The following is a 57,671-nucleotide window of genomic DNA, read 5'->3' as shown; positions in this document are numbered from 1 at the left end:
ATAAATCTTCATACTTGCCCCCGCACCAACAGCTGCACTATAGATAATTTTCACACCATAATATGGTTGCGGTCCTTTGCTATTAGATGGAACAAAAGTGTATTCATATACGTTATCTGCACTTAGAAGTTTTAATAGACCTCCTCCAACAGATTTAATAACACCAATATCTTTTCCTTTTTTATCTAAACCTACTACAGTAATACCATCTCCAACAGCTAGTAAAGAGTATTCATTTCCAAGTTTTACACTAACAGGCGTACCTGCTGGAATCTCATTACCGTCGAAGTAAATATTCTGCCAAGTAGTACCTAGACCTAAAACACTTAATCCTAAAGTAATAGTAGAGTGTGTTGTAGGATTAGCATCTGTTGCATTCTCCTTATTACTTACTCCTCCTAATAAAGTAGTATACCATGTTGTCTTCCAGTCACCTGTGCCTTGTGCATATACACGTTGCGTAGTTGGAGGACATCCAGTATTGTCAAATACTGTTACAATAATAGTCTCTGATGCAGCACATCCGTCTTTTTCTACAATTGCTGTAAATGGATAAACTCCTGGTGCATCAAAACTTGTCGGTAAAGTAGTTATAAGGTGTCCTTGTGGATCAAACCATACGATATTTCCATCTGTACTAGACACTTTAGGGTATGTTACAGTCTCCCCTATCTTTACCATAAATTCTGCCTCACCTTCGATAGTAATAACAGGTAATGGTTTAGTAATTACTTCAAATACATCTGAAACTTTAGAAATCACGCCATCTTTAATGATAACAGCTGTATATTCACCAGGTATATCTGTTACAAGAGTCTGCTCTTTACCATAATCCACATTAGTAGATGCTCCACTATTATCAATAGCACTACCATTAAAATACCATTGGTAAGTGTTAGCTTCTTCTTTAACTTTAAGTGTAATAAAAGTACCCACACATATTTTGTTGTTTGTACTCTCAACACCATTCTCATCTACAGAAACAATAGTTGGTTTATCGATAGTATTGTCTCCTACTACCTTAATTACTGTACCTGGTGATTTTGTTCCATCAGGTTGAGTTGGATTAGTATTATCTATAGGCGGGAAAGAAGGATAGAATATTTCTTTTCCTAATTCTTGCCCTGCTTCACCTGCATAAGCAATATTCTTAATCTCGACAAGTCCAGTTAAATCCTTATCTACATCAACTGTAAATACAAAAGACGTACTTGCCCCTGGCGCTAAAGTAGCGCTGTGTTTAAATACAACTTCATCATCATTTATTACTCCTGCTACACTTGATTTATACTTAACTCCTTTAGGCATTTTATCTTTTACAATAAAATCAGCTATAGGAGTAGTCCCTTCATTACGTACATGAATAGTATACTCTACTTCTTCACCACCTTTTACAGTTTTGATAGTCGCATCATTATTTACTTTATAAGATTTCCAAGCGACTAATGTTTGGTTTGGGTTAACGGTTTTACAGATTCTAGCAACATCATATAAATGCAAACTAGCTCCTACGCTTACTCCTACTAACTCTTTTAAACCTACTGATATTCTATCATAAGCAGCTTTAGGTTTAAAAGGAAGCTCTACTATCTGATCTTTGGTTAATAAATCAAGAACATTGATACCATTAATTAATCCTTTGTCATCTCCACTGATAGCGTCTACTTCTTTATCTCCTTTATAAGCCTTAATTTCAATAGCCCCAATAAGCCCAACATTAACTTGACCTCCTTGTGTTCTAAATTTGATAGACACTTCTTCACCAGCCTTTGCATCACTATTAAAATAGATGAACTGCTTAACTGAGCCACCTATTTTTAATGTTCCTGAAGAGATCTCTGAGTAATTAGTTGTATTGTCATCGATAGCACGTTCAGGATATTTCACACCTGCACCTGATAAATCTTTAACATCAAGGGCTAAACCACTATATTCATAAGATGTAGCAAATGAAGGAACACAAGAGTTAGTATCACTTTCATAACACATACTATACACATTCATAGTATTTGGTTTAGCTAATACGCCTAGTGCACTATTAGTCTTATCTGTGATTTTGATTGATTTATAAGCTTCTGTAGGTGTAATAGCTAAATAAGTACGTCCTAGTTTATCTGTTACCACTCTAATAGTACCTGCACCTTTAGCAGTATTACTATTTACATTACTTTTTCCGTCAAGAATTACTTTATTTCCTGCATTTTTAACTTCAACTTCGAAGAAGTGATTTCCTAAAATAAGTTCATTTACTAAACCATTTACTACATTACCTAAGCTTCCACCTAATAATGCATTTAATAGTTTCTCATCAAAGTCAATACGTACATAAGATGTAGTATTAGCAGATACCTCCTTATCATATCCTAACTCGATATGACCAGAATATTTATCTCCTAAACCTAATAAAAACCCTGCTCCAGAATTCAATGTAGCATAAGCATCAAAATTATCACTGAAGATATTATCAATATCATCTACATTAGATGCACTAATTATTGTAGTAGCACATACTGGTTTTATAAATGGAGATACTGTTGTTTTCTCAGGACATGTTTTACTTATACGTTTGATATCATATAAACGGATTGATGGAGTAACCGAAACATTAAGTACAGTAACTACTCTGATATCAACTCTATCAAATACTTTTTTCGTATCAAATGACAATGTCTGTACACCACCAGACTTAAATAAATCTAATAAATTAAGACTATTAATCAATCCTTGTTGTAATGTGAAAGACTCTTGTTCTTCACCTCCTAATGAAGTAACTATTTTATATCCTCCTAATAAATCTAAAGAAAGAAGAGAGCTAGGATCTAACTGTAATCTTACTTTTAACTCATCTCCTAATTGAGAAGGTTGATTAAAATAAACAGTTTGTTTAACTAAACCTCCTACAGATAATAGACCATTACTTATTTCTGAATAATTAGATGAATTTCCACTAATAGCATGATATGGATTCTTAACCCCTGCCTTACCTAAATCAGATACACTTAAAGAAATACCTTTTTGATCATAAGAAGTAAACTGAGCTGGATAACATAAATCTGTTCCTATATCAGTACACATATTATACACTTTAAGTGTACGATTCTCTCCTGTAGGCAACAAACTACTTACACTATTTGATACAACAATGCTTTGATATGATTGACTAGGTGTTACTGCAAGATAATATCTACCTATATTATCTTGTACTAATTTAACTGCTCCATTTGCAGTTCCTTCAAATTGATTAGAACTTGAGCTTTTTAAAATTTGAGTACCTGCAGTGTTATATGCTTCTATTGTAAAAATATGATTCCCTAATATAAGACCCCCCAAATCAGCAACTAACTTACCTAAAGTCCCTCCTAAAAGAGCATTAAGCATATCTTTATCTGCATCAATACGGATATAAGATGTTTTATTAGCTGGTAATGCTGTATCATATTTCATATGAATACTACCACTTTGAGGACCTGATACTAATAGATTACCATTAAAAGCAGTTAATGTAGTGTAAGTCTCATTATTACCATCTACGGCATTAAATGGAAAATCTACATTCTTAAAGTCTTCTAATTTCGTAGCACAAGAAGCTACATCAAATGGTTGTTCTGTAGCAGGTGGAATATTGATTGAAGGATTCTTACATGTAACCCCATCAAAACGTTCTACATCATAAATACGTACAGAACTTCCTAAAACATCAAGACCAACAGGAGCTTTCATTCGCACCTCTAAGCGGTCAAATGCTTTACCTGGAGCTACCGTGATATCAACAGCCTTACCATCCTTAATTAAGTTTAAAAGATTTAAGTCTGTAATTAAACCACCTGATAAAGATTTTTGATAAACTGGTGCTGTACTTTTACCATAATAAGCTAATACCTCTACACCTCCAAGAAGATTTAAATCTAACACACCTGAGCTTCCTACAGCCAATCGAATATTAACAGAGGACTTCTCATCTGATATAGTTGGGAAATAAAATTTCTGTGACATAGAACCACCAACCTTAACACTCAATAAACTTCCTTTATTTAATGTAGAGTAAGTACTCTTATCATTATCAATAGCATAATTTAGCATTGGATCTTGAGCTGCTAAAACATCTAAATTAAGACCTGAACCGTCAAAAGATGTAAAGCTAGGTTTACCACAATCTGCTCCCTTTTCATCATATGCAAATGCATGAAACACATCTAGGTTTTTAATAACACCAAGACCTACTGCCCCTCCGGTTTTATTACGAAGTTTTATACGGTCATATTTCTTAGTTGGTGTTATAGCTAAGTAATAATAGTTATCCTTGTCTTTAACAACGTTAATAGTTCCTGTATCTGTTTTAAAAGCAAATGTACTACTACCAAATAAAACTGATTGTTGTCCCAAGCCTACAGTTATATCAAACTCTTGGTTACCTGTTAATACAGCACCTAAAACTCCTGATAAAAGCTCTCCTAAGCTTCCTCCTAATAACCCTTCTAATAATTTACCATCTGGCTGAAGTCTTACATAAGAAGTTTGATTTGCTTCTAAAGTCTTCGTAAAGACTAATTCTATATATGATGTATATGATCCTAAACCTACAGCTAGTCCAGGCGATGCTTCTAGACGAGCGTAGTTATTATCAAATTGATTTACATTCTCAGGATTGATTACTACAGGTTTTGAGCCTCCTAATAAGCCTCCATGATCTGTCTTATCATAAAGTCCTAATTTAGCGTCTACACGAGCTTGTCCAAAGGACTGCGCTAAAGGAACGAACAGGACGAGCAAAAGCAGTAACCTCTTCCATAGAGAAAAAGTAGTTTTTTGTTTCATTTGTTGTTTGTTAATTGTGTTTTTAAAATGTTCTAGTGAATAGACTCTGATTGTGAGTTTAGAGTACTAATCACATTAATTACTTTAGACAGTATAGAATTGTTATCTTAAAGAGCATCTTTTGAACAATAACAGCGGGTGTGAGTTATGCTGTTACATACTTCAAAACATCAGAAGAACCTGATGTAACACATTTAAACGATTGAATTGACTTGTGAGAGAAAACACTACCGAATAAAAGGTTCTAAACTCTTTAATCTATTACCCTAACACCATCTTGTGGCGAAGTTTTCAAAACCTAGTTTTCAAAACCTTTTATTACTATGTCTTTTTTATTCCCATACTTCCTTTTTTCATAATTGATAAAGATTAACTAACAGAGAAATTCCATAAGTAGGTATCTCTCCTTTTTTGACATTAATTGAACTACAACTTCTTGATTGGGCTAAATCTTGACTTTGTATATCAAAAGTGTATTTAGACACTGTTGAGAATATGTAGTACCCATCGACAACACAACCTTATATTCTCAAGAATACAAAGCCAAGTAATTGGCGATATCTACATATTTCAACTAACACCGTTGGTTTAAATAGCTTTTCGTTAATAAACTTTTCTACTCACTTTTAGTTCCCTTTTATGGAACTAGTGCGAGCTTATAATAATCGTTAGTAAGGGAATTTGTTTAGAGATTTACCACCAAGTCTGACTCGTTTATTTTAAAATAACTCTCCCAACACTCAACCTAACAAAGTATCGCTGGGAGAGCGTAACAGTTCTTATATTGTCCCCACAAAATTTGAAACTGTTAGTACTTATTATTCACATAAATCAGAACTATATCTCTTCACAAATTCAAAGACAAAAGTATGAAGTCACTTAAGTGTGAGGCCTATACTTAAGCATAGTTTAATTCATAAATAGATACCTAGTACTACTATTAACACTGTTAAATTGAAACAAAAAGAAGAGTTTAAAATATAGTTTCAATAAATTAAAAACATTAATTATCAATACTTTAAAATATTAAAAAAGGACTAGTCCTATATAATAATCAGCAACTATAAAATAAGAGTAAACTGTTATAAAGTTGAAGAGGTTAATGCTACTTTTTAAGCTAATACATAACAAAAGTATGCGAAACAACTCTTGCTAAAAAATGACAAAAAGTATAGGAATCACTATACACAACTTCACAAAATAAGCAAAAAAGTCTACTAAACCTCTATGTTTTGTAGGCGATAAAGTTTACAAGATTCTTTATAATATCTACATGGAAAATAAGGCAGAACAGGTTATAGATGCACTTACTAAGGTATTCTATGCTATATGAATTACTAATATCTACTTTGTAATACTTTATTAATATTTTACTAGCCTAGTCTAAACCCTATTACTACAAGAATCTAGTTTTGTAAGTCACATTTGTTAAAGAGAACTAATATGCTTATCACATTCTTTAATAATCACAATATGAGTAGTAATAAAAACATTAACTACCCTAATTTTTAACAAAGAACTATACTTTGTAATAGTACATAGTACAGCTTTTACTTCTATCTTGCTTTAACAAAGCAAAACAACAACAAAAATGAATACAGCCACACACAGAGCTCTATACCAAAGCTTTATCGCCAAAAAGCTTAACTATAGAAGTGAAATTTCACATCCTCCCAAAAGCTTAACTAGAAGCCTAACTTCTAAAATATTTAACATTTTAATAAAAGAGGATCAAGAATTTAATCTATCATTTAAACAATAAAATTGCTTTTCGTAAATAACAAAGTGTAGTATCGAATAACAATAATGACTAACTCACATCTATCATTATATTATACAAATTATACTTTGCTGTGAGCTCACATAAACTGAGTTTTCAAAATTAGTAGGTACATATTATAGTACATAAGTACAATGTTTAGGGCTAAATAACATTGACTATCCCCATATACTATAATAACAGTACTCGTTATTTATATAAAAATTACAATGGATTCGAAAAAAAAACAACAATACCTTATAATGGGTACAATACCTATTATGATTATACTTAGCTATATACCTATATATAGTTTTATAAATGCAATCTCTTTTATAAAGAATTTCTCTATCATACATACTACTACTAAGTTGTGCAGTATGACACCTGAAATAATTCATAGTATACTTATAGGAAATGCTAGTATAACAAATATTCTAAGTAGCCAACCTTCGTTAAATCTAAGTAGTATACCAGTACATCATGATATGTCTAACTATATAGAGTTATCATTTAATTCTTTTGTATCTGGGATTTTTTATGGAATGTCCTTTTTAGGTTTTGGAGCTTCTTTAGTTGTATATCAAATATTTAAAGAAAAAAAGTGGTTAAGCTATTTAGCGATACAATCATTAATATTAATCTGCTTTATATATAGTGATGTTCTAAACTTATTACATGTTGACTTAACTATAGTAGAAAGTTTTTTTAGAACAACTATTCTAGCTGGTGGTTTAATTCACATAGGTATGCTACTATCTACATACTATTCTTTTGGCGCTAAGAGATTTATGTATAAAAATGAACTAAAGATATATTCTCTTACATCTATAATCGCTATAGTTTTATACTTTTCTAGTTACTTCTATGGACAAGGACATATCTTATTCTTAGACCTTATAGTATTAGCTTTATTCATTTCTAGTCTTGCTATTAGTAAAGTTCTAAAGCGTGGAAGTAAGTACTACTTATATATACTTCTACTATTATGTCAATGTGTTTTGTATGGAATTTGTTTCACTAATATGGAAACAACCCCAACCTTAATTGAATATAAACAAGGTATGAATCACTTAAAATTATTTATAATTCTAATTATTATATTTAGCATTGTAAATAACTATATACTAATACGTAAGAACCAAAAACACAACGTTAGAAATCGTGTATTTATGTTCCAGTATGTGCTAATGCTAAAGAATTATCACAAGCTATTAGTTGATGAGAAGAATGCTCAAATAGGAAAGCAAAATGAAGTTGTTTCATTAAAAGATCACCAAGGAGACTTATCTTATTATCTAAAAAACAACTATAAGCTAACTGAACGTGAAGTAGATGTATTATACCAAATTTGGGATGGTTTGACAAATAAAGAGATTGCTCACGAGCTTAGTATTACCATAAGTACAACTAAGTACCACATTAGCAATATCTATCTAAAACTTAACGTAAGCTCTAGAGCACAAGTATTTGCCTTAAAAGATTGGTAATATCTAATTTTAATTCAATACTATTTGTTTAAAATCGGAATCATCCACTACAAACAACGGATAACAATAAGACCTGCATCACAAGTGCAGGTCCTTCTTTATTCTAAGGCATAGAGCTCAAAATTCGCATATTTTAGAATTTATTTTTTCTAAAGGAGAATATCCAAATTTTGAAGCAAAGCTATATCTCATCATGTATTTGGGTATTTATTTAAGGTGACGTTCTTTTAGTACAGCTTCTATATCACTCAATACAAAACCTTTAGCCTTCAAAAGGATTAAATAGTGATATAGTAAATCTGCTGCTTCATTTTTAAACAGTTCATCGTTATCATCTTTTGCTTCGATAACCACCTCAACTGCCTCTTCTCCTACTTTTTGAGCAACTTTATTAATTCCTCTTTTATAAAGTTGATTAGTATAAGATGATTCTATATTGTTATCTATTCGATCACTAATGATTTGTTCTAATGTATAAACAAAGCCCTTATCATCAATCTCCCCAAAACAAGAAGTAGTACCTGTATGACAAGTAGCTCCTATAGCCTCTACTGTAATTAACAGACAGTCCTTATCACAGTCTATTTTAATCTCTTTTACAAGTAGATAATTACCTGAAGTCTCCCCTTTAGTCCATAGCCTGTTCTTAGTGCGGCTGTAGAAAGTAACCTTGCCTTCTGCGATGGTTTGTTGGTATGCTTCTTCATTCATATACCCCTGCATCAATACTTGCATAGAGTCTTTATCTTGGATGATAACAGGTACCACCCCATTACCTTTATTAAAATTAATATCTAGTTTCATCTTACACTTATATTTTTGTTTCTTAGTTCTTGCTTTAATTGAGGAATACTGATTTCTCCATAGTGAAAAATACTAGCTGCTAATGCCCCTGTAGCCTTCGTCTTGGTAAATACATCAGCGAAGTGCTCTATATTCCCAGCTCCCCCAGAAGCAATCACAGGTATGTTCACTGCACTAGCTACCTCAGCAGTAATATCAAGTGCAAAGCCAGCTTTAGTACCGTCATTATTCATAGAGGTCAATAGTATCTCCCCTGCTCCTAGATTAGCTACTTGCTTTGCCCACTCTACAGTCTTTAATGCTGTCTTGATACGTCCACCTGCACTATACACCCACCATTCATCATCCTCATACTTCGTATCTATAGCTACTACAGCACACTGACTGCCTAATACTTCTGCTATCTCGCTTACTAGTTCTGGATGTTTAATAGCTGCAGAGTTTACACTCACCTTATCTGCACCTGCTCTTACTAAATCTATTGCTTGTTCTTGAGTACTAATACCCCCACCTACAGTAAAGGGAATATTAATCTGACTCGCTATCTCACTTACTAATCCTATCAGTGTCTTTCTATTTTCAACAGTTGCAGTAATATCTAAAAAGACTAACTCATCAGCTGCTTCATCTACATAACGCTTAGCTAAAGCGATAGGGTCACCCGCTCGCTGTATATCTACAAAGTTGATTCCCTTGACCACTTCTCCATTCTGTATATCCATACAGGCTATCACTCTCTTTTTCAGCATAATTCACTCAACTCTTTTAAGGTTATCTTTCCTTCATATATAGCCTTTCCAATAATCACTCCTTCACAGCCTATTTCTCTTAGCTTATACAGCTCCTCTACAGTGGTCAATCCTCCACTAGCAATAAGCTTCACTGTACTATTTACTATAATCTCTTTATACAATTCTATAGCAGGACCACTTAACATACCGTCTTTCTCAATATCCGTCACTATCGAATACTGCACCCCTTTTTGCTCATACGATTGAATAAATTCTAAGACATCTGTGTCTGCTGAGTCTAACCATCCTTGCGTCATAATCTTGCGTTGTTTACAGTCCGCTCCTAAGATTACTTTATCACTGCCATAAATCTCTAACCACTCTAAAAACAACGTTGGTTCAGTAGCAGCAATACTCCCTACAGTTACTTGCTTAGCTCCACTATTAAATGCAGTCGTAATATCAGCTGCAGTCTTTATTCCTCCACCGAAATCTATCTTTAGATTAGTCTGTGTAGCGATTTGTTCTAATGTCTTAGCATTGACGATTTGCTTTGACTTAGCTCCATCTAGATCTACTACGTGCAAATACTTTATTCCTGCATCTTCAAACTGCTTAGCTACTTCTACAGGATTAGTATTATATACTTTAGAAGTATTATAATCTCCTTTTGACAGACGTACACACTGCCCATTTATTATATCTATTGCTGGTATGATTCTCATAATTCTAAAAAGTTCTTTAATAATAATTCTCCTACTCTGCCTGATTTCTCAGGGTGAAACTGCACAGCATAGAAATTACCTTTCTGTAATGCTGCCGAAAAGGGTACTATATAGTTGTTAATCGCTATGGTACTTTCATTCAAAGTTGCATAATAACTGTGTACAAAGTAAAAGTCATCAGTCACTTTTATTTCTTTAAACAACGCTCCTTCTAGTTTACTAAAGTCATTCCATCCCATGTGTGGTACAATATCATCCGAAGGAAATAACTTAACTTCATTATCAAAGATGCCTAATCCCTCTGCATTCCCCTCTTCACTAGATGTGCAGAGTAACTGCATTCCTAGACATATTCCTAATACTGGTTGAGTAAGATCTCGAATTACCTTGTCTAATCCACGTTCAACTAAATAGGCCATCGCAGATGAAGCTTCACCTACACCAGGAAAAATCACTTTATCAGCAGATTTTAGTACTTCTACATTATCTGTGACTACAGTATCATATCCTAACCGCTGGATGGCATTCCCTACAGATTGTACATTACCCGCGTTATATTTAAGTATCGCTATCATAGTATTCCCTTTGTACTAGGTATGTTATAATTCTCTGTTTTACTCACCGCCATCTTAATCGCCTTGGCAAAGGCTTTAAAAATAGACTCTATCTTGTGGTGTTCATTATCGCCCTCTACTTTGATATTTAGATTACAACTAGCCGCATCTGAGAAAGATTTAAAGAAGTGAAAGAACATCTCAGTAGGCATATCTCCTACTTTTTCTCTTTTAAACTCGGCATCCCATACTATCCAAGCTCTACCACCAAAGTCGATAGCTACCTGAGCTAAACACTCATCCATTGGCAATAAAAAACCATATCTCTCTATTGACTTCTTACTTCCTAACGCTTTTTTAAATGCAGTACCCAAAGCGATAGCTGTATCCTCTATCGTGTGGTGCTCATCTACCTGTAAGTCACCATTCACTTCTATCTTTAATCCGATATTACCGTGTCTGTTCACTTGCTCTAACATGTGATCAAAGAAGGCCAATCCTGTGTTAATACTACACTCTTTAGCGCTATCAAGATTTACCTCTATATCTATAGTTGTCTCATTCGTTGTTCTAAACTCTCTGCCTATTCGAGGTTGTTGTTTTAAGAACTGATAGATTTCTTCCCAATCCATAGTGGATAAAGCTGCTCTATCATCTTTTTCTTCATTAATATAAATAGCCTGACTACCTAAGTTCTCAGCTAACTGTATATCTGTCTGACGATCACCTAATACATAAGAGTTAGCCAAATCATATTCTCCATAAACATACTTACCAAGCATACCTAAACCTGGCTTACGCGTTGGTTTATTCTCATACTCAAAGGAATCATCTACATAAATATCTGTAAATACTACTCCTTCATCTGCTAGTGTATTCAAGATAAAGTTCTGTACTGGCCAGAACGTCTCTTCTGGAAAAGAATTCGTACCTAACCCATCTTGATTACTGACTAATACTAATGTATAATCTAACTCTCTAGCAATCTTAGATAAACTAGAGATAGCCTTAGGTAGAAACACTAATTTCTCAAAACTGTCTATCTGAAAATCTTCAGGTTCTCTGATGATTGTTCCGTCTCTATCTATAAATAATACTTTCCTTTTCATGTTATAATGCTTTTAGTGCAGCTAATAATAGGTTATTCTCTTCAGGTAATCCTATGGATATACGCAAGGTATTAGGTACTACTTTACTTCTATTTCTAACAATGATCTGTCTACTGATTAACTCTTCGTATATCTGATTTGCATTGTCAAATTCCACTAATAGATAATTCGCTTCTGACGGGTAAATCACCTTTACTATAGAGAGATTCTTTAACTCTTTAGTTACTCTGTCTTTCTCACTTAGCAATAGTTCTATTCTTTGTTTAACCCCTTCCGTATCTCTTAAGACTTCAATAGCTTGCTGTTGATTAATAACACTCAAATTATAAGGAGACTTTACTTTGTTGAAATAATAGAGTAACTCTTCACTCATCCAAGCCATTCCTATGCGCAATCCTGCCATTCCCCATCCTTTAGATAAAGTCTGTAAGATGATTAAATTATTATACTGTGATAACTGCTCTAACCAAGAAGCCTCTGTACTAAAATCAATATATGCCTCATCTAGAATAATTATTCCTTTAAATTGTTCTAACAACTGAACAATAGTTTGTCGATCCATCAAATTACCCGTAGGATTATTAGGCGAACAGATAAACATTAGCTTAACAGATTCATCACTTAAATAAGATTCTACTAAGGTTGTATCAATCTGAAATAAGCTATCTAAAGGCAATGTGATTAACTCTACAGCATTAATATTAGCATAGACTTCATACATACCATAAGTCGGTGTAAAGACAATTGCCTTATCTCTATTGGGTTCACAGAATATGCGATATGCTAAGTCAATAGCCTCATCACTACCATTGCCTAAAAACAATTGCTCCGTACTTCCGCCTTTAATCTCACTGATTACTTGTTTTAATTCTTTTTGATAAGGATCAGGATAGCGATTAACTCTTCCAAAGGGGTTTTCATTAGCATCTAAAAATACTCCTTCATTACCTTTATACTCATCTCTAGCACTAGTATAAGGAGATAACTTAGCAATATTAGGTCTAACTAGTGCACTGATATTTGTGTTACCTCTACTCATCACTTAGCTTTTTAAGTCGAATACTAACCGCATTTTTGTGAGCAATTAACTGTTCTGCCTCTGCCATTACTTCTATCGTTTTACCTATATTCTTTAACCCTTGTTTTGTTAGTTTTTGGAACGTTATCTTCTTTACAAAACTGTCTACTGATACTCCGCTATAACTTTTAGCATACCCATTAGTAGGTAAGGTGTGATTAGTCCCACTAGCATAATCACCTGCACTCTCACAAGAATAAGCACCTAAAAACACTGAACCAGCATTCACTACTAAGTCAATATATTGTTCCGCATTATCTATATTTAAGATTAAGTGTTCAGGAGCATACTCATTGCTAAATGCAATACACTCTTCTAAAGTAGATAGCTCAATCATTAAACTATTGGTTAATGTTTGTTTGGCTAACTCCTTACGAGGCAATTGTTCTACTTGAGTTTCTAAAGCTTCTGTTACTTCTGCTATCTTCTGTTTACTTGTTGTTACAAATACAACTTGACTATCTGTACCGTGTTCTGCTTGAGACAATAAGTCTGCAGCTATATAATCCGCATCGGCCTGCTCATCTGCTATCACTAATACTTCACTAGGTCCTGCTGGCATATCTATAGCTACTCCTTGTGTTTGTACTAATTCTTTAGCTTTAGTCACATACTGGTTACCTGGTCCGAATATCTTATACACCTGTGGTACAGCCTCTGTTCCATAAGCCATCGCAGCTATGGCCTGAGCTCCACCTATCTTAAATATGGTATTTATTCCTAGATATTGAGCTGCATATAATACTACCTCATTCACCTTTCCTTGCTTATTACATGGTGTACATAGTACAATTTCTTTACACCCTGCTAATTGTGCAGGTATAGTTAGCATCAGTAAAGTAGAGAACAAAGGAGCTGTTCCTCCTGGAATGTACAGACCTACCTTCTCTATCCCTACACTCTTTCTCCAACACATAACTCCTTCTGTTGTTTCTACTCTAGCCTCTGTTGTTATTTGAGATTGGTGAAACTTCTTAATATTACTTGCAGCTACTGTTATCGCTTGTTTGATTTCTTCACTTACTTGTTTAGAAGCCTCCTGTATCTCTTCTTTACTTACGCGGAAATCTTCTAATTGCACGCCATCAAACAAAGAGGCGTAGTTCTGTATAGCTTGATCACCGCGTTCTTTTACTTGTTTTAGCACAGTACTTACACTTTCATTCAGACTCTCTGTTGTGATAGTAGGACGACTAGTTAATGCTGCCCATTCTTTTGGTGTAGGATTATATATTGTTTTCATCGTAATTTGCTTTTTAATAAATCATTTTCTCAATTGGAGCGACTAAGATTCCCTCTGCTCCTAGTGCTTTTAATTCATCTATTATTTCCCAGAACTGGTCTTCTTGGATAACAGAGTGAAGACTACTCCACCCCTGATCTGCTAAGGGTAAAATAGTTGGGCTCTTCATACCTGGTAAGATTGAAATGATTTGCTCTAGTTTGTCATTAGGCGCGTTAAGTAAAATGTATTTGCGCTCTTTAGCATTGAGTACTGACTTGATACGGAACAAAAGCTTTTCTAATAGCAATTGTTTCTCTTTGTCTAATGCCTTATTACTAATTAAGATAGCCTGACTATCTAATACTTTCTCTACTTCTTTTAAACCATTAGACATTAGTGTAGATCCACTGCTAACGATATCACATACTCCATTAGCTAAGCCAATACTAGGAGCTATCTCTACACTACCAGAAATAAACTCTATAGATGCTTTTACTCCTTTTTCTTTTAGATATTTTTCTAAGACAAATGGATATGAAGTAGCTATCTTTTTACCTTCAAAGTATTCTATTCCTTGGTAATCTACTTCTTTAGAAACTGCAAGGCTCAATCGACAACTTCCGAAACCTAAATACTCAAGTACATTCACCTCCAGATTAGCTTCTAGATAAACATTCTCTCCGATGATACCGATATCTGCTACTTGTTGTTCAACATATTTAGTCACATCATCGTCACGCAAGAACAATACTTCGATAGGAAAGTTCTTACTCTCTGCGATAAGTTTACCTCCACCATTGGGAAACTTAATGCCACATTCTTTTAATAATTCTAAGGATTTTTCGCTAAGACGTCCGCTTTTTTGGATTGCGATTTTTAATTTACTCATGATATTTTTTGATTAAAATGTTCGAGTAAATCGATAGGAAGTATCAAATAGCAATACGCATAAAAACAAAAAATCCCGTCTGATTTACTCAAACGGGATAATTAGATATTTTGGATTCAAATACACCATATCATTATCAGCTCGTAAGAGTACAAGTATAATGATGACGATGATGTAATTGACTTAAGTACATGTCTTTTTTTGTTTATTTGATAGGTCAAATGTATGTATTATTTTTATACAACAGACCAACTTTTTTAATTTATTTATTACACTTTTCAAATATCAACTTTGTAAAACCATTCACAAACCCAATGATATCAAGTGTTTTAGCTTTTTATTTTTACAAATAAAAATTAGCCATTTTTGCCATTGTTAAACTAAAATGAGCATCTACTTCCTCTGCATTTTTTATAGTTTGAGGAAAAGGAACCATATGACTATATGGGAAAGGATAGTCTAAAATATCCACTCCAATAGGCACATCTCGATAAGGCCCCTTTAGCATATTTAATGCTTCTACTGCTGGTGCTACCTCATCATTTTTAAGGTTAATAGAATAGATTTGACTCTCTAATTCTTTTAGACGTGCTTCTCTCTCTTCTTGATGATGATTATACCTCAACATGGTCTTAAACCAACTCTCTCCTGGATGCAAATCTTTATCTTGATAATGATTTAATCTAGGCTCAGCAATAAACTTGGTAGTCAACAATTGTGCAAAGACTTTCTGCATCATAATAGTTGCCTTACCATCCATAATATACTTAGATACAGGGAACATACGATCTATAGTCATTCCTCCACAGAAACACACCAATTTAGCATTATCTAATATTCCATTAGGGTTAGCCATCATCAAAATAATAGATAAAAATGAACCGATAGAGTAACCGAATAAATCAATTGAAGTCTCTTTAGATAAACTCGAAAACTTACCTTCTCTTAACTGTTTCTCCCATTGGATAAAGTCATAATACGTCTGTAAACCAGACCAAAACATACGCTGTGGATTAGCCTCCATACGCGTACTTAAAGCAGCATTGACATAACTCGTATCTGAATTCTCTTCCCAATGTGATGCTCTCTTTTGAGCTACCTCAAACATCAGTTTTCTATCTGACCACTCAAGAGGAGCTCTATCCATATGAAAACTAATAGGAAACAAAACTACAGCCTTTTTAGTGCGTTTAGCCAACTCATAAGCCCAAGGTAAATACTTATCCCACTTCTTCTCGTTAAGTCCGTGAAACATCACTATAGTGCCTGTAGAAGCTTCTTCTTCTGTAGTCTTTAATACCACAATCTTAAACCGCTTATTTTCTTCTACACTATAATCAGAGATATCTAGTAAGTGATCTGTATCTGTAACAAGTTTACAAAACTTATCTTCAAAGCTCTCATTGTGTTCATCGCAATGAAGTGTCTCCGATCCACACAATACATTAGCTGCTTGTGTAGATTCAAAGTCATACTTAAAAAACTCTATATCTAATTCTTCGCTTTTGATATAATCCTCTTCGGTATTAAAAAGCTTTTTGAGCTGATCGTGTAGTTGGTAGTAATGCATTGTCTAGTAATTGGTGGTTTAAAAATACTATGTATGCATAGTAAACGCAAAACCTCTTACTATTATTACTCAAAATATGAATTATTATTAAAAACTTTTCGTCTACACAGCCTTTGTCAATATCAGAATATCAGATTCTATACCTATATCTTATAAATAATATAATGCTACTTATTTATAAGACAATCCTGCTATACTACTAGCACTTCTAGGATCATATACAGACCACAATGTTCCCCAATCAAAGACTGCGTTCCACTGTGGATAAGGATCCTTCTTCTTATTGCCTTTCTCCCCTGAAAGTTTACGCATAAATGAGTTATTGCGTTCAAAGATTGCCATCTCTTTCTTTTCTGTCCAATCATCCCAGGTCTTAGCATCAGTATCCTCCCAAGTATTGATATGAAAGTGCTCTAATGTATCGCCATAAAAACAGATACTAATGTGTATCTGATATCCCTCCCATGAGAAAGCATCAAAACCATACCAAAAATATCCTGTCTGAACATCTCTAAAACTATTAAACTTAGCCTTGTAGTAATCTGTATTCTTTAACTCTGCTAACTGCATTCCTTTATACAACTTAGAGTTAAACTCTTCTATCACAATATTTCCATTAGTTATATCTAACATATTTGTCTCTTAGTAAGTAAAAGGCCGATAAGTTAATTACTACTTATCGGCCTAAATATTAAATAAAAAAAGCTTCTTAATTATTTGCTTTATAGTCTTCTATTTCCGCAACAGTTCTAATTAACTCTGGTCCTAAGTACTGATATCCATTTTCTTTAATCAAGAAGTTATCTTCAATACGAATACCTCCGAAATGAGCAAACTGTTTTACTTTGTCATAATTGATAAACTCAGCGTATTTCTTCTCTGCTTCCCACATCTCAATTAGTTCTGGAATAAAGTAAATACCAGGCTCTACAGTCAATACATGTCCTGCCTTTAGTTCTTTACCTAAACGAAGAGACTTAATACCAAACTGTTTGGTATTTTTAGGATCTTCAGCTGTATACCCTACATATTGTTCTCCTAAATCTTCCATATCGTGTACGTCTAATCCCATCATGTGACCAAGACCACATTGAAAGAACATTGTATGTGCATGATTAGCCACTGCATCTTGTGCGTTACCTTTCATAAAGCCAAGATCAATTAGTCCTTCAGCTAATATTTCGCATGCTTTAAGGTGAACATTTTTATACTTCACTCCTGCTTTTAATTCTGCTTTAGCTCCTTCAAAAGAGTTTAATACTACATTGTATAAATCGCGTTGTTCAGGTGTAAATGTCTTGTCTACAGGATATGTACGCGTTAAGTCAGAAGCATATCCCATAGGAGTCTCACATCCAGAGTCATTTAACAACAACTTACCAGACTGTAACGTATTCATTTTATAGTGATTGTGTAAGATACCACCGTTAATTGTAACAATAGAATTATAAGCCAACTCACAGTTATGACTTCCTGCAACATTCTGTATTGCACTTACTATCTCGTATTCTTTCACACCAGGTTTAGCCATACGCATAGCTAATAAGTGCATCTGATTAGACACCTTTAAAGCCTCTTCTATCTGTAAGATCTCTTGAGCTTCTTTAATCTCTCTCTGAGCAACGATTGCTTGAATCATTGGTACAGATGGTTTGAAGTCAACAATAGAAATATGTAATAGTTCGCTTAATAAAATCTTATTGAATGATTGGTATGGAGGTAGATAATGAATATTTCTCTTCACACTCATCGCTGTAGCAAGGTAGATAGCTAAGTCTGCATAAGCGCGAGTCTCTACTACTCCTGCTTTCTCACATTTTTCTTTTAATGTTTCTTGACGTCCCATCCATACGATAGCATCCATAGACATCTCATCTCCAAAAACGATAGTCTTGTTTTCATCTAAATCAATGATAGCTGCTAAGTGCGGTTGTTGTATCCCGAAATAGTACAAGAATGTACTATCTTGTCTAAAATGTGAAGCATTATCTGCAAAGTTAATTGGGTTTTCAATGTTTCCTAAAAACAATAAAATCCCTTTTGCTTGAATATTTTGTTGAAGAACTTCCCTTCTTCTTTTGTAAGTATCTGTACTAAACATGGCATTGTTGGTTTGATTCACCCAAGGTAACAACTTTGCCTGACATATTCTCACAAAATGAGTAGTTTTTAATTCTTGTAAATATCTATTGTAAAGAAGTCCTGTACCTTATCATAGACTTCTTGATCTAATGCTACTTCCTTTAGAAATAACACATAATTAAAGTCTAAGTGTTGACGCTTAATAGGCATTGATAACAAATGAACTACTAGTTCTTCTGCAATATATTTCTTCTGAACTTTTGTAGCTGTTTTATAAACTTCTTTTACTAATAAATCGTGATAAGTTCTACACTCAGCCTTTTTGTTGGTTATGTGTTCGAAGGTTCTATAAACAATATTCTTTATCACCTCTTCCCATACTGATTTCACTTGTACATTATTCATTGTTAACGCTAACCAATGAATATACTCATCATAAAACAAGTCAATCTTCTTACTATATGTTCTGATGCGATTCTGAAACTCTGCCATTGTCTCTAATACAGTACCATAAATCTCTAGTGCTATCGGCTTATTAATACTAACTGTCACATAGTGATTTACTGGTTCTAGAGCTATTGCCATAAGATCCATTAACTTCTTCACATTTGCTCCTTCTAAAGTCTTTCTACGACCAGCTACAGACTTAATAGTCTGTTCCATAATCTCTTTTACCTGCTCTGTGGTATACTGTTTCTCCTCTGTAGAAAAGGTAAGTAAAAACAGTTGCTCTAAAGGTTTATTCTTTTTAAACACCTCAGATAGCCATCCTGTAATAGCTTCTTTATCTATGCGAAGCATCACCTCTTCTGTTTCTGTCAACTTCTTCTTCTTTCCTTTAGAAGTGGTTTTGGCAGTCCCTTTATTCTCTTGCATAGCCAGTAATACAGCTACTTTGTGTAAACACAGTGTCTCGCCATTAGCACAATCACAAGTAAGCGCACTGATCTTAGATGCTTGAATAGATACTTGTACATCGTAGCTCTGTTCTCCATCATCTACAAAAGCAACATAATGCCCTTTGCTCTCCTGCTCTAATTCACGAACAGGTAATTGCACAGCTTTATTCTTATCTTTTGTATTTACTGATTTGATTACGTCTACTACTTTCATATTGTACTACTTTATATCAAGTACAAAGTAACTGAAAAAACCTACTAAAACTATCTATTAACAATCAATACTTTTTACCACTAAATTATATGCAACAAAAAAACAATATTCATAAATACTTCTTCACATTACACCCCTAATAAGGTACAAAAAAACAAATAAATCCCCATTTATGAAAAAATTCGTATATTACACATAACCAAAAATACTTAATTATGAACAACTTATGGAAAACTCATGAAGTCAACAATCAATTTGATGAGTTAACAGATTACAATCTATTCGCTACTGATACAGTAATGAATGAGTACCTAAAACAATACAATCTAGAAAACTATATTTCTATATTACAAAACACAGGAGCTAAACTAGGTACTAAAGAGTCATTTGAAAAAAGTACACGTTGTAATTTATTGGGACCTACATTAAAAGCTTTTGATAGAAGAGGTAATCGCATAGATCAAATAGAATTTCACACAGACTGGCACTACTTTATGTCTGAAGCAAAAAAAACAGGACTTATTTCTTTTCCTTATGAGAATAATCAAAAAGGTAGATGGGTATTTGCTGTTATGAACTTTATCCTTCAATCTCAAGTTGAGCCAGGTGCTTTGTGTCCTGCGACTATGACACAAGCTTCTATCCCTCTTATCCAAAAAGAAGAAAGATTATGGGATGAATTAAAATCCAAACTTTTAAGCAGAGAATACGATGAAAGAGATGTGCCTGTAAAAGATAAGAGATCTATCTGGATTGGCATGGGAATGACTGAAAAACAAGGAGGGTCTGACGTAAGATCTAATACTACTATTGCCAAACGCAATAATACTCTTAATACAGGTTATAAGGAATTCCTATTAACTGGTCATAAATGGTTTTTTTCAGCTCCTATGTGTGATGCTCATCTAGTTGTAGCTCAAATAGAAGACAATGGTCAACTCGCTTGTTTTTACGTTCCTCGATGGAAACCTAATGGTGATAAAAACCCAATTGAAATACAACGATTAAAAGAAAAGATTGGAAATAACAGTAACTCTAGCAGCGAAGTTGAATTCAAAGATGCTTGGGGTATTCTTATTGGTGAAGAAGGTAGAGGTATTCCTACTATTATCGAAATGGCTACTTTCACCCGTTTAAATTGTGTTTTAGGAGCTACAGCAATTATTCGACAAGCAACAATTCAAGCTTATAGTTATGCTTTAAAGAGAATGGTTTTTGGCAAAAAACTAATTGATCAACCTCTTATGAAGTCAGTACTAACAGAACTAGCATTAGAAAATGAAGCTGCTTCAATAACTTCATTGTTTCTAGCTGATAATTTTGAGAATAGTGATTCTTCAGAAACGGCTAAAGCATTTAGAAGGACTATTACTCCTGCAGCTAAATATTGGATTTGTAAAAAAAGTATAGAAGTAAGTGCTGAAGCAATGGAGGTATTCGGAGGAAATGGATATGTAAATGATGGCATTATGGCTCGTCTGTTTAAAGAAGCTCCTGTAAACTCAATCTGGGAAGGTTCAGGAAATGTGATGTGTCTAGATGTACTTCGTTCTATTAAAAAAGATCCTAATGATTTAAAATTGGTATTTGATTACTTATTAGGAATAGCTCAAAAAGATTCTGATTTAACAAATCAAATTAAAGCTCTAAAACAATGGTTACAAGACAATATTGAGACAAACTTTGAAGCAAAAGCTCGTTTATTTACAGAACAATTAATCTTAATAGTTCAAACTTGCTTATTACTTAAACATTCTCCCAAAGAAGTTTTTCAAGCTTTCTACGATACACGACTAAATAATACTAAGCAAGGTCACTTCTTAGGCTCTAATGTATTAACTCCAGAAGTAACTACTATTATTCTTAGTAGAATTATTAACCATTAATTTATAAAAATGAATCTATTAACCACCTTAAAGGTAAACGTAGGGAAATTCCCTACTAAACCTTTCCTTATATATCAAGATAAAACTTATACCTATGAAGATACATATCAAAAGATAAAACAAGTAAGCTCATTATTTTCAAAACTAGGATTAAAAAAAGGAGATACTGTTGCGGCTATGTGTTTTAATACACCAGCCTTTGTATTTACTATGTTTGCTTCTTGGGAGCTAGGTCTTATTTTTGTTCCTATTAACCATAAGCTTAAAAGTAAAGCTCTTGAATTTATATTAGAAGACAGTAAGACTAAATTATTGTTATTTGATGCTCAATTAATTGAAACCATTAATGAATTGAACTACCAATCATTAAGAATATCAACAGAAGGTGTTGTATCTGAGTATGATTGTTTTGAAGATTTATATAATGAAAATAACACAGATTTCCATCCTCAAGATTTAGAGTATAATGATATCGCACAGATTCTATATACATCAGGTACTACAGGAATGCCTAAAGGATGTATAATGCACCATGACAGTATAACTTTTGCTGCTACAATGGCTGCATTAGGGCTTAGTTTTGTACCGAGTGATATATTCTTAATGGCAATGCCTATATGGCACTCCTCTCCTTTAAATAATTGGTTTGGAGCAACATTAATAGTCGGAGGTACAATTGTATTACAACGAGAATATCATCCATTACAACTACTTGAGAATATTCAAAAAGAAAAGGTAACTACATATTTTGGTGCTCCGATTTCATTAATTATGCCTACTAAGGTACCTAGCTTTAAACAGTATGATTTATCATCTATGAGGGCTTGGATATATGGTGGCGGTCCTATTAGCCCTACTACAGCAAAAGATCTGATGGAATTATATCAGAACAATAACTTTTATCAAGTATTTGGTATGACTGAAGCTGGCCCTCTAGGAATGACTTTATATCCTAAAGAACAACTAGCTAAAGCTGGTTCATTAGGAAAAACAAGTATGCCTGGTGTTGAGATGAAACTAATTAACGAAGATGGACAAATTGCTAAAAAAGGTGAGGTTGCAGAAATCTACTTCAAAACGCCAAGTCTTATGGCTGGGTATCTTCATAAAGAAATAGAAACAAAAGAAGCATTTACAGAAGATGGTTTTTATAAAACAGGTGACTTGGTAAAAATTGATGAAGATGGTTACTTATTTATAGTGGATAGAAAAAAAGATATGATAATCACAGGAGGCGAAAATGTATTTTCTAAAGAAGTAGAAGATTGCTTGTTAGAATGTAAAGCAATTAGTGAAGTAGCTGTTATCGGACTACCTCATGAAGAATGGGGTGAAACTGTGACTGCTTTTATTATTCTAAAAGAAGGTAAAGAAGTAAATGAAAATGATTTAAGAGAACATATATCTACAAAACTAGCTAGGTTTAAAGCTCCAAAAAAATACTTTTTTGTAAAAGATTTTCCAAGAACTCCTACAGGGAAAACACAAAAGTTTATGCTTAAACAACAGTACCAAAACATAAGTTTATAATCATCATTATAAAAATAAAAGGCTTAGAGAATTACCTCTAAGCCTTTGTTTTTATATCTTTTCAATAATTTACCCATTCATGGCTACGTGATTTTCAAACTCTCCATCAATCATCTCGATAGATAGAATATGATCTCCGAAGTATTCTCCTCCTTCATAATTAAACTCTACTTCAGCATCTCCAGTAAAATACAAAGACAATAAGTTTAACTCTTCTCTAAACTGCTCCTCTGATAAACCTTCATTCTCATCGCTATAGGCATCGTATAACTCGTCTACAATAATGTCTTTTCCTTCTGCATTGTATTTCTCTAACTGAGCAACTACATTATTCACATCTTTTAGAATTTCTTCCAACTCATCATTACCATTATAGATAGAAAGATTGATTACTTCTTCTCCTAATGTGTAATCCATCTCTAATGTTTCGTCATCATACTCTGATGCCTTAAAGTCTTGTGCTGTTAATTTCATCTTTCTACTATTTATTTAATGCTTTATCTACTATACTAATTAGCTCTTCTGGAGTCATAAACTGTTGCATAAACTCCTCTAAGCTTCCCTCATTTGTGATTTCACTGAAGAACTCTTCGTGATCTGTCCCAAACACAGTAGGATTATCTTGTTTAGGATCTTCTAAGCAAATATAATAATGATCGGGAAAACCATAACTATAAAACAGCTGTATCATCGTAGGTTGTTTGGTTCCTACTACCTTTTCGATCTCACTTAAATTGACAAAGTCCTCGTCAGTAAAATCACCATTCCACTCCTCATAATCTGCAGTTCCCTCCTGATAAGGTGTAAAAGGCATTGCCGTCCAAAACATCTGCCCTCTTCCTTCTTCTGTATCTACATAATAGTATGTAATCATCTTGTCATAGAACGCTTGTCTATCTGTGTTAATCAAGTCCTGATGAGCATCTACATACTCTCCTAAACCGTAAATAGGTTCTTGATCTTCTTCATCTGCCCAAGGAGTGTCTTCTGGCTTTGGGTATAATACTGTTTTAAAACTAATAGCTGTGATATCTTCTTGTAGAGAACTTCCCTTTACACCACTTATATCTCCTCCTAAAGCATGTATTCTATCTAATATTGTCTGTTTCATCTTTTCTGATTTGCAATAATTGCCTGTTTTATATACAAATTCATACTATTTCGTGGAGCACTATATTTCATTAACTTATTTAGAATCTCACCACTTGTATAATTATCCAAAATAAACATTAATAAATCTGTCGAAAGCAGCGCCTCAGAAGGTATGCTATTTACACTTTGTCCCCCCATCATAATCCTGTCTAACAAGGTTTTTGCATCTGCTTTGTACAATTTTTTACTATATTTATTAATTAGAGCAAAGCTTGGAGTTACTTTTAATTTGTTTAGCATTTCTACATAGTCTTTTTCATAATCAAGTATCTCAAAATACTTTGCTAATTCTCTTAAATACAAAGTTGCTTTAGATAGTTTACTTTTTATATCTGTTTTAAAGGCTTCAGCTTCCTTCTTGTTTTTAAAGCTCTTTATAATAAACTTATAATCATCAATATTCAAACTCTCAGCAAACCTCTTTTTTCGCATTTCAAGCACATCCTCATTCTTACCTAACTTTTGTTTTATTTCTGTCAATATATCCTCAACACCATCATTTCTAAACATGTGTAAGTGCTTATCTATAATCAATTGACACAACTGCTCTGCATGTGGTAAATCAATATCAATAACTAATTTGATCAAGAATAGATTAAACTCTTCATCATATTGAACAGGACGAAATGCTTTATAATATTGCTTAAACACATTATTTTTATTGACTACGTTTAGTAAAAAACGACTTATTCCCTGAATAGAATCATATTCTTCTTCTTCACCTTCAGCAAATTTTTTAAGTTCTATAATCTCCAAAATATACTTATGAAGTAGTTCTTCAGGTATTGCATCACTTATTAATTTAAACAAATACCAATATGTTTCATATTCTAATCTTCCTTCTTGATACTGAAGATTCATTCTTAGCAGTGTCAATTGTTTCTCTATAGCAGCCTTATCTTTTACATTAAATAATGTATATAAGAATCGTTCAGTAAATTTCTTAGCAAACGTATTGACACGAGTACTGGTATGGTAAACAGTATGATTGAAACTAAATAATCGAAATACTACTCTTAAATAAATATCTAATGCTATAGGTTGGGTAATATTAATCGTTAAAAAGTCTTCCACAGGTGCCAAAGCTATTGTAAACAAATCAATCAATGTCTTAACCTGTTTAGCATTTGCTTCTTGTCTCTTCCTTCCCATGGTAGCTACAAGAATATCTTTCAATATTTTGTCAACCTCTTCTACTGTATAATTATTAGCTTTACTCTTACCAAATTTCAGTAAAAACTCCGTTTCTACTTCTTTGTTCTTTTTGAACAATTCTTCTAGCCACCCATATACGTCTATCTGATTAACATCATGAAGTAATGCCACGCTCTCACTCATCTTCTTTTTAGACATTGTTTTTTTTGCTACGGGCTTATCTACAACCTTCTTACCTTTTAGTTTATCTTCTAAAGTAAGAAGCATTTTTGTCTTATGAGCACATAGTTGATCTACTTGCACACCGCAGTCACAGGAAACAAAATCAACTTGCTTGCCTACTAACTTAACATGTACATCATGACTTTCATTTCCCTCATCTACATAGGCTACCCAATGTGCTTTCTTCTCTTCTTCTAACTCACGTATTACTAATTTAGAAGCAGTTGCTAAACTTGCTTTGTCAAATTGTTTTAATATCTGTGCGATTGTCATCGTTAATTTATTTATTTTCTGCTAATTCTACAATCAATTTATTTAAGCATGAACTGCTGTAACTCTTATAATCTTTATACACTTTAAAAATAGCATCCTTTGAATATTTACTTGCGATATAGTTTGCTAAATCTATATTATCCTCCTCGTCATAATGTGAGTATTGCCCAAGTCTAAATACTTTAATAAGAAACTCCGCAGGATTATAATTATATAAAATTTCTTTATATTGACATACAATAACTTGATAAGTAGAAACTATATATTCAAGCATCTTTTTAATGTTATTTTCATGACACATAATCTGATAAAATACAGTGTGTGTGTATTTTTTATATTTCATTTTATCATAAGCTTTATATCTAAATTTATTCCACTCTGTCTTTTCATGTGTGTTTTCTAAAATGTATATATAATCATCATATTTAAAATCAACCAAGAAAGACTCTTTCTTCAGTTTAACTAATTTCTCTACATCATTACGTTCTTCATAAATACTAATCAGTATTTTTCTATATTCTTGAGTACTCTCTAATTTATTATTCGTATTAATCAATAATTCACATTTATCAATAACAAAAGTAACATCTATAGGCACTAATTCCTTTAGTAAAGTAATTGTAGTTTCATTATCAAAACTATGACATATAAAATCATTGTAACACTGGTTAAACACTTTATTCTCAAGAACAACATTTAATAAAAATAAAATAACACTATAGAATGGTCCTCTATGCTTATCAAGTTTTTTAACTAATAGTATAGATTCTTCAGCACAATAATATTTTATATCGCTATCAGATAGTTTATAAATAGATTGAAGTATTAACAACAAAAAACCACATCTTTCATAGTTATTTTCATCTTTAATTTTTTTAAACAATGATGAAATACTTCTATTTACAGCATCTTTATCATTAACATTTAACAACGATAACGCATATTTTTCAATCAATTTTTCTACAAAAGTATTTAGTCGAGTACTTGTCGTTTTCACCCCTCTTTTAAGAGTTAAAACTTCTTCAATAATGCACAAATAAATATCTAAGGCTAATGGTTTAGTGATGTTAAACACTGTGAATTTTTCTATAGGTTCTATTGCTAAATTCAATAATCTAATAAATTCTTTTACTGTATTTGCATCTGCGTTTCGCTTAACTTTAAAAGAGGATGAAGCGATAGTTTTCACAATACTTACTACATCGTTTACTGTATATTCTTTACATTCAGGTGCACTAAAACTTAATATAAAATCTTGCTCTAAAACCTTATTTGACGCAAACGTTTTGATCAACCACTCATAAACAATCTCCTGATCACTTGCTCTAAGCAATATCTCACTCTCACTCACCTTCTTTTTAGACAATGTCTTTTTTGCTACGGGCTTATCTACAACCTTTTTACCTTTTAGTTTATCATCTAACATCAGAAGCATTTTTGTCTTATGAGCACATAGCTGATCTTCTTGCACACCACAGTCACAAGAAGTAAAATCAACTTGTTTGCCTAAAAACTTAACATGTACATCATAACTTTCATTACCCTCATCTACATAAGCTACCCAATGCCCCTTCTTTTCCTCTTCTAATTCACGTATTGTTAATTTGGATATAGTTGTTAAACTTGCTTTGTCAAATTGTTTTAATATCTGTGTGATTGTCATTGTTATTATTTTTCTTCTTACAAATATACTTTTATTCCCACACTCTCCACTCTGCAGAACAATATCCTGTTATCATATCTAACACCTCATCAGCTCTATCTTTGCAAATAGAAATAGACTCGTATTGCTTAGCTATACTACTAACTATTTCTTCTGCTCTATCTTGTTTTCCTCCTTTAGCTTTATACAATTTCAGGTATTCTAAAACTTCCTTCGTGAAGGTAGCTTGTTCATTGATTAAAAGAGAAAGAACATACTCCCTAAGCTCCACATCCAGCTTGACTTGCTGTATTACACTACTGAATTGTTCACTTAAATCTTTAGTATCTCGATCTAACACGTGATAATCAGCCATACCAGACATTGTAGTAGAATGCGATACCTCCAATCTGCGTATATATATCACTGGTTTTCCCTGTGCCTTCGCATAGCCAGCCTCTATACCAATTCCGATTCCTTTATCAGTCGTCTCTGCCAACAGACAACAACTCTTATCTATATCAAGTAGAGCACGCTGCATCATTTCTCTCTCCTTTGTTATATCAAAAGTGTACTGTTCAATAAACACAAAAGGAATATAATCAACTGCTTCTACTGCTTTCTTTATTGTATCAATAGCTTCTTTCAGTTCCTTTTGCATTGAGAAACTACACGAAATATATACTTGTTTCATTCTTATTCTATTTGACTTAAAATACCCGTATCTTTTATATTACCATCTCTCGCTAAAATCAATGCTTTAGATACTATCTCAGTTGTTTTTGGTTCATCGTCTGCAAATGGTAAGAACAGTGTACCTCTATCCTGTGTTAGTACAGGTTCTATATATAAATGCTTGCCAGGCATTAAATGAATCACTCCACTACCTAAGTGCAAACTATACGTTCCTTTAGTCCCTGTAATAACCACATGGCGTTCTTTATACTCAATATTACTTAGTTTTAATAGTCTTGCTGTCTCACGTACTATAGCCATGCGCATTTGTACAGTTGACATACTTGTCTCTGGATCAACCTCTCCTACATAAGCCACACTAACCACTAAATCAAGGTCTCGCATTACCTCGCTAAAAATAATAGGATTAATCTCTTTTAGAGCAAGAGCCTCCTGTGTAGATGCTTTATAAAACATGATGTGTTCTAAGGAAATATAGTCTCCATAATACCCATTAGTTCCACCTGAATAATCGATATAAAGCTCTACCTGTATATCCTGATCAAAGTACAACTTACTAAAATTAGCATAGTACTCATGCTGCCAATTTCGCGTTTTGAACAAACCTAATGTCTGTCCTTGTTTTACCTGATAACCTGCATAGCGATTAGAGCTACCATACTCAGCCTCTTCTGCTACATTAAACAAATAAAGCTCTCTAAACACCTGCTTAAAAGGCTGCTCTATTTGCTTGTCAAATAGATAAGATTGTATAGCTACCCATCGCTCACTTTGGTATAAATCATAACAGTGTGCAATACTAAACTCATCACTCGCAGCAGTATCTACTACTTCTCCATCTATAGTAGTAAACACTCTATCGATAAAGAAACCAAAAATGCCATTACACTTAAAAACTAATTTAGTCAAATGATGCTTAATAATCGGATGCTCCAATAGCTTTTGTAACTCTACGATATTAAACACATCTTGTCTAAGCATTGCTTGTTCTAAGTTCAGACGAGAGCGACTGTACTGCTCTTTTAATGCTTTCTGACGTTCTACAAGATCAACTATTAGTTCATTTTTCTTTATTTTAGCAGGAATAGCTTTAAGCTCTTTACCCACTTTGTTTAAAACTGTCAAAACTACCTTACCATTCTCTTCTACTGTCAATGAGAAATTATATTCATCTAAATTAACTTCCTTATAATCAGTCAATATAGATTGTACTTGCACACTCTCCATCGACCACTGAAAACGAATAGGGTCTTTATATCCAGCAGCTCTAGCGATATTCTCCATCGCTACATTATAAATCTTTAGATCATTCTCCTGGCGCATTGTCCCATACTTCTTAGAACCTTTTTTAAACTGCTCTAAGAGTTCATATCTATCCATTAAGTCTTCTTCTCTATTGGTCTCTGATAATGGAAATAACCCACATGCACGCACATAGTTTCTATCTCGTTTAGTGATAATCTTTGTTTTCAAATCTTTCATCGACACGCGACCTAATAGTACATCTGCATACAGATTTACACGAGTATGCCCATCTACAGCCATAAACTTAGTAGCTCCATACACTACCTGCCAACGTTCTTCTCCTAAAGTATTATAGCAGCTAAAGAACCAATCTATATCTACCACACCCTGCTCGAATTGTTCTATCTCAATATCAGTATAGCGTTGTATAGCTTTACCTAAGAACTCTTTTTCTTTTTCCTTTTGATTTTCTGCCAAATGAGCAAATAACCACCATATCGCTGATTCTAAACCATTCCAATCTAAATATTGTGCGATATACTTAATCCACTGTGGACACGCCAGTGCTATCTCTATCCACTGTCCATCAGTAAACCCTACATCTTTTGCCTTTCTATTAAACTCCTCCTGTGTATCAGTTGTTAATGGAACTGTTCTGCGAATTAACTTACTGTAAACCTGTCCAAATTCATTAAAGGAAATCTGCATACCTGGATAATAATATATACTATCTCTTGCTATTCCAGTTGTTTTAACTTTTTCCAATAAACCAAAGAAATAAGCTGCTCCATATATGACTTTAAAATCAAATACAACAGCAAAAACAGTTTGTGAAGGATTACTCCTCTCTATTACTTTATGCAAATAATATGACCTAAACTCCTCTAAAACTCCTCCTACCTTTTCAGTAATAAAACGCTTGGTAAAAGGTTCTATTTGTTTACTAAAATAAGTCTGTCTATTAGATAATTGAACTAAAAATAGTATAAACTCATCTTTAGTAATAACCTCTTGTTCATAAACATAAGCCATTAATTCAAAAGGCAACGAATAAGACGAATCATCTGATTTATTACAATTTAATTGACGCCATCGCAATAATTTAAAGTAATCCAAATACTGCTCTTCTTCTAAAAACTCTAAACTTAAAAATTCTCCATACCAAGACAGATCCGTATAATCTACCCAAGTAAAAGAATACTCTTCTCCATAAATAATAGTTTGAACTTCTAAGTCTAATACCTCTGGTGTAATGCTATTATATATTGTCTTTAAGCCTTCTAAACAGTATATTGTTTTTTCTTCAAAAGGATATTTATACAGAAGACATGTAAATATCGCTCCCATAGCATACCAATAGTTGCTATATTTCTCTACAAGTTCGTTGTAGAAATAAGGTATCTTATCTACCAATAAAGCACTTATTATATCAGGTACATCAGTTTCTGATGTCGCACAATTCAATAAAAAAAGATCAATAGGATCTAATCCACTATCTATATACCACTGCTCCCATACAGCATACAGTGGATAATCTTGGAAGTGTTGTATATCTGTCCAACCTTCCTCACTATAGCTATGCATCTTAGAGAAATGAGTACCTAAAAGCACTTTTTGCTCTTGTCCATAGTTAAAATGAGTGTATTCATATCCTTCATTTTCATGTAATAAGTGCTCTAATACATCCAGATCTTTTAGTATCAACTGTAAAGATTTAGACAATCCACAATTATTCTGAATACGCTGACTAAACAGAGAGTCTTTATTAGCAATAGGCAGCTCTACTTGAGTGATTATCTCTGCACTATATAATTCTTCATCAGTATCTGCCCCTTCCTGATCTTGACGAGCATAATCGCGAAGTAGTATTAAATACTCCTCTTCGCTTTTAGAAAAAATAGTATGTAATTTATCTAACTGAGTTAACCAATTACTTAACTGATAATGTGTTTGTTCATTCTGAGATAAAGCCAACAAACCTTCTAAAGCAGCTAATCGCTGATCTATATTTCCTTCAAACAATAACTTCTCTAAGATAGTATCGATAACTTTATCTTGTCTACGCACTAATAAACGTATAAAGTGCTGTTGTGACTTTTTAAACTTGTTCTTAAAATAAGCGATAATCTCTTGTATCTCTTCTTCTGATAAAGTCGCTACAGCTAGAAAGCGCATACAGCCAAAGGCAATAACTTCTTTTCGTTCTTTTAAATAAGCAAATGCTAACTGATTCTGTTGAGGGAAAGTATCGCGTACCTGTCCAGTGAAGTCATATCCATATCCCTGTAATCCATAATGCTCTCCATCAAATAATAACGTGTTTAGGAGTACTTCTTTAAACTCATTGCTAAAAGAAGTACGCTTATCTATAAATAGTAGTACTTTATCTGACGAAGACAACGTTAAAGACAACAAAATAGAAGCAAGTCTCTCTGAGTTTAATATATAATCTCTATAATAATCAGGGCGTACAGCACTCTTTACTACAACCTCTTTCCCTTTTAATTCTTGATATAATGTAAAGAAGCTCTGATACATCTGTTCATAATTATCAAGGTCAATAAAGTGTCTTGAAGCTCTATTATAAGAAAAATATTCATCTAATCGGCCAATGATAATAGCTATCAATTCGAGGTCTTTAGATTCTAATACTCGATTAAAAAGTATGGTTTCTACCTCATACTCATTAAAGTTACGTACAAACTCTAAAATTAACTGTTGATAATTTCTATCTGCTACCTTATACGTTACATCTACAAAACGAAAAGCCATCTCTTTATGTATCCAAAAATAACATGAAAGTAAAGCATAAAACTCCTTAGATGATAGCCTAAATAACTCTTCATCTTCTATAGTGTCATAATGACTTATAGCAAATAACATCAGTTCGCACTGACGCTTTGCCTTATCTTGTTTATTCCCTTCAAGATAGTCTCCTATCTGATAGATTAAACCTTCACTAACAGCTTCGTATCTCGTCAAATTATGCTCTAAAATAACTTGTAAGAAGTACTTTAGATTCTCTATCTGAATATGAGGTAATAGTCCTATAATATCTTCTCTAAGCCCTTCTTCTCTACCTGCATCCAATAAAATATCTCTTGCCTTCTCCCAATACTTTGATTGTTTTGACGCCATTAGCATCAATAAAAATGATGGAGTAAATCGTCCATGTTCACTATTGCCTTTACATATTTCTTCGACTACTTCTTCAATTGCTTTTTCTTCTTTATCTAAAACAACTGCCCATATATAAGGCAAGTATTTAGAATGAGAAAGATGCATATCATACACTATCTGCTCTTTGATAGATAGTTCTACAGTCATTGTCTCATAACTATAAGCATCATATACATAAACCCCTTCTATCAAACCTGATATGACATTACACTGTTTTAAGAATGTAGACTCGACATTTTTCCAAGTAGCATTCTTATCTTCATATTGTTGTCCTAATAGATAATCATCTATATGTTCTAACAGTTCACGCACCCAATATGCTGTGTATTCTCCAAAAAAATAAACCAATAAAGAATAATATTCCTTATCTCTCCACACACTTATTATATTATGCTTTAATAGCTCAGCGAAATAAGCATCGTACTTAGTAAACACTTTAGCACTATATACAGCTTTATCTGGATCATTAACTTCTCCTGTAAAATATAATCCAAACAAAGCTATATGGGGTGCTAATACACCTTCTTTATCACTATAAGCCATAGCATACAACTCTCTGTGCATTGCATCATAACTGCGATTAGGCACTTGATAATTTCTTAGAATTGAGGTAACATCTTTCATCAAAGGGGATTTTTAAAAAGTAGATTTAAGAAAGTTAAGTGGAATAAACACAAAGGAGTCATTATCATTAAGCACTATCTCTTGACTCAATGCAATAAACTCCTGCTCTCCGTAAAAAAATAGAAACAATTGGTCTTCAAAAGCTTGTAACACGCGTTGTTGTTCTTGGGCTACATCAATATCTTTATACTTCACAGGAGAACTAAAACGCAACTTTCCTGTAAAAAGGATAGTTCCTAACGCTTCCTCTATCTGTGTTAATTTATCCTCTCTACTCTGTTCCTTAAACCTCTGTAAGTATTGTTCCACTTGTTGTAACACTACAGCTTTTAGAAACTCAGCGACAGTCAATAGTTCACTATCAATTACAATTGGCAAGCTTACTGATTCAACCTCAGTACTTATTTTACTCAATTGTTTGACCTGTATATTTACTTGCTTTACAGACATAAGCTCTTTCTTTTTCAAAGAGGAAAGATAAGGTTTTTAACAAGAATAGATATAGCTCTAATCAGCTATATTCTATCGCAAAATAGTTCTTATCAAAGAAAACACTATTGCCCTTATCGGCAAAAAACAATCTAGAAAATATTTATTACCTAACTTTTTGCCGATATCGGCAAAAACAAACAATACATATTCTTTTTTATACTATTTTTGCCGATAACGGCAAGTATTAAAATATCTACTATGAACTATATATCAGTAAAAGAATTCGCGATTAAATGGAATATATCTGAAAGAACAGTACGTAACTACTGTGCTACAGAGAGAATTAATGGTGCTTTTTTAACTGGTAAGACATGGAATATACCTGCCGATGCTACTATACCTCTAAAGAATAAAAGCACTTCTACAACTAACAATCCTCTTTTGAGCATTCTCAAAGAGCAAAAAGAGATGAAGTTAAAAGGAGGGATTTATCACCGCACACAGATAGACCTTACTTATAACTCTAATAGAATTGAAGGAAGCAAGCTAACACATGATCAAACGCGATATATCTTTGAGACAAATACTATAGGAGCTACAAAAGATAGTGTCAATATTGACGATATTATAGAAACTACTAACCACTTTGGTTGTGTAGATTACATCATTGATAAAGCTAAATCTAAACTTACAGAATCTCTTATCAAAGAGCTTCACTATATGCTAAAATCAGGAACATCAGATAGTCGAAAAGATTGGTTTAATGTAGGAGAATACAAAAAACTCCCTAATGAAGTAGGGGGAAATGATACATGCCCTCCTAAAAAAGTACCTGAAAAAATGAAAGAATTACTCTTACAATACAACAATATAGAGGCTAAGACCTTTGAAGATATTATTAACTTTCATTATAACTTTGAAATTATACATCCATTTCAAGATGGTAATGGACGTGTAGGAAGACTTATCATATTCAAAGAATGTTTAGCTAACAATATTGTGCCCTTTATCATTGAGGACGATATAAAGATGTTTTATTATCGTGGTTTACAGGAATGGCCTACTATAAAGGAGTACTTATTAGATACCTGCCTTTCTGCACAAGACAATTATAAGGCATTACTTAACTATTTTGAAATACCTTTTGTACAATAAAAAAACAGACCGCAAATAGCATAGAACTACTTGCGGTCTTATAATGTATAATAAAAACTTACTTTTAAGCTTTATCAATTTTCGTTTAAAATTCGTAGATATCTAACTTCTGTGCTTCATCAAAGATAACCACAGCGTGACCACTTGGACTATCTTGTTTAGACTTTTCTACAACAGAAGGGTTAGATGGGTAGGTACCATCGGCATATACTAGAGATTTCCACTCTCCTTCAGACTTAACCATCAATACTTTCCAGTCATTCTCTGTTTTAGGTTCTACAAAAATAGATCCTTGCATCACTGTAAACTTAGTAATTAACTTATAGTTAGAGTCCAATAATAACATTGTACAACCACCAGATCCACAGAAATAAGATCCAACTAAACTTACGAATATTTCATTCTTCCCATCTCCATTTAGATCAGTAGCATATAGCTTAAACTGTCGATCTAAAGAAGGAATTACCTTTAAATCAGCCTCTGTCAAAAAAGAGTTTTTAATATAATTACTTACTCCTAAGACTACTTCTGAAGCTATAGTTTCTGTCTTAGGTTCATAGAACTCTATTACTTCTTCTACTGGTTCTATTTCTTGTATTTTCTTTTTTTCTTTACAAGAAACAAAAGCTACCGCTAATAATGCTACAATAGCAATACTTACTTTTCTCATCCTTTTTCAATTCATTTTGAACATATACAAAGGTGGTTATTTTAATCAACTTAAAAGGTTTTTTAACAACAATTTGTTGCTCTTCTCTAAATAAAAAATTGACTACATTTTTTTATTTTTTACCTCTAATACCTGTTTAAAACAAGCCTAAAATTAAGTTTTATACTCCACTTTTTTAAATATTGCCCTTATTTCACTCCTTTATAGTCCAAAAATAAAAAAAACACTATTACTTTTTTATTTTATTCAAAAAATTAAACAACTGATAACAAACATATTAAGTACAAAATAACTATTTATCCATAAAATACGTACACACTTAAAGCCAGTAAAATAGGGCTTTCATGCCACTTCCTTGGACAATTCATGGACAATACCTAGAGTTTAGTTGAGGAAAGAAAGCTTTTGCCCATGAGTTGTCCTTGTATTCTTCTTCTATTGTCCTCTATATAAACACGGAAATACCATTTGAGCATCACGCAATACCTACAAACATTTGCGCATAAAAAAAGAGAAGATTATACAATCTTCTCTCTCTACGAAAACCTTCATAAAAGCAATGGTTTCCTTATTCTTTAGTTTACGTATTCCTACTTCTTCTTAGCGATTAAACGTACTACTCTAGCCTCCCCCTGATGATAGATCCCTTCGTTTAATAATGTATCTGTCTCTTCTAATAAGAGAAAATCAAAGCCTAAGAAATCTTCTCTTAACTCTTCTAGACTATATAACATATCTATCTGATTAGGTCCGCCTACTTTGGTATTTACTCTTTGTTTTTCAAGATGCTTTTTTTCGAAAGCTTCCATAATCAACCATCCTCCAACTTTGAGATATTGACTCAGTTTTTGATGATAGGCTCGTCTGACCTCTTTTGGAAAATGAGCATATATCAATACTAAGGCATCCATAGACTCTCTCTCATAAGATAGTAACTCTATATCACTGACAATATAATCTAGTACTACCTCTTGCTGTGTAGCCAGTGATAAAGCTTTATTCTTTGCCTCTTCACTTTGGTCAAAGGCTTTTACTTTCCATCCTTGTTTGGCAGCATATACAGCATTACGCCCTTCTCCCTCAGCTGCTAGTAGCACTGTACCCTTTACTTCTATTGTCGCTAACGCTTCTTTAAAGAATGCGTTAGGTTCTACTCCATAAGCATACGTTGACTCGCTATAGCGTTTATCCCAAAACTCGCTCATCTTTATCTTCCTTTTACATTAGACACTTTAGACCAAGTACCTCCATTTATTACTTGGGTATACCCTTTATTATCCAATAGGCGCTTAGCCTGTGCACTACGCATACCACTTCTACAAAACACAACTATCTTACTGTCTTTTGGTAATTTGTGCAATTGTGATTCTAATCGATCGAGCGGTATATTCATCGCTCCTGCTACTGAACCTCCTCTAAACTCTGCTAATGTACGTACATCTACTAAGAATGCTCCTTCACTTATATATGAACTAAGCTCTCCATTCTTATCTAATCCGAATATCTTATTTATAAAGCCTAACATATCTACTAATTTTAAAAGACAAAAGTAGCCTACTGTAATCAGATATATAGTAACCCATGTTACTGAAGAAAAAAAAGGTTAGCTGTTAACTAACCTTTTTTACACGTTATTTTAAGATGGGTTTAAGTAGCTCTAAAGCTCGCTTTCCTTCTTCTTCTAATAGAATAATAGCAGGAGTCATAGAAAAATATCCTCCTCCCCAACCTACTCTTGCTTCAATAATTTGGAATCCAAATACTCTACCTGATGGAGTATAACGAACTGATAACCTAAAAGCACAGTCATCTTTCTCTGTTGGGATCTTAGCTACTGTCTCAAAGTCTAATTGATGTAAGTGCTCAGAAACCTGATTAATAAACTCTCTTCGAAAGTGAATCTCCTTATGCTTTAACCTTTCATCTGTCAATGGACACCTTACCATTAGCAAATACTTTATGGCTAACATTCCTCTTTTCTTCATTATTGTGTACAGGTCTTGATAGTACTCACTTTTCTTAGGATCTCTAGGTCCTACAATGATGTTTTTATTCTCTTCCATAGCTTTTTATTTAACATAACTTAAGTTCACACAAAATAACCTAACAATTTATATACTATAAATTTAACAATTAAATACATTATTTATAATACAATTAAAACAATACATAAAAAAGTATCCGAAAAGTATATACCTAAGATTTGGAGGTATTAAATATTTTTATACATTTGCTATACATAAGAATCTTAAGTATGAAAAAGCAACAACAATTATATAAAGGGAGCCTTAGTGCTATCATCATGAAACTACTAGATCAGAATGGTAGAATGTATGGATATGAGATCACACAAAAGGTAAAGGAAGCGACAGAAGGAGAAATGAGTCTAACTGAAGGTGCACTATACCCTGCCCTACACAAACTAGAGGCTGACGGATTCTTAGATGTAGAACTAGAACGCGTAGATGGACGTGTGAGAAAATATTATAAACTCACAGAATCTGGTGTTAAAGAGACTAACTCTAAGATGGAGGAGCTAGAAAGCTTTATCCGAAATATGCAGAACATCGTCAATCTAAAATTGACTTAACTGACTACTTCCAAAAGAAAAATATTTTGAAAACACTTACTATAGAACAACAACAATTAATTAATGCTGAAATATCAAGATTTGATATTAGATATCATAGCCTTAAAGAGGAGATAACAGATCACATCTTTTGTGAAATAGAGCACTTATATCATACTGGAAAAAGCTTTGAACTAGCATTTATCCAAACCTTTGATAAATGGCATCCTCTATTGAGTCCACGAAAAGACCTAAAATATAGAAATGTGCCTTCATTTATTTCTAATACGTGGTATAATAGAGATGATAACAGATGGAGAATTGCTGGTGCTATAACTGTACTATTACCTGTTTTAAACTTTAGTTTTTTTAAACTCAATAATTTCACCTTAACAATAACACTATTTATTTTGAGTCTTATCGGTGTATTATTTTCCTCTATTTTAATAGTAACAAAACGTAAGAGACAAACCTATAGAGACTCATTCATTAAAGTTAAAGCCCAAATATCAGGTATTATTCTAATCATATTGTCCTGTGTATTAGGTATGATCATCTATAATAGTACTAAAGAAACATTTAGTATTTTCTCACTAATTGCTTTATATCATTTTGTCAATATTACCCTACTCTTTAGTGAAAATAGAAAACAGAGAGTTAAACAAATAGCCTAAAAACAATGCTATGAAAACACTATCTACTAACCAAATACAACATATAGAAGAGTTCTTAATCTCTCAGTACCACATCAAGTATCAAGATACTCGTGATGAAGTATTAGATCATATAGCCTGTGAGATAGAAGAGCTAATGAATGAGGGAAAAGAATATGATAATGCTTTTAAAATAACCTTTAATAAATGGAATAAGGACTTAAGTCCTCATCCCTGGATTAGGTATAAGAATGTACCTAGCTTCTTAGGAAGACAATGGATCAAACGAGATATAATAAGCATCATACTGTGTATGCTAATAGGTTTAAGTATTCCCTATCTATTAAAAGAGTTTATAGAACATAACAATCTAGCTAATATATTAGGTAGCTCTATTTGTTTAGTTAGTATTCTATTAGGAGGGTTTATATGCATCAAGTATTTCAAAGTAAAAGGATATAGAATAAGTCAACTTAAGAAGGAAGTATTGGCTTGTGGAGCTATAAGTTTGTTTTATTATGTCATGTTTATAGGAGGTTTTACTTATAAGTTACTACCTCTAATTCTGATAATGTGCCTTTACCAGATATACTATATCATCGAGATACAGAAAGTTAGGCCTCTCTCTAAATTATAATACTATGAAAACACTATCTACTAACCAAATACAACATATAGAAGAGTTCTTAATCTCTCAATACAACATCAAGTATCAAGATACTCGTGATGAAGTATTAGATCATTTAGCCTGTGAGATAGAAGAGCTAATGAATGAGGGAGCTTATTTTCAAGAAGCTTTTAAAATCACCTTCTCTAAGTGGCATAGTCAACTAAAACCTTCGCTTTGGGCAATTAATAAAACACCTAAATTAGTTGTAAATCTGTTAGCAAAGAAAGATACAAAGAGTCTAATCGTTCTTTTTATTCTTTCTATACTTACTGCATTCATCATTAACTATACTATAAATGATCAGCTGTTTATATTACAAATAGCACTTATGATTATGGCTATACCTATGATAATAGCTGGATATGTAATAGGCAAAAGAAATACTTACTCAAGTTTTACAACTGATTATTATAAAGAACATTTAAAGATATTAGGAGGCTTTAGCTTCTTAGTTCTAGATGGAATGGTAGTTCTATATTACTATTACGCAAAGACGTTTGCTATTAGCTATGTAAATCTAACATTCTTAGTACTCGCTTTATTCTTAGCAAATTGGTCAATATACTTCGCTATAAAACGAAATGACCAACACAATAAAGCTACACCTACAATTCTATAAGTATGAAAACACTATCTACTAACCAAATACAAGAAATAAGAGAATTTGTCATCTCTAAGGACATTAAGTATTATGAAATAATAGAAGAGTTGACAGATCACCTAGCAAGCTCTATTGAGGAAAAAAATACCAGTTATGAAAACCTAGAGAAGTTACTTCAACTAGAATATGAAAACTTTGGTTCGTTTAAATTCTTATCAATACAAGAGGATAAAGAAAGAAGAAAATTTAGAGAATACAAAACACTGTTCTTTGATGGTGTTAAGATATTTTTCACTCTTCCTTTAATCATTACTACAATAGCGATTATACTATTAATTACATTAACTCTTAATCTATTGGGTAGTTTTAATCCTATCTTTTCAATGCTTCTTATGATGAGTCCAATTGTACTTTTCTCTTGTATCTACCTTAAAGATTTTTTAAGTAAAAAAAGAACTAAAGTTAAATTACTATTAGATAGAACATATCAATCAACAGTAACTTTTGCTTTAATTATAAGCTCAATTTATTATGGTGGGCTTAGAGAAGCAAGAAAATTATTTGAATTATCATTAGATGATTTAAAGGCTAATTTCTTTTTAGCAATAGGATATACTATAAGTATATTAAGTATCTATGTCGTTCTAAAGGTAATAAGACCTATATATACAAAAGAAAAAGAAATCATAATAAAAACAGTTATTGAGTAGTACTAAAACCTATCTAACTATGAAAACATTATCAACTGATCAAATACAGACATTACATACCTTCGTCAAGAAGCACTATGTAGAATATTATGACATCGAACTAGAACTAGTAGATCACCTGGCTAATGGTATAGAGGCTCAGTGGGTAGAAGACTCGACCATTACCTTTGAGATAGCACTGGATAGAGAATTTAAGAAGTTTGGGGTATTTGGGTTTAGTGATGTGGTAGATAATAAAATAGGTTTAGCTACTAATAGTTATTTAAAACAGATGTACAGAGTCTTATTAAGCTTCTTTACAATACCCAAAATAGTTATTTCACTTGCGATATTCTTAGTTTGTTTTGCTATTGGAGTAACTCTTCCAGAGTTAGCATTACCCCTTTTTGTTTCCACTATTATTCTGTGCTTATTATCCTTTATTGTAATAGGTTTAAAATGGAGATTTGAATTAAAAAAAATAAACAAAAAGAGTCAAAAAAAATGGTATTTAACAAAAGTGGCTACTATGGCGTTAGGTGGACCACCTTTACTTCTTATTGCTCCTTTATTCAACATAATCAGTGGTATATCAAAACGTTTAGAACCTATTGCAGGTGTGTTGTTTTTATCCTGTATATTAACCTTATTACTATTATGGACTTATATATCTCTTTTTATGTTTATACCATTTATGCGTAAAGAAATACATAACTCAATACAAAGACACCAACTAACCTAACAAACCTTACCTTACTATGATTTCATTTATTACTAAACTAGCCATCCAGCTTTATGACTTACTGATGCACCTATTCTAATACAATTATGTAAGTTTTACAGAAAAAAACTACTTTTGCAAAAAATAAATCAGACAGATGAATATCAAATTACTTGCAATCGGAAAAACAGATAGTAAACCTCTACAAACTCTTATGGATGAATACATGAAGCGTTTGTCGTTTTACATTAAGTTTGACTTGGAAGTAATTCCTGATATCAAGAATGCTAAAAATATGTCTGAAGCACAGCAAAAACAAAAGGAAGGTGAACTTATCTTATCTAAAATAGGACCTACTGATCAGTTGATCTTATTAGATGATAAAGGGAAAGAGTTTACTAGTATGGGGTTTGCTGACGAATTACAAAAGAAGATGAACTCTGGTATTAAAACCTTAGTATTCGTTATCGGAGGGCCTTATGGGTTCTCAGATGATGTGTATAAAAATGCGAAAGGGAAAATATCACTATCTAGAATGACATTTTCCCATCAGATGATTCGCTTATTTATTATCGAACAGATTTATAGAGGGTTCACTATTCTTAAGAATGAACCATATCATCACGAGTAGCCATTAGGCTACAGTGATTTAGTATACTAAATCTGTTGTTAAGAACTTGTCTTTTACTTCTTTCTCTACTAAGAAGATACGTGTCTGTAAATATACTTCAAAAGGCAAGTCTTTATTAATACCTAACTGTAGGCTATCTTTATCTTTAATAGCCTCTAGTAATTGATCTTTAGCTACAGCTTGTCCTTCTACTAAGAAGTTATTAGCATCTTTTACATAGACTACCTTCTCTAAAGAAGTTGGGCCTACAAATGCATAGTCTAGACCTTTAATAGGGAATACAGATAAATGCTTATTAAGTGTATCTGCATAACTAAAATACACACCTTTCTCATCTCTATGCATATTGTCTTCTGCGTACTTATGGTCTTTGATGCGTTTTACTTCTTGAAGAACTTCTTTTACATTAAGGTCACGTTGTATTGACACGATATAATTCGTTCCAGCTATTCTGTTAGCATCGTTTATATTTAATGCTTTACCGTCTTCTCCTGTTTCAAAGTAAATAGGTGAATGATCATCAATTCCTTCTTCTACAGTGAAAGCTGCACGGGTTAACTGCATTTCTTTTTTATTACAACTTGCTAATAGTACAATAGCAGGTATTAATAATAATACTTTTTTCATATACTCAATTGTTTTATTATTTCTCTTGTTTGTACAGCCTCTTTCACATCGTGTACTCTTAGAATATGAGCTCCTTTCTGCAGAGCAATTGTATTCAATACTGTTGTACCATTTAATGCTTCTTGAGGTGTGATATCAAATAACTTATATATCATCGACTTTCTAGATATTCCTACTAAAATAGGCAATTCAAAAGAAGAGAACAACTCCATTTTACTCATTAGTTCATAATTCTGTTCTAAGGTCTTCGCAAACCCAAAACCTGGATCTAATACAATATCGTTTATCTTGTACTCTCTTGCTTTTGCTACTCGTTCTGAGAAATATATATTCATCTCTTTAACTAAGTCTGTATACTGTGTCATAGACTGCATAGTCTGAGGGTTACCTCTCATGTGCATCATGATATAAGGTACTTGTAACTCTCCTATTGTTGGTAACATCTCAGGGTCTAAATGTCCTGCTGCGATATCATTAATAATAGACGCTCCAGCTTCTACTGTAGCTCTGGCTACACCTGCTCTAAAAGTATCAATAGACAAATGAGTCTTGGGAAACTCTTTTTGCAATAACTCTATGATAGGTACTATGCGTTCTATTTCTTCTTGTTCACTTACAAATTCTGCACTTGGTTTACTCGAATAAGCTCCTACATCTATAAAGTCTGCTCCGTCTATTATCATCTGCTCTGCATGACTCAAAAAGGCATTATCAGTCTTATACTTCCCTCCATCGAAAAAGGAATTAGGTGTAATATTCAATATTCCCATTATTTTTGGAGTACTTAAATCAATTAATTCTCCCTTACAATTTATTGTCATTGTGTAGAATGCGTTACTTTTTTATGTAGTTTTATATAATTAAAAGCATCTAAAATACTTTAGCCTCTTTCAAAGAGGAAGTATTATTAGTATTTTTGAAAAAATATTACACAAATATAATCCAAATGAATACGACTTCTACTCAATTTGACCAAGTAATTGCGATATGCAGAGATTTATATACAAATAAAATGAGAGACTATGGATGTGCTTGGCGCATACTTAGAATGACTTCATTTACAGATCAAATATATATTAAAGCACTACGCCTTAGAGGTCTTCAAGAAAACGAGGTTCGCAAAGTTGACGAAGGAGAAGTTCCTGAGTTTATTGGGATTATTAATTACTGCGTAATGGCTCTAATCAGTCTAGAGATTGGAGTATCTACTTATCCTGATTTATCTAATGAAGAAGCAACTGCTCTTTACGATAAAAAGGTAGCTGAAACAAAACAGCTAATGGAAGACAAAAACCACGATTATGGTGAGGCTTGGCGTGATATGCGTGTAAGCTCTCTTACTGATTTAATCATTCAAAAATTACTTCGCGTTAAACAAATCGAAGACAATAAAGGTAAAACTATTGTATCTGAAGGAATAGCAGCTAACTATCAAGATATGCTAAACTATTCTGTATTCGCATTGATACACTTAGATTTACCAAACCAATAAATCACCATTCTAACTCAATCAAAGTACTATGAAAATAATTGCACAATTATCTAGAATATTCGTTGGGGTACTATTTATCCTATCAGGTTTAGTAAAACTAAATGACCCTATGGGGTTCTCTTATAAACTTGAAGAATATTTTTCAGAAGCAGTTCTTAATCTTCCTTTCTTTGCTCCTTATGCAGTAGGTATAGCAGTTACGTTAGTTATTGCTGAAGTAATACTAGGGGTAACCTTGTTATTAGGATATATGAGAAAGCTTACATTGATGCTATTATTCTTAATGATTGTGTTCTTTACATTCCTTACATTTTACTCTGCTTTCTTTAATAAAGTGACAGACTGTGGATGTTTTGGAGATGCAGTACCATTGACACCTTGGGGATCTTTCACTAAAGACATTGTCTTATTGATATTGATAGTGATTATTATGAAGTACAATCAAGTAATCAAACCTATATTCCCTTCTAAAGTAAACGGTATTATCGTATTAGCTTCACTTTTACTGTGTGGTTTTATGGGATACTGGGTATTAAATCACTTACCTCTAAAAGACTTTAGAGTGTATAAAGTAGGTACTGATATCGCTAAAGGAATGGAAATACCAGAAGATGCTCCTAAGGCAGTTTATCAGATTACATTCTACTATGACGTAAATGGTGAAGAACGCAAGTTCTCTGATAAAGAGTTAACGAAACTACCTGAAGGTGCTAAATACTTACGTAGAGAAGAGAAACTAATCTCTGAAGGATACCAACCTCCTATTCACGACTTAACTATGGATAAAGATGGTTTTGATCACTTGCCTATGATGTTAACAGAGCCTAAGTTAGTAATGCTTATCTCTTATGACTTAACCCGCGCTGATGAGAAAGGACTTGAAGCTATGAAGGACTTTGCTAATAAAGCTATTGTTAAGGGATATGTAGTAGCAGGTATGACTGCTTCTAACCAAGACTTAATTGATAAAGTAGTTAAACAGTATAAACTTCCTTTTGATTACTATACTTGTGATGGTACTACTCTAAAAACTATTGAGCGTGGTAACCCTAGTATTGTAGTGATAGAAAATGGTGTTATCGTAGATAAAAAACACTGGAACGACAGAGAACAAGTTAACTTAAAATAAGCCTTATAACCCCTTGCTTAGTTATTTTTTAAAGAAACTATTATATGCTTTCTTCACTTTATTTGGTGTAGTGACTGTTGTGTTCTTTTTGTTTAATATTCTCCCTGGCGACCCTGCAAGGATGATGCTTGACCAGAACGAAAACTCAGAACAATTATTAGCTATCAAAAAGAAGTATGGCTTTGACCAACCAAAAGGAAGACAGTATTTACTATACCTAAACGACTTATCTCCTATCTCTGTACACAGTGCTACTGAAGGTGATTACAGTTATAATACAGATCAGAAATATTCAGGAGCTGTGCTATTTAGCACAAGTAATTACAGTGTAATGCTTAAAGCTCCTTACTTGCGAGAGAGCTTCCAAAAAAGTGGTAAAAAAGTGAGTACTATACTCTCAGAGACACTACCTAATACTGTGCTTTTAGCTATATTAGCTATTGGTATTGCGCTATTTATTGGAGTCTTTCTAGGGATTATATCAGCCTTGTTTAAAAATACATGGCTTGATAAGACCATCGCTATCATTAGTACTTTCGGAATGAGTATTCCTTCTTTCTTTAGTGCTATCTTATTTGCTTGGATATTCGGTTACCTATTACACAACTATACAGGGCTTCCTATGACTGGAAGTTTATACGAAGTAGATGACTTCGGAGAAGGAAGACATTTGATGCTTAAGAATGCTATTCTACCTGCTGTAGTTTTAGGTATTCGTCCACTAGCTGTAGTAATTCAGTTAATGAGAAATACACTCTTAGAAGTCTTAAATCAAGACTATATTCGTACAGCTAAAGCAAAAGGTCTTAGTACTGCTCAGATTATCTATAAGCACGCTTTAAAGAACTCATTAAATCCAGTCGTAACTGCTTTATCAGGTTGGTTTGCTTCAATGCTTGCTGGTGCTGTATTTGTGGAGTATATCTTTGGGTGGAACGGTTTGGGTAAAGAGATTGTAGATGCTTTAAATACATTAGACCTACCTGTTATTATGGGAGCTGTACTTATTATCTCTTCTTCTTTCGTAATCATTACTATTTTAGTAGATTTGATATATGCTTATTTAGATCCTAGAATCAAGTTAAATTAAACACTTATTCAACAAAACAATGAAAAAAATATTCTTAGCCTTAGCTGTATTTGCAATGACTTTTGCAGCTTGTAATAAAAAAGCCGAAACTACAACAGAAGAAGTATCTACTACACTTCCTGAAGAAGTAAACACTACTCCAGCTGTTGAAGAACAAGCTAAAGATACTACTGTTTTTGCTCAAAGAGCTTTAGAACAAGAGTTCGCAGAATTAGATGGTAAATCTATCACCCTACAACAAATCTTAGAACAACAAAAAGGAAAAGCTGTAGTAATAGATGTGTGGGCTGCTTGGTGTCCTGACTGTATCAAAGCTGTACCTACGATGAAAGAGATTAAAAAAGAGTTCTCTAATGTAGTTTTTGTAAACCTTTCTTTAGACAAAACTGAAGAAGCGTGGAAAGAAGCTATCGAAAAATACGGAATAGAAGGACTACAATACTACTCTAAAGAAGGAAAAGGAATGAAAGGTGACTTCGGTAAGTCTCTTGATCTAAACTGGATTCCTCGTTATATAGTAGTAGATAAAGAAGGGAAAATAGCATTGTACAATGCTACTGAAAAGAACTTCGACCAAATAAAAGACTTACTTAAAAAAATTCAATAATATGAGACATTCAATCGTTGCGGGTAACTGGAAAATGCATAAAACATATTCAGAAACGCACACTCTATTAGACGAGTTAATTGAAAAATTACCTTCAGGAAAAGAAGTTGAAGTAATTGTTGCTCCAACTTTTGTAAACTTAGCTAGTGCTGTAGCACATTTAGAAGGCACTAACGTGCAAGTAGCTGCTCAAAATATGCACCAAGCTGAAGGTGGAGCTTTTACAGGTGAAATATCTGCACAAATGCTTACTAGCATTGGAGTAGAAACTGTAATCATTGGACACTCTGAGAGAAGACACTTCTTCCATGAGACTGATGCTATCTTAGCTGATAAAGTAAACACTGCATTACGTCATAATATACGTGTGATCTACTGTATTGGTGAAGAACTAAAAGACAGAGAGAACAAACAGTTCTTAAACGTTATCTTTAATCAATTAAGAGACGGATTATTCCATTTAACTAAAGAACAATGGAGCAATATCGTTATCGCATACGAACCAGTATGGGCTATCGGTACAGGTATGACTGCTTCTCCTGAGCAAGCTCAAGAGATACACGCATTTATCCGTCAAGAGATTGACAGAAAATACGACAAGTCAGTAGCTGAGAATACTTCTATCCTTTATGGAGGAAGTGTTAAGCCAAGCAATGCTCAAGAGATTTTCTCTAAACCTGATGTTGACGGAGGTCTTATCGGTGGAGCTGCGCTAGTAGCTGATGACTTCGTAGCTATCGTAAATGCTGCTAACTAATAGCTAGTAATAATATTTATAAAGGGCATAAACTCTAACGAGTTTATGCCCTTTTTTCATTGTTTAAAGTGTAGATTTCGCTTTGTTTTATACGTCCATTCAAAAGTACCTATTCTTTATTTAAATAGATTCTAAATAATTATACTATATTTGTAGTCTATTAAATAACAATAAAATGACTCATACTAATGACATTATCACTTATAGCCAATCTCCTAAAGCATTTGGTGGTATTTATGTAAAAGATCACATACATACTAGTGTTAGAAAGTCTATTATAGATCACACCCATAGAGACGACTACTATGTAATTTCTATTGTAACAGATGGGGAGCTATTAATGGATTGTGAAATGGAGAAATTCATTGCTCAGCGAAACAATATACTAATCGTTAAGCCTTATCAGATACACAGTGTAAGACATATCAGTAATGATTTTAAAGGTTACTTCTTAGGTATCCAAGACTTCAGAATACCTAACGATATTAATGATTTATTATATACATTACCAGAAAGCCAACAACTACTATCTATTAGCGAAGAGGAGATGGAAATGCTAGCGACTACATTCGAATTAATGAAAAAGTATATCGCTACTGATAGCCAACACAAAACACAAATTATTAATGGTCTATTCTCTACGGCATTATATAGTATCTGTTCTCAGACCACGCATAATCAATCAGTAAAAGATTTAGGAACTCAGTCACAACCTGCTGTAATAACAAGCAATTTTAAACGCTTAATTACACATCAGACACATCTGAACCTACCTTCTTATTTTGCTAATGAGTTAAGCATTACTACAGCGCACTTAAATGATTGTGTAAAGAAAACAACAGGGCAAACAGTAAGTTACTGGTTAAAGAAATCAATATTAGATGAGGCAAAGCGTTTATTGTACTATACGAATAAACCAGTTAAAGAAATAGCCTTTAATTTAGGCTTCGAAGATCATACCTATTTCTCGCGTATGTTCAAAAAACTAACCTATCAGACTCCTCTACAATTTAGAGATACTGTAAGAGCTTAATTCTACATTACGAATTAAGCTCTTTTTATTTTAATCTATTTCTCCTTCATCACTTCCCACTACCTATTCCTCTTTAACCCAGATTGTGCGATAGACCAATTAACGAGAGTTTATTATACAAAATAGCTCTGAACTTATGAAAAAAGCATACTATAGTATGGTTTTAGAAAAAGTGATAGAGATATAAAGTAGAATTGACTCATAGTATTGGGCTAATGCGGAATCTGGGTTTAAAAGACCTACCTCTTTTTATCCAATCTTCTCCTACTAAAGTTTTACTTCTACCTCTACCTTTTTAGAGACATTTGCTTAAAACCTAAAAAAAGAAAGATATGCCAAAGATTCCAAAACTAATAGGTACAATAGTAAAAACAGCTTGGAGCAGAATGTTTATCACAGTAACTGTAACAGAAAAAGAACAATTGACTAATGAGTTACTGAGAATACGTTTTACTGGTGATTTATCAAATGCTAAGTATGAAGTAGGTCAAACCGTTTTAATGCAAATATCAGATACAGAGTACCGTAATTATACACCGAGTACATTTAATGTAGCAGAAGGTTACTTTGATGTAATCTTTCATCAAAAATCTAAAGGCCCAGCTACAGCATATTTTAAACAACTCACTATTGGAGCAAAGCTAACTACTAGTTTGCCAAGAGGATTAAATGTATATGATGAGAACACTTACTATCACTTCTTCTATGGTGATGATACCTGTATTGGTTTTTGTAAAGCACTGCAAGAGATGATGAAAAAGAACAATCACAAACTAGAAGGATTACTTGAAATAGACAAGGACGCTTTACTATACGCAAATGAACACCTACCCTATATGGAATACATACAGAAGTCTGAAGACAGAGAGATGTATCCTGCTGTAGATTACTTAGAATCTATAGACACATATCGCTGGAATAAACTAATTCACGGGCAATTCTATCTAATGGGAAATGGCAAGAGTATTCAGAAGTTTAGAAAGGCATTACGCGCTAAAGGAGTATCAGCTAATAATATAATCACTCAGCCTTTTTGGATACAAGGCAAAATGGGATTATAGACATTAAGAATGTCTTATACTATAATTTAATAAACTATCATAAGGGTTACCGTCTAGTCCTAAAAGTTGTACAAAAGCAGGCTCTGTTTTCACTCCTGCTTTTTTCAACTTTACTATTTCTTGTCTAAAAGCTTCTCCTTTATCTTTTAATATGGCATATTCTATAAGCATATGTCTATAGCCATTTTGTTCAATGACAGGTATAGCTTGTGCAAATAACTCTATAGGAAACTCAACTACATCAAAATTGACTACCACAGTGTCAATTCCACCAATTGTTACCTCAGCTAATTCAAAACCTACCTCTTTTCCAAAAGCAGTATGAACAGTGGAAACAAACTCCGCTTTATCTTTATAACAACAAGCGATATCTAAATCACTTCCTTCTATAGCTATATCTATCGGAAAGGTACCAATAAGTACGGGATCATAACGATCCAATAATTCCATTACCTTATACTGCTTTAAAACAGTAAAAATGCGTTGTTGTATCTGATTTCCATCAAGTAAATAATTTAAATTTCTAAAGTCAATATTACTCATCATATTTTTGAAAGCTTTTAACGCTTAGTGAGCACTCATCTTAGAGAACACATTAATAACCACCACCCCAGCTATAATCAATCCTAAGCCTAAGATAGCAGGTACATCAGGCTTTTGGTTATATAAAACTATAGCAATCAAAGTTACTAAAACAATTCCTACTCCAGACCATATTGCATAAGCTATGCCTACTGGAATAGTGCGCAATGTTTGACTCAGACAGTAAAAAGCAGCTGCATACATCACTACAGTCAATACACTAGGCCATAACTTAGAAAATTGCTCTGATGCTTTTAAAGCACTTGTTCCTATTACTTCACAAACGATAGCTACTGCTAAAAACATAAAATTCTTCATATATCATTTAGTTTACAGCACAAAAATAGCCCTCATTAGAGGGCTACTTTTTTGATATATGTCAAATTCGTCTGATTCTACTTAATGTCTCTTGAGAGATCCCAAGATAAGAAGCTACATTACCTAGCGGTATTCTGTTTACATCACTTCCTAAGTCTTTTAAGAGTCTGTGATATCGCTCAGTAGCAGACATCGTTTGCAGCTGAAAAGCTCTATCTTCTAATTGAAGACAATAGTCTTCTGTAGAACGTCTAGATATTAGATTAAGCTCTGGATATTCTTTAAAGAATCGAAACAATACCTGATTGGGAATAGCATGTACTACACAATCTTCCATACACTGTATAAACTCAAGAGAAGCCTTACTCTTATACATCTGATAAGTAGACCCCATTATAGTCTGCTCAAAAGCAAACCATACATCTATCTCTTGGTCATTATGCATGTAAAAACCTCGCACAAAACCTTCTTCTAAAACATAGAGACTCCCCGAAAGTTGCCCTTTCTTTAATAGATACTCTCCCTTTCTCTTATGAAATATTTGAGTATTCTTCTCCAATGCCTCTTTGCACATTGGTGATAAATACCCATATTGCTCGAATAATCTGATTAACATATTCATAGCATCCTTCTTTATAGCGTTTTTACTTCTTTACTCGAATATACCAAAAATGTGGTACATTCTCATATAAAAACGTACTAACTGCCTCAAAACCTACTTTTTCTAGTACATGTTTAGAACCTTCATTCCCGACTTCTGAAATAGCATGTATAGGCAATTCTGTCAGATGCTTCTCTGCATAGGTTAAACAAGCCTTTGCAGTTTCGGTTGCATACCCTTTACCCCAAGCATCATATATAAATCGGTATCCTAAATCTAAATACTCTTTCACACCATTCTCTCCATTTCCTATATACTTCAACCCCGTCCAACCTATAAAAGTATTAGTATCTTTCTCTATCACTGCCCAACGCCCAATACCAAAATCCTCGTATTGTTTTCTGATAAATCGAATCATATTTAGAGCTTCTTCTTTACTACCTATAGGATGTTTACCTAAAAACTCCTGTACGCGACTATCGCTATCCAAAATATACATTCCCTCTACATCTCCCTCTTCTATAGGACGAATAACCACTCTATCTGTTTCTATTATTTCTTTCATATTCACTCTTATTTAATACCTCAACTACAAATTCTACACGCTCTTCTACGGTACCTTTAGGCACTTCTACTAACGTATACCCCATTTGCTGGTACGTATTTTTCATTACTTCATAGGTCTGTATAGCTACAGCCATATCCTGTTTGCGCTCTTTGTCTTGTGTGTATATTTCTTGCCAAGGTGGAAGCATAAACACAATCTCTTGATAGCTTAACTCTTTGGAGACTTTTATATGCTGTTCACTAATAATTAGATCTTCTAAAGTCGCATAACCAATGCTATCTATAATACCTCTATCCCAAAGCACTATCTTTTCTTTAGAACAGTATTGATAATCTTGAATAGAAGTATTCAGCATCGCCTCATAAAACATTTGTTTATTCTTCCAAGGCAATACTTCACTATCTAAAACAATCTGTTCTCTCTGTATAATTGCTCTTCCTACTTCAGGAATCACTTGATACCCTCTATCTTCTAAAGCAGCTAATAAGGTGGTTTTACCACTACCGGGTCCACCTGTAAATATATAAAATGGTGGTACACTCATTTGTTTACAGTTTGATTAATAACTTGATACTTGTAACCTTAGGAAAACTGAGAAGTAATAACTGTAGTAGCACCTACACTCTTCTCTAAATGAAGTTATATAAGCAGAAACACACCGCTTATTCAGAACTACAAATTTACTAATCCTTATCAATCTCAACAAAAATAAAACTGCAAACTACTAAACAACCTCTTATTTACTCGCTACTATAGCATAGACCAATGGCACTTTATCACCAAAAGGAGCTATCTGAAACTTCTTAGGAGCTATCTCTACTACATGATTAAAACAAGAATAAGGAGAATAATTATGCTCTTCGAAAGTCTTTATTTGCAATTGATGATCTACTAAACTCTGTACCACCTCAGCAATACTATGATTCCAGCTAACACTCTTTAACTGTACATCTGCACTTCTGTCTGCATAGGTTCCACTTTCTGTCTCTACGATATCCTCCACATTAAAGTAAGAGTAATCTACCTTAGTAAAATCATAATCATACATCCATACAAAAGGGTGGAACTCTACAAAAACAAACTTACCTCCTGGTTTGACAAACTTAGAAACTACCTCAGCCCATTTATTCATATCTGGCAACCATCCAATAACCCCATAACTAGTATAGACAATATCAAACTGCTCCTCTAACACCTCTGGTAATTTATACACATCACTACAAATAAATCGAGCATTTAAGCCTAATTGCTCTGCTAATTCGCGTCCTTTTTCTACAGCTTTATCTGATAAATCTACTCCTGTAACCTCAGCTCCCATTCTTGCCAACGATAGTGTATCTTGCCCAAAATGACACTGCAAGTGCAATATTTTCTTGCCTTTAATATCACCTAACAAGTTTAATTCGATCTCATTCAGAGAAGTCTCTCCTGCTAAGAAATCTTTCATATTATAGAACTCAGAATCCACGTGTAAAGCCACCTTCTCATTCCAAGTTTTCTTATTTACTTCTATATAATCTTTTTTTGCATCCATTACCTTTTACTTATTGTTTGGTTAAAGGGTTAAAAATAATATTTTCTATTCACTCAAGATATTCAATTTGTCGGTAAACAATATTATTTAAACAGTATTCGTATAATAAGTATAGGCTATAGGTATTCTTTCTTAATAGCTTAAATCAAGTACAATAGGAAACATTTATTTTCCATTAATTTTTTCTACAGCATTATCAACAGATCTATTACTTTCAAAATACTTCGACTTTATCTCTGCAAACTTTTTGTCATCCTTAATTGTTTCCTTTAATGTATTACATAAAAATTCGTAGTTAGTAAAAGTAGTTTCTGTCTTAAGAATAGTTGCTAGCCATTTCCACATTTGCTTATCTCCAATTTCTTTTTGGACCGCTTCAAACATTAATGGTGCATAATAATAAACATATAGTTCCCTATTTAAGTAATCCTTCTGAGACTTTACTGCCCCAAAAGGAATCACCTCTTCCTTAAACTGTTGTAAATCATTAATCTTTTTAGTCATATTCTTTTGATAACTATCCTTACCTAATAACTCCTTCGTTAATTGTAAGGATAAATATTCAGCAAATCCTTCACTCATCATATCTCCCAACTCAGAATTAAACACTTTATAAGTACCAAAATAATAGTGTCCTAACTCATGTGCCATAAAGGGTCTATACCAATCCTGAATCTTAGGATTAAACAAACTCTTCAGCCCATTATCTCCCCAACCAATCGTATAAATACTAGGGTATGTTACAAACATCCAAGCATTATTCTTAGATGTAGGAGTTGTATTAATAAAAACAGTAGCTTGATCGAATGGGATATTTAACTTAGATGTATAATAACTTTTAAAGGACTCTATTAAATCACCAAACTCTTTAAGTTTACTATCATCAATATCTGGGTTTAACACATAAGTCTTATCAAACTTCGAATATTTATAATCTCCTATAAAGAGAGCTAATTCTTGTGGTACAGCACTTTTAAAACGATGAAACTTTCCTTGCACTGGTATATTTCCATTGATATAAAGCGTTGTACAATCATTGCATACTAACTCAATATCGTATCGTACCTTTTCATATGTAAAATCTTTATCAATATCATACAAAACTGGATACCATGCAGATTGATTTCCATCTACTCTAAGTGAATTTTGATTAAATGCTATATTACCTTTCCAATCTACTCTACTATAATTAGCAATAGTATCAGTAGCTACAGGAAATTTCCCCACATATCGAATTTGTAAAGATTTAGGTATAAACTTACTAGTTTTAGTATTACTTCTAAAATAATACGCTAATGATTCTCCTGTTGAAGTAGAATCTTGAAATGATTTATTAGCATAAATCAGAAAATCATTAGGCTCTTTACTTCTAAAATGCAAAGGATTCATTCCTGAATTTAGACGAATATAATAGTTCTTTATAGCAGGTATATCTGACAAAGTTAGGTCACAATCGAAGGTTCCTTCTTTTATTGAGATATTAACTTTACCTGTTATTAATGGTGCCTTCTCTTGAGCAACAGTATGAAATACTGTAAAACAAACAAATAACAATAAATAAACATTCTTCATACTATAGTTCTATGTTTTTATAATACTCCAAGATACATAAAAAAAAAGAATACGATTTTTTCATAATACACACAATACCTCAAAACACTTCTATAAATCAAAGCTCCTTATATTTTCTATTATTAAGCGTGTATCTATTTACTCTATGCTAAAGTGAAATATCTAAATCACTTCATCCTTCTAAATATCTATCGGCTATTTAAAAAGTAACAGGCATTCTCCCTTATAGGACAATACAATATCAATAAAAGGTCAATTATTCGACAAACAGCCTCTCTTGCCCACTAAATACGGCGTATTGTCCAAGAACTGTCCAGCAAACTAGTATGAATTCTTTATTTTATAAGGGATAGAGAGCATACTGCATTAGAATGTAAAATGGCCTAAAAACAAATAAAACATTAAAAATCAATTACTTAATAAAAAATTACTTTAAAAAAAGTTATTCACTTTTTTTATCTATACCCTCTAAAAGTGTTGATTTAAGCTTATTTCATAAAAAAAGTAACAATTAAGGCCTACTTTACCTCTTTAAAAAGCTCATAATTTGTCTAAAAATAAAAAAAACAGTGTACTTTTTTTGAAAAACATAAATATCTACCCCAACAAAAAAAGACTGTCGTCACAACAGTCTTCTCACTTATAAATAACCTATTCTTTATAATATTTCTTCTTCCAATACAAACTTAATCTCACCAAACCTATTAATACTGGGACTTCTACTAATGGCCCTATTACCCCCACAAAAGCCTGAGGAGAATGTATCCCAAACACAGCAATAGCAATGGCTATCGCCAACTCAAAGTTGTTCCCTGCAGCAGTAAACGATATAGCAGCATTGTGATCATAAGGCAACTTCATTCTATAATTCATAAAGAAACTAACCACAAACATCAAGGCGAAGTAAATAACTAAGGGCACTCCTACTCTTACTACTTCCATTGGTAACTCTACAATTTGTTGTCCCTTAAACGAGAACATCAAAAAGATAGTAAACAACAAAGCATATAGTGTAAATGGTGAGATAAATGGAATAAACTTGCGGTTGTACCATTCTTGCCCTTTATATTTAATTAGATATTTATGACTTAGAAAACCTGCTAAGAAAGGTATTCCTAAATAGATCAAAACACTCTGTAACACCTCTGTCATCTCTATCTTGACATCATAAGAGGCAAAACCTAACTTGGCTGGCAATACGCTGACAAATAACCATACATACACACTGTAAAACAGAATTTGAAATACACTATTTAATGCCACGAGCATAGCTGCATATTCTTTATTGCCTTTGGCCAGGTCATTCCATACTAAAACCATGGCTATGCAGCGTGCTACCCCTATTAAGATCACTCCTATCATATAGTCAGGATGCTCTCTAAGAAAGATTATCGCTAATACAAACATAAGTATAGGTCCTACTACCCAGTTGAGCAATAAAGAGGCTGACAAAGCCCTTTTGTCTTTAAACGCTTTTGGCAACAAACTATAATCAACTTTAGCTAAGGGAGGATACATCATAACGATTAACCCAATCGCTAAAGGCATATTAGTACTTCCTATAGAAACTACTTCCATAGCCTCTTGAATACCTGGATACAGATAACCAACAGTAACACCTAAGATCATCGCAATGAAAATCCAAAGCGTAAGATATCTGTCTAAAAATTTCATTCTTACTTGCATACCTCTTATTTTTTAATTTGAGACATTACATAAAACATCTCTGCGCCTATCTCTAAACTTCTATCTCTATATACCTTCATTTGTTCTTCAGTTCCATCTGATATTTTTGGATCTTCATACATAATAGGTAAACGCAGATTAGCACCTGCAATATAAGGACATCCCTCATCTGCCTGAGAACAAGTCATCACCGCAACATAATCACTTTTTGGGTTGAATGGTGAATCAAAACGTTTAGAAAAACCTATTATTGAGCGATAATTATCCTGATATTTAATTACATATATAGGATTTGCACCACTTGATATTATATCTATAATAAACCCTTGTTCTTTTAATACTAACTCAAGTTTCGCACCAATTTACTTTCACGTAGTAGCCTGATATTTAAAGTGATAATTATTGGATAAAAGTCCAAAAGATTCAATATTATCAATTATTTTAGTTGTAATATCATGAATATCAATAGACTCTACTAGTTTTTCCAAAACATCAAGTATTAAGGCTACTACAGCTAATAATCTAACGTTCAATTTGTTTTCAATATAATCTTGCTTGAGGTCTTTAAATAGACCTCCAATAGTTTCATAAGCTTCCATTCTATAACGGATACTTATGAGTAAATACTGTATAAACACAATAGTTGTTTGCGCTATCTGAATATCAAAGTTTGT

The 57,671-nt window shown here is 33.0% G+C and carries 52 protein-coding genes and 2 pseudogenes (1 of these 54 running past the window's edge); 18 read left to right on the top strand and 36 right to left on the bottom strand.

Annotated elements, in window-relative coordinates:
- Positions 1 to 4,815: the 5' portion of a COG1361 family protein gene (locus tag BMX53_RS14640; protein ID WP_074747238.1), read on the bottom strand. 876 nt of this gene lie to the left of the window's left edge; the window shows 4,815 of its 5,691 coding nt (coding positions 1-4,815); its start codon is at positions 4,813 to 4,815; its stop codon lies off the left edge, out of view.
- A 1,989-nt stretch (positions 4,816 to 6,804) separates the two neighbouring features.
- On the opposite strand from BMX53_RS14640, the gene BMX53_RS14635 reads away from it, so the two are divergent.
- A complete protein-coding gene (locus tag BMX53_RS14635; RefSeq protein ID WP_074747236.1) occupies positions 6,805 to 8,064 on the top strand; it encodes a response regulator transcription factor in 1,260 nt (419 codons plus the stop codon).
- A 207-nt stretch (positions 8,065 to 8,271) separates the two neighbouring features.
- Here BMX53_RS14635 and hisIE read toward each other — a convergent pair whose 3' ends face one another.
- The 12 genes from hisIE to BMX53_RS14575 all read right to left on the bottom strand — a co-directional run bounded on the left by hisIE (position 8,272) and on the right by BMX53_RS14575 (position 19,944).
- The gene (gene hisIE / locus BMX53_RS14630) at positions 8,272 to 8,868 is read right to left on the bottom strand and encodes a bifunctional phosphoribosyl-AMP cyclohydrolase/phosphoribosyl-ATP diphosphatase HisIE (protein WP_074747234.1); all 597 of its coding nucleotides are present in this window, start codon (positions 8,866 to 8,868) and stop codon (positions 8,272 to 8,274) included.
- Positions 8,865 to 9,617, bottom strand: a complete 753-nt coding sequence (hisF, locus tag BMX53_RS14625; RefSeq protein WP_074747232.1) for an imidazole glycerol phosphate synthase subunit HisF — start codon at positions 9,615 to 9,617, stop codon at positions 8,865 to 8,867. The genes hisIE and hisF overlap by 4 nt, the downstream gene beginning before the upstream one ends.
- Positions 9,611 to 10,324 carry a 1-(5-phosphoribosyl)-5-[(5-phosphoribosylamino)methylideneamino]imidazole-4-carboxamide isomerase gene (hisA, locus tag BMX53_RS14620; protein WP_074747230.1) on the bottom strand — a complete coding sequence of 238 codons (714 nt, stop codon included), beginning with the start codon at positions 10,322 to 10,324 and terminating at the stop codon, positions 9,611 to 9,613. Before hisA ends, hisF begins: the two co-directional genes overlap by 7 nt.
- Positions 10,321 to 10,899 (bottom strand): imidazole glycerol phosphate synthase subunit HisH, encoded by a 579-nt coding sequence (gene hisH, locus BMX53_RS14615; RefSeq protein WP_074747228.1) that lies wholly within the window; start codon positions 10,897 to 10,899, stop codon positions 10,321 to 10,323. The genes hisA and hisH overlap by 4 nt, the downstream gene beginning before the upstream one ends.
- Complete coding sequence (gene hisB, locus BMX53_RS14610) at positions 10,896 to 11,987, bottom strand: bifunctional histidinol-phosphatase/imidazoleglycerol-phosphate dehydratase HisB (protein WP_074747226.1); 1,092 nt, start codon at positions 11,985 to 11,987, stop codon at positions 10,896 to 10,898. The genes hisH and hisB overlap by 4 nt, the downstream gene beginning before the upstream one ends.
- A 1-nt stretch (position 11,988) precedes the next feature.
- Positions 11,989 to 13,026, bottom strand: coding sequence for a histidinol-phosphate transaminase (gene hisC, locus BMX53_RS14605; RefSeq protein WP_074747224.1), 1,038 nt, complete (start codon positions 13,024 to 13,026; stop codon positions 11,989 to 11,991).
- Entirely contained in the window at positions 13,019 to 14,308 is a 1,290-nt protein-coding gene (hisD, locus tag BMX53_RS14600; RefSeq protein ID WP_074747222.1) for a histidinol dehydrogenase, read from the bottom strand. Before hisD ends, hisC begins: the two co-directional genes overlap by 8 nt.
- Positions 14,309 to 14,321: 13 nt before the next feature.
- A complete protein-coding gene (gene hisG / locus BMX53_RS14595) occupies positions 14,322 to 15,179 on the bottom strand; it encodes an ATP phosphoribosyltransferase (RefSeq protein ID WP_074747220.1) in 858 nt (285 codons plus the stop codon).
- A 343-nt stretch (positions 15,180 to 15,522) separates the two neighbouring features.
- The gene (locus tag BMX53_RS14590; RefSeq protein ID WP_074747218.1) at positions 15,523 to 16,749 is read right to left on the bottom strand and encodes a DUF6051 family protein; all 1,227 of its coding nucleotides are present in this window, start codon (positions 16,747 to 16,749) and stop codon (positions 15,523 to 15,525) included.
- Between the two features lie 171 nt (positions 16,750 to 16,920).
- Entirely contained in the window at positions 16,921 to 17,382 is a 462-nt protein-coding gene (locus BMX53_RS14585; protein ID WP_074747216.1) for a hypothetical protein, read from the bottom strand.
- Positions 17,383 to 17,458: 76 nt separating this feature from the next.
- The gene (locus BMX53_RS14580) at positions 17,459 to 18,904 is read right to left on the bottom strand and encodes an aminopeptidase P family protein (protein ID WP_083394424.1); all 1,446 of its coding nucleotides are present in this window, start codon (positions 18,902 to 18,904) and stop codon (positions 17,459 to 17,461) included.
- Between the two features lie 14 nt (positions 18,905 to 18,918).
- Positions 18,919 to 19,944 (bottom strand): hypothetical protein, encoded by a 1,026-nt coding sequence (locus BMX53_RS14575; protein WP_074747213.1) that lies wholly within the window; start codon positions 19,942 to 19,944, stop codon positions 18,919 to 18,921.
- A 215-nt stretch (positions 19,945 to 20,159) separates the two neighbouring features.
- Here BMX53_RS14575 and BMX53_RS14570 point away from each other — a divergent pair, with 215 nt between their 5' ends.
- The gene (locus tag BMX53_RS14570) at positions 20,160 to 21,830 is read left to right on the top strand and encodes an acyl-CoA dehydrogenase family protein (RefSeq protein WP_074747211.1); all 1,671 of its coding nucleotides are present in this window, start codon (positions 20,160 to 20,162) and stop codon (positions 21,828 to 21,830) included.
- Positions 21,831 to 21,839: 9 nt separating this feature from the next.
- On the top strand, positions 21,840 to 23,360 hold the full coding sequence (locus BMX53_RS14565; protein WP_074747209.1) for a class I adenylate-forming enzyme family protein: 1,521 nt from the start codon (positions 21,840 to 21,842) through the stop codon (positions 23,358 to 23,360).
- A gap of 69 nt (positions 23,361 to 23,429) precedes the next feature.
- Here the strand turns inward: BMX53_RS14565 and BMX53_RS14560 are convergent, their stop codons facing one another.
- Genes BMX53_RS14560 through BMX53_RS14530 form a run of 7 tightly spaced genes read right to left on the bottom strand, consistent with a single transcriptional unit; the run spans position 23,430 to position 33,999 of the window.
- Entirely contained in the window at positions 23,430 to 23,834 is a 405-nt protein-coding gene (locus BMX53_RS14560) for a DUF2262 domain-containing protein (protein ID WP_074747207.1), read from the bottom strand.
- 7 nt (positions 23,835 to 23,841) lie between these two features.
- A complete protein-coding gene (locus BMX53_RS14555; RefSeq protein ID WP_074747205.1) occupies positions 23,842 to 24,471 on the bottom strand; it encodes a hypothetical protein in 630 nt (209 codons plus the stop codon).
- Positions 24,468 to 26,162, bottom strand: coding sequence for a hypothetical protein (locus tag BMX53_RS14550; protein ID WP_074747203.1), 1,695 nt, complete (start codon positions 26,160 to 26,162; stop codon positions 24,468 to 24,470). Before BMX53_RS14550 ends, BMX53_RS14555 begins: the two co-directional genes overlap by 4 nt.
- A gap of 7 nt (positions 26,163 to 26,169) precedes the next feature.
- Positions 26,170 to 27,825, bottom strand: coding sequence for a hypothetical protein (locus tag BMX53_RS14545; RefSeq protein ID WP_074747201.1), 1,656 nt, complete (start codon positions 27,823 to 27,825; stop codon positions 26,170 to 26,172).
- A 31-nt stretch (positions 27,826 to 27,856) separates the two neighbouring features.
- On the bottom strand, positions 27,857 to 28,498 hold the full coding sequence (locus BMX53_RS14540; protein WP_074747199.1) for a hypothetical protein: 642 nt from the start codon (positions 28,496 to 28,498) through the stop codon (positions 27,857 to 27,859).
- Positions 28,499 to 28,500: 2 nt separating this feature from the next.
- Positions 28,501 to 33,549 carry a DUF4132 domain-containing protein gene (locus BMX53_RS14535; RefSeq protein ID WP_074747197.1) on the bottom strand — a complete coding sequence of 1,683 codons (5,049 nt, stop codon included), beginning with the start codon at positions 33,547 to 33,549 and terminating at the stop codon, positions 28,501 to 28,503.
- A 12-nt stretch (positions 33,550 to 33,561) separates the two neighbouring features.
- Positions 33,562 to 33,999 carry a hypothetical protein gene (locus BMX53_RS14530; protein WP_074747195.1) on the bottom strand — a complete coding sequence of 146 codons (438 nt, stop codon included), beginning with the start codon at positions 33,997 to 33,999 and terminating at the stop codon, positions 33,562 to 33,564.
- 240 nt (positions 34,000 to 34,239) lie between these two features.
- Between BMX53_RS14530 and BMX53_RS14525 the strand changes: the two genes are divergently transcribed.
- Positions 34,240 to 35,136 (top strand): Fic family protein, encoded by an 897-nt coding sequence (locus tag BMX53_RS14525; RefSeq protein ID WP_074747193.1) that lies wholly within the window; start codon positions 34,240 to 34,242, stop codon positions 35,134 to 35,136.
- Between the two features lie 85 nt (positions 35,137 to 35,221).
- Here the strand turns inward: BMX53_RS14525 and BMX53_RS14520 are convergent, their stop codons facing one another.
- The 4 genes from BMX53_RS14520 to BMX53_RS14505 form a co-directional block, all read right to left on the bottom strand.
- Positions 35,222 to 35,806: a hypothetical protein gene (locus BMX53_RS14520; protein WP_074747191.1), complete on the bottom strand. Its 585-nt coding sequence runs from the start codon at positions 35,804 to 35,806 to the stop codon at positions 35,222 to 35,224.
- A gap of 590 nt (positions 35,807 to 36,396) precedes the next feature.
- Complete coding sequence (locus tag BMX53_RS14515; protein ID WP_074747189.1) at positions 36,397 to 37,011, bottom strand: class I SAM-dependent methyltransferase; 615 nt, start codon at positions 37,009 to 37,011, stop codon at positions 36,397 to 36,399.
- A gap of 2 nt (positions 37,012 to 37,013) precedes the next feature.
- Positions 37,014 to 37,331 (bottom strand): rhodanese-like domain-containing protein, encoded by a 318-nt coding sequence (locus BMX53_RS14510; RefSeq protein WP_074747187.1) that lies wholly within the window; start codon positions 37,329 to 37,331, stop codon positions 37,014 to 37,016.
- A gap of 106 nt (positions 37,332 to 37,437) precedes the next feature.
- On the bottom strand, positions 37,438 to 37,869 hold the full coding sequence (locus BMX53_RS14505) for a hypothetical protein (RefSeq protein WP_074747185.1): 432 nt from the start codon (positions 37,867 to 37,869) through the stop codon (positions 37,438 to 37,440).
- A 191-nt stretch (positions 37,870 to 38,060) separates the two neighbouring features.
- Between BMX53_RS14505 and BMX53_RS14500 the strand changes: the two genes are divergently transcribed.
- The 7 genes from BMX53_RS14500 (at position 38,061) to rlmH (ending at position 42,340) form a co-directional block, all read left to right on the top strand.
- A complete protein-coding gene (locus BMX53_RS14500) occupies positions 38,061 to 38,396 on the top strand; it encodes a PadR family transcriptional regulator (protein ID WP_074747183.1) in 336 nt (111 codons plus the stop codon).
- Between the two features lie 26 nt (positions 38,397 to 38,422).
- A complete protein-coding gene (locus BMX53_RS14495) occupies positions 38,423 to 39,049 on the top strand; it encodes a hypothetical protein (protein ID WP_074747181.1) in 627 nt (208 codons plus the stop codon).
- 10 nt (positions 39,050 to 39,059) lie between these two features.
- A complete protein-coding gene (locus BMX53_RS14490) occupies positions 39,060 to 39,665 on the top strand; it encodes a hypothetical protein (RefSeq protein WP_074747179.1) in 606 nt (201 codons plus the stop codon).
- A 4-nt stretch (positions 39,666 to 39,669) separates the two neighbouring features.
- Positions 39,670 to 40,317, top strand: a complete 648-nt coding sequence (locus BMX53_RS14485) for a hypothetical protein (protein WP_074747177.1) — start codon at positions 39,670 to 39,672, stop codon at positions 40,315 to 40,317.
- 2 nt (positions 40,318 to 40,319) lie between these two features.
- Positions 40,320 to 41,009, top strand: coding sequence for a hypothetical protein (locus BMX53_RS14480; RefSeq protein ID WP_074747176.1), 690 nt, complete (start codon positions 40,320 to 40,322; stop codon positions 41,007 to 41,009).
- A 19-nt stretch (positions 41,010 to 41,028) separates the two neighbouring features.
- Positions 41,029 to 41,730: a hypothetical protein gene (locus tag BMX53_RS14475; RefSeq protein WP_074747174.1), complete on the top strand. Its 702-nt coding sequence runs from the start codon at positions 41,029 to 41,031 to the stop codon at positions 41,728 to 41,730.
- A gap of 136 nt (positions 41,731 to 41,866) precedes the next feature.
- The gene (rlmH, locus tag BMX53_RS14470) at positions 41,867 to 42,340 is read left to right on the top strand and encodes a 23S rRNA (pseudouridine(1915)-N(3))-methyltransferase RlmH (RefSeq protein WP_038987479.1); all 474 of its coding nucleotides are present in this window, start codon (positions 41,867 to 41,869) and stop codon (positions 42,338 to 42,340) included.
- Positions 42,341 to 42,358: 18 nt separating this feature from the next.
- On the opposite strand, the gene BMX53_RS14465 is transcribed toward rlmH, so the two are convergent.
- Entirely contained in the window at positions 42,359 to 42,967 is a 609-nt protein-coding gene (locus tag BMX53_RS14465; RefSeq protein WP_074747172.1) for a hypothetical protein, read from the bottom strand.
- Positions 42,964 to 43,788, bottom strand: a complete 825-nt coding sequence (gene folP / locus BMX53_RS14460) for a dihydropteroate synthase (RefSeq protein ID WP_074747171.1) — start codon at positions 43,786 to 43,788, stop codon at positions 42,964 to 42,966. Before folP ends, BMX53_RS14465 begins: the two co-directional genes overlap by 4 nt.
- Before the next feature lie 125 nt (positions 43,789 to 43,913).
- On the opposite strand from folP, the gene BMX53_RS14455 reads away from it, so the two are divergent.
- From BMX53_RS14455 to BMX53_RS14425, 7 genes are all read left to right on the top strand, one after another.
- Complete coding sequence (locus BMX53_RS14455; RefSeq protein WP_038987476.1) at positions 43,914 to 44,459, top strand: DUF1599 domain-containing protein; 546 nt, start codon at positions 43,914 to 43,916, stop codon at positions 44,457 to 44,459.
- A gap of 28 nt (positions 44,460 to 44,487) precedes the next feature.
- A complete protein-coding gene (locus BMX53_RS14450; RefSeq protein WP_074747169.1) occupies positions 44,488 to 45,588 on the top strand; it encodes a BT_3928 family protein in 1,101 nt (366 codons plus the stop codon).
- Between the two features lie 13 nt (positions 45,589 to 45,601).
- Positions 45,602 to 46,678: an ABC transporter permease gene (locus tag BMX53_RS14445; RefSeq protein WP_074747167.1), complete on the top strand. Its 1,077-nt coding sequence runs from the start codon at positions 45,602 to 45,604 to the stop codon at positions 46,676 to 46,678.
- Positions 46,679 to 46,697: 19 nt separating this feature from the next.
- The gene (locus BMX53_RS14440; protein ID WP_074747165.1) at positions 46,698 to 47,285 is read left to right on the top strand and encodes a TlpA disulfide reductase family protein; all 588 of its coding nucleotides are present in this window, start codon (positions 46,698 to 46,700) and stop codon (positions 47,283 to 47,285) included.
- 1 nt (position 47,286) lies between these two features.
- A complete protein-coding gene (gene tpiA, locus BMX53_RS14435) occupies positions 47,287 to 48,042 on the top strand; it encodes a triose-phosphate isomerase (protein ID WP_074747163.1) in 756 nt (251 codons plus the stop codon).
- Positions 48,043 to 48,217: 175 nt separating this feature from the next.
- Positions 48,218 to 49,075, top strand: coding sequence for an AraC family transcriptional regulator (locus BMX53_RS14430; RefSeq protein WP_074747161.1), 858 nt, complete (start codon positions 48,218 to 48,220; stop codon positions 49,073 to 49,075).
- Between the two features lie 332 nt (positions 49,076 to 49,407).
- Entirely contained in the window at positions 49,408 to 50,136 is a 729-nt protein-coding gene (locus BMX53_RS14425) for an FAD-binding oxidoreductase (RefSeq protein ID WP_074747159.1), read from the top strand.
- Between the two features lie 3 nt (positions 50,137 to 50,139).
- Here the strand turns inward: BMX53_RS14425 and BMX53_RS14420 are convergent, their stop codons facing one another.
- From BMX53_RS14420 to BMX53_RS14375, 10 genes and pseudogenes are all read right to left on the bottom strand, one after another.
- Complete coding sequence (locus tag BMX53_RS14420; protein WP_244154523.1) at positions 50,140 to 50,682, bottom strand: DUF4269 domain-containing protein; 543 nt, start codon at positions 50,680 to 50,682, stop codon at positions 50,140 to 50,142.
- 21 nt (positions 50,683 to 50,703) lie between these two features.
- Positions 50,704 to 51,036, bottom strand: a complete 333-nt coding sequence (locus BMX53_RS14415; RefSeq protein WP_038987469.1) for a DMT family transporter — start codon at positions 51,034 to 51,036, stop codon at positions 50,704 to 50,706.
- A gap of 61 nt (positions 51,037 to 51,097) precedes the next feature.
- Complete coding sequence (locus BMX53_RS14410; RefSeq protein WP_063175521.1) at positions 51,098 to 51,658, bottom strand: Crp/Fnr family transcriptional regulator; 561 nt, start codon at positions 51,656 to 51,658, stop codon at positions 51,098 to 51,100.
- Between the two features lie 22 nt (positions 51,659 to 51,680).
- Positions 51,681 to 52,202: a GNAT family N-acetyltransferase gene (locus BMX53_RS14405; protein WP_074747155.1), complete on the bottom strand. Its 522-nt coding sequence runs from the start codon at positions 52,200 to 52,202 to the stop codon at positions 51,681 to 51,683.
- Entirely contained in the window at positions 52,177 to 52,749 is a 573-nt protein-coding gene (locus BMX53_RS14400) for an AAA family ATPase (protein WP_074747153.1), read from the bottom strand. The genes BMX53_RS14405 and BMX53_RS14400 overlap by 26 nt, the downstream gene beginning before the upstream one ends.
- 192 nt (positions 52,750 to 52,941) lie before the next feature.
- On the bottom strand, positions 52,942 to 53,739 hold the full coding sequence (locus tag BMX53_RS14395; protein WP_074747151.1) for a class I SAM-dependent methyltransferase: 798 nt from the start codon (positions 53,737 to 53,739) through the stop codon (positions 52,942 to 52,944).
- A 165-nt stretch (positions 53,740 to 53,904) separates the two neighbouring features.
- Positions 53,905 to 55,311: a gluzincin family metallopeptidase gene (locus BMX53_RS14390; protein ID WP_074747149.1), complete on the bottom strand. Its 1,407-nt coding sequence runs from the start codon at positions 55,309 to 55,311 to the stop codon at positions 53,905 to 53,907.
- 651 nt (positions 55,312 to 55,962) lie between these two features.
- Positions 55,963 to 56,997, bottom strand: coding sequence for an ACR3 family arsenite efflux transporter (arsB, locus tag BMX53_RS14385; RefSeq protein WP_074747147.1), 1,035 nt, complete (start codon positions 56,995 to 56,997; stop codon positions 55,963 to 55,965).
- Positions 56,998 to 57,002: 5 nt separating this feature from the next.
- Positions 57,003 to 57,338, bottom strand: a pseudogene (locus BMX53_RS19295) (protein-tyrosine-phosphatase); the annotation flags it as partial.
- Positions 57,339 to 57,365: 27 nt separating this feature from the next.
- A pseudogene (locus BMX53_RS14375) lies at positions 57,366 to 57,671 on the bottom strand (IS4 family transposase); the annotation flags it as partial.

The sequence above is a fragment of the Myroides marinus genome, from assembly GCF_900109075.1.
In the GTDB taxonomy this organism is placed as follows: Bacteria; Bacteroidota; Bacteroidia; order Flavobacteriales; family Flavobacteriaceae; genus Flavobacterium; species Flavobacterium marinum_A.
Note: the sequence above shows the minus strand (reverse complement) of the source record. Positions and strands in the feature narration are given on the sequence as shown.

Coding starts and splice junctions, on each gene's coding strand:
- rlmH (WP_038987479.1), top strand. CDS start 41,867: ATGAATATCAAATTACTTGCAATCGGAAAAACAGATAGTAAACCTCTA.
- tpiA (WP_074747163.1), top strand. CDS start 47,287: ATGAGACATTCAATCGTTGCGGGTAACTGGAAAATGCATAAAACATAT.
- BMX53_RS14400 (WP_074747153.1), bottom strand. CDS start 52,749: ATGAGTGTACCACCATTTTATATATTTACAGGTGGACCCGGTAGTGGT.
- folP (WP_074747171.1), bottom strand. CDS start 43,788: ATGACAATAAATTGTAAGGGAGAATTAATTGATTTAAGTACTCCAAAA.
- BMX53_RS14430 (WP_074747161.1), top strand. CDS start 48,218: ATGACTCATACTAATGACATTATCACTTATAGCCAATCTCCTAAAGCA.
- BMX53_RS14570 (WP_074747211.1), top strand. CDS start 20,160: ATGAACAACTTATGGAAAACTCATGAAGTCAACAATCAATTTGATGAG.
- hisD (WP_074747222.1), bottom strand. CDS start 14,308: ATGAAAACAATATATAATCCTACACCAAAAGAATGGGCAGCATTAACT.
- BMX53_RS14525 (WP_074747193.1), top strand. CDS start 34,240: ATGAACTATATATCAGTAAAAGAATTCGCGATTAAATGGAATATATCT.
- hisG (WP_074747220.1), bottom strand. CDS start 15,179: ATGAGTAAATTAAAAATCGCAATCCAAAAAAGCGGACGTCTTAGCGAA.
- hisC (WP_074747224.1), bottom strand. CDS start 13,026: ATGAGTAGAGGTAACACAAATATCAGTGCACTAGTTAGACCTAATATT.
- BMX53_RS14410 (WP_063175521.1), bottom strand. CDS start 51,658: ATGAATATGTTAATCAGATTATTCGAGCAATATGGGTATTTATCACCA.
- BMX53_RS14440 (WP_074747165.1), top strand. CDS start 46,698: ATGAAAAAAATATTCTTAGCCTTAGCTGTATTTGCAATGACTTTTGCA.
- BMX53_RS14420 (WP_244154523.1), bottom strand. CDS start 50,682: ATGATGAGTAATATTGACTTTAGAAATTTAAATTATTTACTTGATGGA.
- BMX53_RS14415 (WP_038987469.1), bottom strand. CDS start 51,036: ATGAAGAATTTTATGTTTTTAGCAGTAGCTATCGTTTGTGAAGTAATA.
- BMX53_RS14585 (WP_074747216.1), bottom strand. CDS start 17,382: ATGTTAGATATAACTAATGGAAATATTGTGATAGAAGAGTTTAACTCT.
- BMX53_RS14550 (WP_074747203.1), bottom strand. CDS start 26,162: ATGACAATCGCACAGATATTAAAACAATTTGACAAAGCAAGTTTAGCA.
- BMX53_RS14490 (WP_074747179.1), top strand. CDS start 39,060: ATGAAAACACTATCTACTAACCAAATACAACATATAGAAGAGTTCTTA.
- BMX53_RS14560 (WP_074747207.1), bottom strand. CDS start 23,834: ATGAAATTAACAGCACAAGACTTTAAGGCATCAGAGTATGATGACGAA.
- BMX53_RS14520 (WP_074747191.1), bottom strand. CDS start 35,806: ATGAGAAAAGTAAGTATTGCTATTGTAGCATTATTAGCGGTAGCTTTT.
- BMX53_RS14505 (WP_074747185.1), bottom strand. CDS start 37,869: ATGGAAGAGAATAAAAACATCATTGTAGGACCTAGAGATCCTAAGAAA.
- hisF (WP_074747232.1), bottom strand. CDS start 9,617: ATGCTGAAAAAGAGAGTGATAGCCTGTATGGATATACAGAATGGAGAA.
- BMX53_RS14545 (WP_074747201.1), bottom strand. CDS start 27,825: ATGACAATCACACAGATATTAAAACAATTTGACAAAGCAAGTTTAACA.
- BMX53_RS14590 (WP_074747218.1), bottom strand. CDS start 16,749: ATGCATTACTACCAACTACACGATCAGCTCAAAAAGCTTTTTAATACC.
- BMX53_RS14555 (WP_074747205.1), bottom strand. CDS start 24,471: ATGAAACAGACAATATTAGATAGAATACATGCTTTAGGAGGAGATATA.
- hisB (WP_074747226.1), bottom strand. CDS start 11,987: ATGAAAAGGAAAGTATTATTTATAGATAGAGACGGAACAATCATCAGA.
- BMX53_RS14390 (WP_074747149.1), bottom strand. CDS start 55,311: ATGAAGAATGTTTATTTATTGTTATTTGTTTGTTTTACAGTATTTCAT.
- BMX53_RS14565 (WP_074747209.1), top strand. CDS start 21,840: ATGAATCTATTAACCACCTTAAAGGTAAACGTAGGGAAATTCCCTACT.
- BMX53_RS14450 (WP_074747169.1), top strand. CDS start 44,488: ATGAAAATAATTGCACAATTATCTAGAATATTCGTTGGGGTACTATTT.
- BMX53_RS14575 (WP_074747213.1), bottom strand. CDS start 19,944: ATGAAAGTAGTAGACGTAATCAAATCAGTAAATACAAAAGATAAGAAT.
- hisIE (WP_074747234.1), bottom strand. CDS start 8,868: ATGAAACTAGATATTAATTTTAATAAAGGTAATGGGGTGGTACCTGTT.
- hisA (WP_074747230.1), bottom strand. CDS start 10,324: ATGAGAATCATACCAGCAATAGATATAATAAATGGGCAGTGTGTACGT.
- BMX53_RS14455 (WP_038987476.1), top strand. CDS start 43,914: ATGAATACGACTTCTACTCAATTTGACCAAGTAATTGCGATATGCAGA.
- BMX53_RS14485 (WP_074747177.1), top strand. CDS start 39,670: ATGAAAACACTATCTACTAACCAAATACAACATATAGAAGAGTTCTTA.
- BMX53_RS14425 (WP_074747159.1), top strand. CDS start 49,408: ATGCCAAAGATTCCAAAACTAATAGGTACAATAGTAAAAACAGCTTGG.
- BMX53_RS14635 (WP_074747236.1), top strand. CDS start 6,805: ATGGATTCGAAAAAAAAACAACAATACCTTATAATGGGTACAATACCT.
- BMX53_RS14530 (WP_074747195.1), bottom strand. CDS start 33,999: ATGTCTGTAAAGCAAGTAAATATACAGGTCAAACAATTGAGTAAAATA.
- BMX53_RS14500 (WP_074747183.1), top strand. CDS start 38,061: ATGAAAAAGCAACAACAATTATATAAAGGGAGCCTTAGTGCTATCATC.
- hisH (WP_074747228.1), bottom strand. CDS start 10,899: ATGATAGCGATACTTAAATATAACGCGGGTAATGTACAATCTGTAGGG.
- BMX53_RS14395 (WP_074747151.1), bottom strand. CDS start 53,739: ATGGATGCAAAAAAAGATTATATAGAAGTAAATAAGAAAACTTGGAAT.
- BMX53_RS14480 (WP_074747176.1), top strand. CDS start 40,320: ATGAAAACACTATCTACTAACCAAATACAAGAAATAAGAGAATTTGTC.
- BMX53_RS14515 (WP_074747189.1), bottom strand. CDS start 37,011: ATGAGCGAGTTTTGGGATAAACGCTATAGCGAGTCAACGTATGCTTAT.
- BMX53_RS14475 (WP_074747174.1), top strand. CDS start 41,029: ATGAAAACATTATCAACTGATCAAATACAGACATTACATACCTTCGTC.
- BMX53_RS14540 (WP_074747199.1), bottom strand. CDS start 28,498: ATGAAACAAGTATATATTTCGTGTAGTTTCTCAATGCAAAAGGAACTG.
- BMX53_RS14405 (WP_074747155.1), bottom strand. CDS start 52,202: ATGAAAGAAATAATAGAAACAGATAGAGTGGTTATTCGTCCTATAGAA.
- BMX53_RS14535 (WP_074747197.1), bottom strand. CDS start 33,549: ATGAAAGATGTTACCTCAATTCTAAGAAATTATCAAGTGCCTAATCGC.
- BMX53_RS14465 (WP_074747172.1), bottom strand. CDS start 42,967: ATGAAAAAAGTATTATTATTAATACCTGCTATTGTACTATTAGCAAGT.
- arsB (WP_074747147.1), bottom strand. CDS start 56,997: ATGCAAGTAAGAATGAAATTTTTAGACAGATATCTTACGCTTTGGATT.
- BMX53_RS14510 (WP_074747187.1), bottom strand. CDS start 37,331: ATGTTAGGCTTTATAAATAAGATATTCGGATTAGATAAGAATGGAGAG.